This window comes from Sphaerotilus sulfidivorans (assembly GCF_013426975.1).
Classification (GTDB): domain Bacteria; phylum Pseudomonadota; class Gammaproteobacteria; order Burkholderiales; family Burkholderiaceae_C; genus Sphaerotilus; species Sphaerotilus sulfidivorans.
Map to the genome: position 1 here is coordinate 1 of NZ_JACCPY010000026.1, position 54,172 is coordinate 54,172.

Annotated in this window: 57 protein-coding genes (1 of these 57 cut by a window edge); 39 read left to right on the forward strand and 18 right to left on the reverse strand. The window is 71.7% G+C overall.

Features of this window, described 5'->3' with window-relative positions:
* Nucleotides 1-54 precede the first annotated feature (54 nt).
* Nucleotides 55-1,224 carry a zinc-binding metallopeptidase family protein gene (locus HZU84_RS14430; protein WP_149504830.1) on the reverse strand — a complete coding sequence of 390 codons (1,170 nt, stop codon included), beginning with the start codon at nt 1,222-1,224 and terminating at the stop codon, nt 55-57.
* A gap of 112 nt (nt 1,225-1,336) precedes the next feature.
* On the opposite strand from HZU84_RS14430, the gene HZU84_RS14435 reads away from it, so the two are divergent.
* The 10 genes from HZU84_RS14435 (at nt 1,337) to HZU84_RS14480 (ending at nt 9,572) form a co-directional block, all read left to right on the forward strand.
* On the forward strand, nt 1,337-2,383 hold the full coding sequence (locus HZU84_RS14435; protein ID WP_310734045.1) for a YihY/virulence factor BrkB family protein: 1,047 nt from the start codon (nt 1,337-1,339) through the stop codon (nt 2,381-2,383).
* 70 nt (nt 2,384-2,453) lie between these two features.
* Nucleotides 2,454-2,765: a BON domain-containing protein gene (locus tag HZU84_RS14440; protein WP_149504828.1), complete on the forward strand. Its 312-nt coding sequence runs from the start codon at nt 2,454-2,456 to the stop codon at nt 2,763-2,765.
* 2 nt (nt 2,766-2,767) lie between these two features.
* Nucleotides 2,768-4,855, forward strand: coding sequence for an AsmA family protein (locus HZU84_RS14445; RefSeq protein ID WP_180692973.1), 2,088 nt, complete (start codon nt 2,768-2,770; stop codon nt 4,853-4,855).
* A gap of 135 nt (nt 4,856-4,990) precedes the next feature.
* A complete protein-coding gene (locus HZU84_RS14450; RefSeq protein WP_149504826.1) occupies nt 4,991-5,422 on the forward strand; it encodes a hypothetical protein in 432 nt (143 codons plus the stop codon).
* 34 nt (nt 5,423-5,456) lie between these two features.
* Nucleotides 5,457-5,696 (forward strand): hypothetical protein, encoded by a 240-nt coding sequence (locus HZU84_RS14455; protein ID WP_149504825.1) that lies wholly within the window; start codon nt 5,457-5,459, stop codon nt 5,694-5,696.
* Between the two features lie 61 nt (nt 5,697-5,757).
* Nucleotides 5,758-6,834 carry an MlaE family ABC transporter permease gene (locus HZU84_RS14460; RefSeq protein ID WP_149504824.1) on the forward strand — a complete coding sequence of 359 codons (1,077 nt, stop codon included), beginning with the start codon at nt 5,758-5,760 and terminating at the stop codon, nt 6,832-6,834.
* Nucleotides 6,834-7,622: an ABC transporter ATP-binding protein gene (locus HZU84_RS14465; RefSeq protein ID WP_149505389.1), complete on the forward strand. Its 789-nt coding sequence runs from the start codon at nt 6,834-6,836 to the stop codon at nt 7,620-7,622. Before HZU84_RS14460 ends, HZU84_RS14465 begins: the two co-directional genes overlap by 1 nt.
* Entirely contained in the window at nt 7,619-8,662 is a 1,044-nt protein-coding gene (locus HZU84_RS14470) for an MlaD family protein (protein WP_149504823.1), read from the forward strand. Before HZU84_RS14465 ends, HZU84_RS14470 begins: the two co-directional genes overlap by 4 nt.
* Nucleotides 8,659-9,294, forward strand: a complete 636-nt coding sequence (locus HZU84_RS14475; protein WP_149504822.1) for a PqiC family protein — start codon at nt 8,659-8,661, stop codon at nt 9,292-9,294. Before HZU84_RS14470 ends, HZU84_RS14475 begins: the two co-directional genes overlap by 4 nt.
* A gap of 110 nt (nt 9,295-9,404) precedes the next feature.
* A complete protein-coding gene (locus tag HZU84_RS14480; RefSeq protein ID WP_180692974.1) occupies nt 9,405-9,572 on the forward strand; it encodes a hypothetical protein in 168 nt (55 codons plus the stop codon).
* Here the strand turns inward: HZU84_RS14480 and HZU84_RS14485 are convergent.
* Nucleotides 9,554-10,612: an alkene reductase gene (locus HZU84_RS14485; RefSeq protein WP_149504821.1), complete on the reverse strand. Its 1,059-nt coding sequence runs from the start codon at nt 10,610-10,612 to the stop codon at nt 9,554-9,556. The genes HZU84_RS14480 and HZU84_RS14485 overlap by 19 nt on opposite strands.
* A 119-nt stretch (nt 10,613-10,731) precedes the next feature.
* Here HZU84_RS14485 and HZU84_RS14490 point away from each other — a divergent pair, with 119 nt between their 5' ends.
* Nucleotides 10,732-10,896: a hypothetical protein gene (locus HZU84_RS14490; RefSeq protein WP_156027794.1), complete on the forward strand. Its 165-nt coding sequence runs from the start codon at nt 10,732-10,734 to the stop codon at nt 10,894-10,896.
* A gap of 153 nt (nt 10,897-11,049) precedes the next feature.
* Nucleotides 11,050-11,289 carry a hypothetical protein gene (locus HZU84_RS14495; RefSeq protein WP_149504820.1) on the forward strand — a complete coding sequence of 80 codons (240 nt, stop codon included), beginning with the start codon at nt 11,050-11,052 and terminating at the stop codon, nt 11,287-11,289.
* 42 nt (nt 11,290-11,331) lie between these two features.
* Here HZU84_RS14495 and HZU84_RS14500 read toward each other — a convergent pair whose 3' ends face one another.
* The 4 genes from HZU84_RS14500 to HZU84_RS14515 form a co-directional block, all read right to left on the reverse strand.
* Nucleotides 11,332-11,907 carry a YceI family protein gene (locus HZU84_RS14500; RefSeq protein WP_149504819.1) on the reverse strand — a complete coding sequence of 192 codons (576 nt, stop codon included), beginning with the start codon at nt 11,905-11,907 and terminating at the stop codon, nt 11,332-11,334.
* A 55-nt stretch (nt 11,908-11,962) separates the two neighbouring features.
* Nucleotides 11,963-12,544 carry a YceI family protein gene (locus HZU84_RS14505; RefSeq protein ID WP_149504818.1) on the reverse strand — a complete coding sequence of 194 codons (582 nt, stop codon included), beginning with the start codon at nt 12,542-12,544 and terminating at the stop codon, nt 11,963-11,965.
* 53 nt (nt 12,545-12,597) lie between these two features.
* Nucleotides 12,598-13,164, reverse strand: a complete 567-nt coding sequence (locus HZU84_RS14510) for a cytochrome b (protein ID WP_149504817.1) — start codon at nt 13,162-13,164, stop codon at nt 12,598-12,600.
* An 82-nt stretch (nt 13,165-13,246) separates the two neighbouring features.
* On the reverse strand, nt 13,247-14,188 hold the full coding sequence (locus HZU84_RS14515; protein ID WP_244954353.1) for a MerR family transcriptional regulator: 942 nt from the start codon (nt 14,186-14,188) through the stop codon (nt 13,247-13,249).
* A 182-nt stretch (nt 14,189-14,370) separates the two neighbouring features.
* On the opposite strand from HZU84_RS14515, the gene HZU84_RS14520 reads away from it, so the two are divergent.
* The 8 genes from HZU84_RS14520 to HZU84_RS14555 all read left to right on the forward strand — a co-directional run bounded on the left by HZU84_RS14520 (nt 14,371) and on the right by HZU84_RS14555 (nt 21,880).
* Complete coding sequence (locus HZU84_RS14520; RefSeq protein ID WP_037477271.1) at nt 14,371-14,958, forward strand: glutathione peroxidase; 588 nt, start codon at nt 14,371-14,373, stop codon at nt 14,956-14,958.
* A gap of 362 nt (nt 14,959-15,320) precedes the next feature.
* A complete protein-coding gene (locus HZU84_RS14525; protein ID WP_149504815.1) occupies nt 15,321-16,667 on the forward strand; it encodes an NAD(P)/FAD-dependent oxidoreductase in 1,347 nt (448 codons plus the stop codon).
* Entirely contained in the window at nt 16,664-17,416 is a 753-nt protein-coding gene (locus HZU84_RS14530) for a DUF1365 domain-containing protein (protein WP_149504814.1), read from the forward strand. The genes HZU84_RS14525 and HZU84_RS14530 overlap by 4 nt, the downstream gene beginning before the upstream one ends.
* A 22-nt stretch (nt 17,417-17,438) precedes the next feature.
* The gene (locus tag HZU84_RS14535; protein ID WP_149504813.1) at nt 17,439-18,707 is read left to right on the forward strand and encodes an SAM-dependent methyltransferase; all 1,269 of its coding nucleotides are present in this window, start codon (nt 17,439-17,441) and stop codon (nt 18,705-18,707) included.
* Complete coding sequence (locus HZU84_RS14540) at nt 18,704-19,264, forward strand: chalcone isomerase family protein (RefSeq protein WP_149504812.1); 561 nt, start codon at nt 18,704-18,706, stop codon at nt 19,262-19,264. Before HZU84_RS14535 ends, HZU84_RS14540 begins: the two co-directional genes overlap by 4 nt.
* The gene (locus HZU84_RS14545) at nt 19,261-20,538 is read left to right on the forward strand and encodes an MFS transporter (protein WP_149504811.1); all 1,278 of its coding nucleotides are present in this window, start codon (nt 19,261-19,263) and stop codon (nt 20,536-20,538) included. Before HZU84_RS14540 ends, HZU84_RS14545 begins: the two co-directional genes overlap by 4 nt.
* Nucleotides 20,535-21,092, forward strand: a complete 558-nt coding sequence (locus HZU84_RS14550) for a DUF3833 domain-containing protein (protein ID WP_149504810.1) — start codon at nt 20,535-20,537, stop codon at nt 21,090-21,092. The genes HZU84_RS14545 and HZU84_RS14550 overlap by 4 nt, the downstream gene beginning before the upstream one ends.
* The gene (locus tag HZU84_RS14555) at nt 21,089-21,880 is read left to right on the forward strand and encodes an SDR family NAD(P)-dependent oxidoreductase (protein WP_149504809.1); all 792 of its coding nucleotides are present in this window, start codon (nt 21,089-21,091) and stop codon (nt 21,878-21,880) included. Before HZU84_RS14550 ends, HZU84_RS14555 begins: the two co-directional genes overlap by 4 nt.
* A 10-nt stretch (nt 21,881-21,890) precedes the next feature.
* Here the strand turns inward: HZU84_RS14555 and HZU84_RS14560 are convergent, their stop codons facing one another.
* Together HZU84_RS14560 and corA are read right to left on the reverse strand one after the other, a co-directional pair.
* Entirely contained in the window at nt 21,891-22,424 is a 534-nt protein-coding gene (locus HZU84_RS14560; protein WP_180692975.1) for a hypothetical protein, read from the reverse strand.
* 133 nt (nt 22,425-22,557) lie between these two features.
* Nucleotides 22,558-23,520 carry a magnesium/cobalt transporter CorA gene (gene corA, locus HZU84_RS14565; RefSeq protein WP_149504808.1) on the reverse strand — a complete coding sequence of 321 codons (963 nt, stop codon included), beginning with the start codon at nt 23,518-23,520 and terminating at the stop codon, nt 22,558-22,560.
* Nucleotides 23,521-23,851: 331 nt separating this feature from the next.
* On the opposite strand from corA, the gene hpf reads away from it, so the two are divergent.
* The 3 genes from hpf to hprK all read left to right on the forward strand — a co-directional run bounded on the left by hpf (nt 23,852) and on the right by hprK (nt 25,934).
* Nucleotides 23,852-24,199 (forward strand): ribosome hibernation-promoting factor, HPF/YfiA family, encoded by a 348-nt coding sequence (gene hpf / locus HZU84_RS14570; RefSeq protein ID WP_149504807.1) that lies wholly within the window; start codon nt 23,852-23,854, stop codon nt 24,197-24,199.
* A 303-nt stretch (nt 24,200-24,502) separates the two neighbouring features.
* A complete protein-coding gene (locus HZU84_RS14575) occupies nt 24,503-24,973 on the forward strand; it encodes a PTS sugar transporter subunit IIA (protein ID WP_037477254.1) in 471 nt (156 codons plus the stop codon).
* A 1-nt stretch (nt 24,974) separates the two neighbouring features.
* Complete coding sequence (hprK, locus tag HZU84_RS14580; RefSeq protein WP_149504806.1) at nt 24,975-25,934, forward strand: HPr(Ser) kinase/phosphatase; 960 nt, start codon at nt 24,975-24,977, stop codon at nt 25,932-25,934.
* A 24-nt stretch (nt 25,935-25,958) separates the two neighbouring features.
* On the opposite strand, the gene fur is transcribed toward hprK, so the two are convergent.
* Nucleotides 25,959-26,390 (reverse strand): ferric iron uptake transcriptional regulator, encoded by a 432-nt coding sequence (gene fur / locus HZU84_RS14585; protein ID WP_149504805.1) that lies wholly within the window; start codon nt 26,388-26,390, stop codon nt 25,959-25,961.
* Nucleotides 26,391-26,615: 225 nt separating this feature from the next.
* Here fur and HZU84_RS14590 point away from each other — a divergent pair, with 225 nt between their 5' ends.
* The 9 genes from HZU84_RS14590 to HZU84_RS14630 all read left to right on the forward strand — a co-directional run bounded on the left by HZU84_RS14590 (nt 26,616) and on the right by HZU84_RS14630 (nt 36,688).
* Nucleotides 26,616-27,047: an outer membrane protein assembly factor BamE gene (locus HZU84_RS14590; RefSeq protein WP_244954352.1), complete on the forward strand. Its 432-nt coding sequence runs from the start codon at nt 26,616-26,618 to the stop codon at nt 27,045-27,047.
* Complete coding sequence (gene dapB, locus HZU84_RS14595; RefSeq protein WP_149504803.1) at nt 27,044-27,871, forward strand: 4-hydroxy-tetrahydrodipicolinate reductase; 828 nt, start codon at nt 27,044-27,046, stop codon at nt 27,869-27,871. Before HZU84_RS14590 ends, dapB begins: the two co-directional genes overlap by 4 nt.
* Nucleotides 27,872-27,894: 23 nt before the next feature.
* On the forward strand, nt 27,895-28,554 hold the full coding sequence (locus tag HZU84_RS14600) for a MotA/TolQ/ExbB proton channel family protein (RefSeq protein WP_244954351.1): 660 nt from the start codon (nt 27,895-27,897) through the stop codon (nt 28,552-28,554).
* Nucleotide 28,555: 1 nt separating this feature from the next.
* The gene (locus HZU84_RS14605) at nt 28,556-28,984 is read left to right on the forward strand and encodes an ExbD/TolR family protein (protein WP_149504802.1); all 429 of its coding nucleotides are present in this window, start codon (nt 28,556-28,558) and stop codon (nt 28,982-28,984) included.
* A 92-nt stretch (nt 28,985-29,076) separates the two neighbouring features.
* Nucleotides 29,077-31,851, forward strand: coding sequence for a leucine--tRNA ligase (gene leuS, locus HZU84_RS14610; RefSeq protein WP_149504801.1), 2,775 nt, complete (start codon nt 29,077-29,079; stop codon nt 31,849-31,851).
* 7 nt (nt 31,852-31,858) lie between these two features.
* Nucleotides 31,859-32,368 (forward strand): LPS-assembly lipoprotein LptE, encoded by a 510-nt coding sequence (locus HZU84_RS14615; RefSeq protein WP_149504800.1) that lies wholly within the window; start codon nt 31,859-31,861, stop codon nt 32,366-32,368.
* A gap of 19 nt (nt 32,369-32,387) precedes the next feature.
* Nucleotides 32,388-33,533: a DNA polymerase III subunit delta gene (gene holA / locus HZU84_RS14620; RefSeq protein WP_149504799.1), complete on the forward strand. Its 1,146-nt coding sequence runs from the start codon at nt 32,388-32,390 to the stop codon at nt 33,531-33,533.
* Between the two features lie 130 nt (nt 33,534-33,663).
* On the forward strand, nt 33,664-34,239 hold the full coding sequence (locus HZU84_RS14625; RefSeq protein WP_244954552.1) for a methylamine utilization protein: 576 nt from the start codon (nt 33,664-33,666) through the stop codon (nt 34,237-34,239).
* 7 nt (nt 34,240-34,246) lie between these two features.
* On the forward strand, nt 34,247-36,688 hold the full coding sequence (locus HZU84_RS14630; protein WP_149504797.1) for a putative bifunctional diguanylate cyclase/phosphodiesterase: 2,442 nt from the start codon (nt 34,247-34,249) through the stop codon (nt 36,686-36,688).
* An 18-nt stretch (nt 36,689-36,706) separates the two neighbouring features.
* Here the strand turns inward: HZU84_RS14630 and HZU84_RS14635 are convergent, their stop codons facing one another.
* The 6 genes from HZU84_RS14635 to HZU84_RS14660 are packed head-to-tail and all read right to left on the reverse strand — an operon-like array spanning nt 36,707 to nt 42,424.
* On the reverse strand, nt 36,707-37,615 hold the full coding sequence (locus tag HZU84_RS14635) for a 2-hydroxyacid dehydrogenase (RefSeq protein ID WP_149504796.1): 909 nt from the start codon (nt 37,613-37,615) through the stop codon (nt 36,707-36,709).
* Entirely contained in the window at nt 37,612-38,139 is a 528-nt protein-coding gene (locus tag HZU84_RS14640) for a CinA family protein (protein ID WP_149504795.1), read from the reverse strand. Before HZU84_RS14640 ends, HZU84_RS14635 begins: the two co-directional genes overlap by 4 nt.
* Before the next feature lie 4 nt (nt 38,140-38,143).
* On the reverse strand, nt 38,144-38,665 hold the full coding sequence (locus tag HZU84_RS14645) for a phosphatidylglycerophosphatase A family protein (protein WP_149504794.1): 522 nt from the start codon (nt 38,663-38,665) through the stop codon (nt 38,144-38,146).
* Nucleotides 38,666-38,675: 10 nt separating this feature from the next.
* Nucleotides 38,676-39,674 (reverse strand): thiamine-phosphate kinase, encoded by a 999-nt coding sequence (gene thiL, locus HZU84_RS14650; RefSeq protein WP_149504793.1) that lies wholly within the window; start codon nt 39,672-39,674, stop codon nt 38,676-38,678.
* 38 nt (nt 39,675-39,712) lie between these two features.
* Nucleotides 39,713-40,366, reverse strand: coding sequence for a response regulator transcription factor (locus tag HZU84_RS14655; RefSeq protein WP_149504792.1), 654 nt, complete (start codon nt 40,364-40,366; stop codon nt 39,713-39,715).
* 3 nt (nt 40,367-40,369) lie between these two features.
* Nucleotides 40,370-42,424, reverse strand: a complete 2,055-nt coding sequence (locus tag HZU84_RS14660; protein ID WP_244954350.1) for a sensor histidine kinase — start codon at nt 42,422-42,424, stop codon at nt 40,370-40,372.
* Between the two features lie 239 nt (nt 42,425-42,663).
* Between HZU84_RS14660 and HZU84_RS14665 the strand changes: the two genes are divergently transcribed.
* From HZU84_RS14665 to HZU84_RS14680, 4 genes are all read left to right on the forward strand, one after another.
* A complete protein-coding gene (locus tag HZU84_RS14665) occupies nt 42,664-44,958 on the forward strand; it encodes an NADP-dependent malic enzyme (protein ID WP_149504791.1) in 2,295 nt (764 codons plus the stop codon).
* Nucleotides 44,959-45,255: 297 nt separating this feature from the next.
* Entirely contained in the window at nt 45,256-45,624 is a 369-nt protein-coding gene (locus tag HZU84_RS14670; RefSeq protein ID WP_149505386.1) for a guanyl-specific ribonuclease, read from the forward strand.
* Nucleotides 45,510-46,058: a barstar family protein gene (locus HZU84_RS14675; protein ID WP_375139037.1), complete on the forward strand. Its 549-nt coding sequence runs from the start codon at nt 45,510-45,512 to the stop codon at nt 46,056-46,058. The genes HZU84_RS14670 and HZU84_RS14675 overlap by 115 nt, the downstream gene beginning before the upstream one ends.
* Complete coding sequence (locus tag HZU84_RS14680; RefSeq protein WP_149504790.1) at nt 46,037-46,222, forward strand: hypothetical protein; 186 nt, start codon at nt 46,037-46,039, stop codon at nt 46,220-46,222. Before HZU84_RS14675 ends, HZU84_RS14680 begins: the two co-directional genes overlap by 22 nt.
* 117 nt (nt 46,223-46,339) lie before the next feature.
* On the opposite strand, the gene rsmA is transcribed toward HZU84_RS14680, so the two are convergent.
* The 3 genes from rsmA to HZU84_RS14695 all read right to left on the reverse strand — a co-directional run bounded on the left by rsmA (nt 46,340) and on the right by HZU84_RS14695 (nt 51,082).
* Nucleotides 46,340-47,125 carry a 16S rRNA (adenine(1518)-N(6)/adenine(1519)-N(6))-dimethyltransferase RsmA gene (gene rsmA, locus HZU84_RS14685; RefSeq protein WP_149504789.1) on the reverse strand — a complete coding sequence of 262 codons (786 nt, stop codon included), beginning with the start codon at nt 47,123-47,125 and terminating at the stop codon, nt 46,340-46,342.
* 62 nt (nt 47,126-47,187) lie between these two features.
* On the reverse strand, nt 47,188-48,678 hold the full coding sequence (locus HZU84_RS14690; RefSeq protein ID WP_149504788.1) for a peptidylprolyl isomerase: 1,491 nt from the start codon (nt 48,676-48,678) through the stop codon (nt 47,188-47,190).
* A gap of 7 nt (nt 48,679-48,685) precedes the next feature.
* The gene (locus HZU84_RS14695) at nt 48,686-51,082 is read right to left on the reverse strand and encodes an LPS-assembly protein LptD (RefSeq protein ID WP_180692976.1); all 2,397 of its coding nucleotides are present in this window, start codon (nt 51,080-51,082) and stop codon (nt 48,686-48,688) included.
* 134 nt (nt 51,083-51,216) lie between these two features.
* Between HZU84_RS14695 and HZU84_RS14700 the strand changes: the two genes are divergently transcribed.
* The 3 genes from HZU84_RS14700 to gshB form a co-directional block, all read left to right on the forward strand.
* Nucleotides 51,217-52,314 (forward strand): aminoglycoside phosphotransferase family protein, encoded by a 1,098-nt coding sequence (locus HZU84_RS14700; protein WP_219340957.1) that lies wholly within the window; start codon nt 51,217-51,219, stop codon nt 52,312-52,314.
* A 37-nt stretch (nt 52,315-52,351) separates the two neighbouring features.
* On the forward strand, nt 52,352-53,521 hold the full coding sequence (locus HZU84_RS14705; RefSeq protein ID WP_149505384.1) for a benzoate/H(+) symporter BenE family transporter: 1,170 nt from the start codon (nt 52,352-52,354) through the stop codon (nt 53,519-53,521).
* Between the two features lie 82 nt (nt 53,522-53,603).
* Nucleotides 53,604-54,172, forward strand: partial view of a glutathione synthase gene (gshB, locus tag HZU84_RS14710; RefSeq protein ID WP_149504786.1) — the 5' portion only. Its footprint extends 394 nt past the window's final position; the window shows 569 of its 963 coding nt (coding positions 1-569); the start codon lies at nt 53,604-53,606; the stop codon falls past the right edge of the window.

A 54,172-nucleotide genomic window follows, 5' to 3' on the forward strand; every position in this document is an offset into this window, starting at 1 on the left:
CGGCCGGTGCGGGCACGATCGTGCACTGCCGGTGGAACGAGCGGCTGCATGGCATCAGCCTGCAGGCGTGCTGCGGCTGAGCGCGGCCTCGCGCACCGTCTGGTGCACGAAGGCGAGCCGGTCCAGCACCGGATCGGCGACCACGAAGGGCCAGGCGTCGCCCTGGCCGAGGCTGCGGCCCATGCTGTTGAGGAAGCGCGACAGCGGCAGCCACTCGTCGACCAGCACCCGGCGGAAGTCGCGCGTGCCAGGCAGCGCGGCCAGCGCGGTGTCGGGCTCGACCGCCGGGCCGGCGACCGGATCGCCCTGCAGCCGCACGCCCCAGTGGCTGGCGGTGTCGAGCGAGTCCGAGATGTGCATCCAGTGCGCCCAGGTCTCGGCCCAGTCCTCCCACGGGTGCATGGTCGCGTAGGCGCTGATGTGGCGCTGCGGCCAGTCGGCCGGCGCGCCTTCGCGGTAGTGGCGCTCCAGCGCCTGGCCGTAGTCGGCGCGCTCGTCGCCGAACAGCGCGCGGAAGGCGGCCAGGCGCCGCTCGTCCTTCGCGATCAGCTGGTCCCAGTAGAAGTGGCCGATCTCGTGGCGGAAGTGGCCCAGCAGCGTGCGGTAGGGCTCGTGCATCGCGGCGCGCCGGGCCTCGCGGGTGGCGTCGTCGGCCTCGGCGATGCTGACGGTGATCAGGCCGTGGTCATGGCCGGTGAGCACCGGTTCGGGCGCGTCGGGCAGCTCCTCCAGGAAGCGGAAGGCCAGGCCCTGCGGATCGACCGGGCGACGCGGGATCGGCAGGCCGGCCGCCAGCAGGCCGTGCAGCAGCCGGCGCTTGGCGGTCTCGAGCCGGCTCCAGGCCTCGAGATTGCCCGGCCGGTCCAGCGCCGGCAGCACCTCGGTGCAGCGGCAGCTCAGGCACAGCGGCCCGCCGTCGGCGTCGTCCGCGTCGCTCAGCCAGTTGCAGACGCCCTGCGAGGCCGGCGCGGCGTCCGCCCCGTGCGGCAGCGCGTGGTGGGCGCACGGCCGCAGCCGGCCGCCGGCCGCACGCTGCTGCAGCGCCTGCGCGGCCTCGGGCGCCAGCGCGGCGGTCGAGGGCTGCAGCGTGCCGTCCGGTCCGGGCTGCCAGGCCAGCAGGCTCATCGTGGCCGGATCGAAGGCCAGTGCATGGCCGCAGCCCTCGCAGCGGGTGTTCTCGAAGAAGACGGTCTGGCCGCAGTGGCTGCAGTGATAGGTGTTCATGACGGGTCGAAAGAGGAGGCGGGGGGGCCGGTGGGGGCAGGGGGAGGGCGCGTCGCCAGTGTGGTCTTGGCCCGGGCGCGCGGCCGTCGTCCGAGGGCGTGAGCGCGCGTCGGTGCCGTCCTACGACCGGCTGCGCCGCCGGCTGCTGGCCGCAGGCTCGGCCGGCGGCGACAAAGGGCGGATGAATGCGCCCCTCGCTCCCCTCCCTCCCCAAGCTCCCGCTCCCGCCGCCACTGCGTTTTCGCCGGCCTGGTCGGCGATGCTGCGCCGCACGCTGTCGTCCTGGATCGACGACGACGCGCCGACCCAGGGCGCGGCGCTGGCCTACTACACGCTGTTCTCGATCGCGCCGACGCTGCTGATCGCCATCGCGGTGGCCGGGCTGGCCTTCGGCGAGGAGGCGGCGCGCGGCGAGATCCTGGGGCAGCTGCGCGGCCTGATGGGCGAGGAGGGCGCCGCCACCGTGCAGGCGCTGCTGGCGAGCCTGCGCCTGCCCGAGACCGGCGGCCTGGCGATGCTGACCGGCCTGGGCACGCTCTTCATCGGCGCCACCACCGTCTTCGCGCAGCTCCAGGGCGCGCTCGACCGCATCTGGCAGGCGCCGCAGCCGCCCGCCGCCGGCCTGCTGGCCTGGGTGCGCGCGCGGGTGCTGTCCTTCGGCATGGTGATGGCGATCGGCTTCCTGCTGATGGTCTCGCTGGTGACCAGCGCGGCGCTGGCGGCATGGACGAACTGGTGGAACACCCGGCTGCCGGCCTGGTCGCTGCTGCTGCAGGGGGTCAACGCGCTGGCCGGCTTCGGCCTGGCGACGCTGGGCTTCGCGATGATCTACAAGATCATGCCGCGGGTGCGGATCGCCTGGCGCGATGTCTGGGTCGGGGCGGCGGTCACCGCGCTGCTGTTCAGCGCCGGGCGCACGCTGATCGGCCTGTACATCGGCCGCAGCGGCGTGAGCAGCGGCTTCGGCGCGGCGGGCTCGCTGGTGGTGGTGCTGGTCTGGGTCTACTGGTCGGCGCAGATCTTCCTGCTGGGCGCGGAGTTCACCTGGGTCTGGGCGCATGCACGCGGCTCGCGGCGTCCGGCCGGGCCCATCGGTGGCGTCCTACAGCGGGCGGCGGGCTTCTCCGATCGAAAGGCCCTGCACGGCCTCCCACAATGAAGTCATCGGGAATCGAACCCGATGACCAGCGGATCGATCCCGATCGCCACCACTTCCAAGGAGATACACCATGTTCCGTGCCACCGTCGCTGCCCTTGCCGCCGTGTCCGCCCTCGTCGTCCTGCCGGGCTGCGCCGTCAGCCGCGGCCAGTCCACCGTCGGCCAGTATGTCGACGACACCGCGATCACCACCGCGGTGAAGGCCCGCTTCGTGGAGGCCAAGAGCGTCGATGCCACGGCCATCAGCGTCGAGACGCTCAACGGCACGGTGATGCTCTCGGGCTTCGCCAAGAACGCGACCGAAAAGGGCTCGGCCGAATCGCTGGCCCGCTCGGTCAACGGGGTGAAGGAAGTCCGCAACGAGATCGTCGTCCGGATGTGATGATGAACGACGGGGTCGCCGCCGATCCCGCCGTCCGCACGCCGACCGCCGCGCCTTCGCGGCGGTTTTTGCTTGTGCGTCGGATGGCGGCCACGGGCGCCGCGCTGCTGCTGGCGGCTGTGGCCGCGCTGGCCTGGGGCGAATGGCGCGGCTGGCCCTGGCTGGCGGGCTGGAGCGAGGGCTGGCTGTCGGGCCAGCTCGGCCGCGAGCTGTGCTGGCGCCCGCCCGATGCGCCGTCCGGCAGCGCGCCCGGCTGGCGGCTGTCGCTGATCGGCCCGCTGCGACTGCAGGCGGCCGACCTGGCGGTGGCCGATCCGGCCGGTGCGGCCGCCGCGCGGCCGTCGGCGCCGGAAGGCCTGCCGGCGGGCTGGACGCTGCATGCCCGCGATCTGGACCTGCGGCTGCGCTGGCGCGACCTGCTGGCCTGGCGCCGCGGCGAGCCGCTGCGCATCGAGCAGGTCGGCATCGGCCACATCGCCGCGCGGCTGCAGCGCGAGGCCGACGGCCGCGCGAACTGGCTGCTCGAGCGCGCCGCCGACGCGCCGGCACGGCCGCGGCCGGCGGTGCAGATCGGCACGCTGTGGCTGCGCGAGGGCCGGTTGGCGATCGACGACCGGCCGCTGGCGCTGCAGGCCGACGCGGTGTTCTCGCTCGACGAGCGCGGCGTGAAGCTGCGCTCGGGCGGGCGCTGGCGCCAGCAGCCGCTGTCGCTGGCGCTCGAGACCGGCTCGCCGCTGCCCTGGATCGCGGCCGGTGCGGCGGCGCCGGTCGGCTTCGCGCTGTCGCTCGAGGCGGGCGCGACGCTGCTGCGCGCGCAGGGCCGCGTGCGCGACCTGCTGGGCCTGCGCGGGCTCGACACCGGCTTCACGCTGTCGGGGCCGTCGCTGGCGCGGGTGGGCGAGCCGCTCGGCCTGACGCTGCCGACCACCGCGTCGTTCCGGGCGCAGGGCCGCCTCCTGCGCGAGCCGGCCGAGGCCTCGCCGTGGCGGCTGCAGCTGGCGCAGGCCCGCATCGGCCGCTCCGAGCTGAGCGGCGACTTCGTGCTCGACACCGCCGCCGCACGCCCGCAGCTCGGCGGCACGCTGCGCGGGCGCGCGCTGTGGCTGGCCGATCTCGGCCCGGCCATCGGCGTGCCGGCGCAGGCGGCCGAGCGCCAGGCCGCGGCCGCCGACGGCCGCATCCTGCCGGACCGCCGCTTCGATCTGCCTTCGCTGGACCGCATGGACGCGGCGCTGACCGTCTCGCTCGACCGGCTCGAGCTGGGCGAGGCCTTCGCGCGGCCGATCGCACCGCTGCAGGCGCGGCTGCGGCTGCAGCAGGCGGTGCTGTCGATCGACGAGCTGGCCGCGCGGGTGGGCTCGGGCGGCCAGATCACCGGCTCGATCGGCCTGGACGCGCGCGGCGCGCAGGCGCGGTGGACCACCGCGCTGCGCGCCACCGGCGTGCCGCTGGAGGACTGGCTGCGCCAGACCCGCGCCTCCGGCGCCGGGCCCTGGATCAGCGGGCGCCTGTCGGGCGATCTGCTCATGCAGGGGCAGGGCCGCTCGACGGCCGAGCTGCTGGCCAGCGCCGACGGGCGGCTGCGCCTGGGCATCACGCAGGGGCGCATGTCGCAGCTGGCGCTGGAGGCCGCCGGCATCGATGTCGCGCAGGCGCTGGGCCTGCTGCTGGTCGGCGACCGCGGGCTGCCGCTGCGCTGCGCGGTGGCCGACCTGCAGGTGCGCGACGGCACCGCGACGCCGCGCGTGATGCTGGTGGACACGCCGGACTCGCTGGTGGTGGTGGACGGCGCGCTGTCGCTGGCCACCGAGCAGCTGATGCTGCGTGCGCGGGTGCGGCCGCACGACTTCAGTCCGCTGTCGCTGCGCACGCCCATCGATGTGCGCGGCACGCTGGCCCGGCCGAAGGTCTCGCTGGACACCCGCGGCCTGGTGCAGCGGCTGCTGCCCTCGGCGCTGCTGGCGCTGGTGACGCCAGCCGCGGCGTTGCTGCCGCTGCTCGACCCGGGCGACGGCGGCAGCGATGCCGGCTGCCGCGACCTGGCCTCGCGGCTGGGCACGGCCAGCGACCGCCGCGGCGCCGGCCGCTGATCCCGCCGGCATCGTCCTACAGCGATGCCGGATCCGGCCCACACGCCGACGCGGCGACGGCTCATGGGCAGCGGCCCGGGCGGCTCCTAAAGTGACTCCATCGCAGTTCAGCCCCCCTCACTCAAGGAGATCCAGATGTTCAACGACAAGCTTCCCCTGACCCCCGACACCACCGCCTCGGCCAAGCTGCACGATGTGGCCGACCGCATCGACGCCGCCGGCCAGAAGGCCGCCGACAGCGCCTCGACGCTGATCGAGAAGACCCGCGACGGCGCTGCCTCGGCGCTGGACACGCTGGCCGACAAGGTCGAGACCGCACGCACCGAAAGCGGCTCGGCGCTGCACCGCGCGGCCGACAGGATCGAGTCGATGCACACGCGCGGCGTGGCCGCATGCCGCGACACCGGCGCCAAGGTGCGCGAGCAGGCCTGCGTGAAGCGCGACCAGGCGGTCGGCTACATCCGCAGCGAGCCGGGCAAGTCGGTGCTGATGGCCGCGGCGGCCGGTGCCGCGCTGGTCGGCCTGATCGGCGCCATGTCGAGCAGCCGCCGCCGCGACGCGGTCTGACGCCTCTGCGCCCACCCGTCCGCCGGAGCCTGTGATGTGCGATGTGCTGATGGCCTCGACGAGCCTGCCGCCGGTCCCGCTGCGGCACGGCGCCGTGATGGCCAGTGATGCCGATCTGGCGCGCCTGATGCACTGGTTCTTCGACGGCGACCCGCCGCCGGAGCTGGCGGCGCCTGCTCTGCAGGCCAGCGAGGCGGGTGCGTTGCTGCGCCGCAGCGGCGCCGGGTACGATCCGCGCATCATGAAGACCACCGGATCCCGCTCGAGTGGATGAGGCCCCGTCTCCTTCGCCGGGGTCCGCGCCCCATGTCCATGCCGCCGGCGACCCTGGCGGCATGACCGTCTGGACGCTGTCGGGCGACTGGCGTGCCGCTGCCCTGCCGGACTGGCCGCCGCGCCCGGCCACTTCCGGCCTGAGGCTGCGTGCCGAGGCGCTGCAGGGCTGGGACGCGCGCCTGGCCGCACGCCTCTGGGGGCTGCTGCGCTCGGCCTCGTCCGGCGCGGAGGTGCAGCTCGACGACTCGCTGCCCGAGGGCCTGCGCGCGGTCGTCGCGCAGGCGGGCGCGACGGCCGCAGCCGCGCCCGCAGCCGCTCCCGCGCCGAAGCCGGCCGTGTGGTGGCGCGGGCTGGAGCGCCTCGGCCGGCGCGTGCTCGACGGCCACGGCCAGTTCGCGGTCAGCCTGGGCTTCTTCGGCCAGACGCTGCTGGCGCTGGCGCGCGTGCCGCGCGGCGGCAGCGGCCTGCGCTGGCGCGACCTGGTCTGGCAGGTCGAGCAGACCGGCCCGCGCAGCCTGCCGATCGTCTCGCTGGTCAGCGTGCTGGTCGGCATGATCCTGGCGTACATGGGTGCCGAGCAGCTGCGCCGCTTCGGCGCGCAGGTCTTCATCGCCGATCTGGTCACCATCGGCAGCGTGCGCGAGATCGCCGCGCTGATGATGGCCATCCTGCTGGCCGGGCGGGTCGGCGCGGCCTTCGCCGCCGAGCTGGCCAGCATGAACGCCAGCGAGGAGATCGACGCGCTGCGCACGCTCGGCCTCGACCCGGTCGAGCATCTGGTGCTGCCGCGGCTGCTGGCGCTGCTGCTGGTGGCGCCGCTGCTGACGGTCTACGCGGCGCTGCTGGGCATGGTCGGCGGCTGGGTGGTTGCGGTCGGGGTGCAGGGCGTCGATTCCTTCCAGTACCTGCAGCGCGCCGGCGAGGCGCTGACGCCCGCGCATCTGGGCATCGGCCTGTTCAAGGGCACGCTCTACGCCGGCCTGGTCGGGCTGGCGGGCTGCCGCCAGGGCCTGAACGCGCAGCGCAGTGCCGAGGGCGTCGGCCGGGCGGTGACCGCCTCGGTGGTGCAGGCCATCGTCTGGATCGTCGTGGCCGCCTCGGTGACGACCATCGTCTTCCAGAGGCTCGGCTGGTGATGGCGACGCAGGCCGACATCATGCGGGTCGAGGGCCTGACGATGGCGCACGGCGGGCGCGTCATCCAGCAGGGTCTGGACTTCGCGGTGCGCCGCGGCGAGATCCTGGCGATCATGGGCGGCAGCGGCTGCGGCAAGAGCACGCTGCTGCGCCACATGATCGGGCTGCAGACGCCGGCGGCCGGGCGCATCCTGCTCGAGGGCGCGGACCTGAACGATGCCGACGAGCGGGTGCGCCGGCGCCTGCGCCGCCGCCTGGGCGTGATGTTCCAGGCCGGCGCGCTGTGGAGCTCGATGAGCGTCGGCGAGAACCTGATGTTCGCGCAGCGCGAGAGCCTGCGCGACGACGACGGCCGGCTGCGCCGGCCGCTCGACGAGGCCGAGCTGGCGCTGCAGGCGCGCTTCCGGCTCGCGCTGGTCGGGCTGGACGGAAGCTTCGAGCGTCTGCCCGCCGAACTCAGCGGCGGCATGCGCAAGCGCGCCGCCATCGCGCGCGCGCTGTGCGCCGATGCGCCGCTGCTCTTTCTCGACGAGCCCTCGGCCGGGCTGGATCCGCTGGCCTCGGCCCGGCTCGATGCGCTGATCCTGCAGCTGCGTGCGGCGCTCGGCATGACCGTGGTGATGGTGACGCACGAGCTCGACAGCCTGTTCGCGGTCGCCGACCGCGCGCTCTTCCTCGACGCGCGCCAACGCACCATGACCGCGCTCGACAACCCCTACCCGCTGCGCGAGCACGGCCCCGACGAGGTCCGGGCCTTCCTGCGCCGCGACCGGAGCGATTTCCGATGAACGACGGCCCGCCTTCCCGACCCTCCCGCGCCTCGCGTCCGGTGCTGATCGGCGCCTTCGTGCTCGGCGCGCTGGTGCTGATCGTCGCGGCGGTGCTGGCCAGCGCCGACGGCCGGCTCTTTGCGCGCAAGGACAGCGTGGTGATGCATTTCAGCGGCTCGATCTTCGGGCTGCAGGTGGGCGCGCCGGTGGTCTTCCGCGGCGTGCGCCTGGGCAGCGTGACCTCGATCGGCCTGAGCTACGACGCCGGCCAGGACCGATTCTCCATCCCGGTGGTGGCCGAGCTCGACCCGGAGCTGATCGACCAGGTCGGCGCCGGCGGCACGCCCCGCGCCGGGCTGCGGCTGGAGACGCTGGTCGAGCGCGGTCTGCGCGCGCAGCTGCAGATGCAGAGTCTGCTGACCGGCCAGCTCTATGTCGACCTGGATTTCCGCGCCGACCGGCAGGCCTCGCGGCTGGGTGCGCGCAGCGGCATGATCGAGATCCCGACGGTGACCACCGCGATCCAGGACATCAAGAACCAGGTCGACGGCATGGACCTGCGCCGCATGGTCGACGATCTGGCCTCGATCGCGCGCTCGGTGCGTCAGACGGTGGGCTCGCCGCGCATCGAGTCGACGCTGGCCCAGGTCGAGCAGACCGCCGCCAGCCTGAACCGGCTGGCCGAGCGGCTGGACCGGCGCAGCGGTCCGCTGCTCGATGCCGCCGATCGGGCGCTGGGCGACACCCGGCGCTCGATGGGCGATGTGTCGGCGGCTGCGGCGCGGGTCGGCGCGGCCGCCTCGGGCGCCGAGGCGCTGCTGCAGCCCGATGCGCCGCTGATGCGCAGCCTGGGCCGCAGCGCCGACGAGCTGGCCCGCACCGCCGCAGCCTTGCGCGAGACGGCCGAGGCCGCCGGCCCCGACAGCGCGCTGCAGCAGAAGCTCGAGCAGACGCTGGATGACCTCTCGCGTGCCGCTCGCTCGCTGCGCGCGCTGTCCGACACGCTGGAGCAGCAGCCCCGTTCGCTGCTGACCGGCCGCCCCCAGGAGCTGCCATGACGACTTCGCGCCGCCGGATGCTCTCCGGCCTGGGCCTGAGCCTGCCCCTTGTGCTGACGCTGGCCGGCTGCGCCGCCGCGCCGACCCGGGTGCCGCGCCTGCTGCGACTGGAGGCCGAGCCCCGGCCCGAGCCAGGGGGCGCGACCGACCTGTCGGCCGCACCGGTCTGGCATCTGCAGCGCGTCCAGCTGCCGGCCTATCTCGACCGCGAGCTGGTGCTGGCCGGTCAGGGGGCGGGCTCGCTGCAGGCGCTGCCGGAGGTGCGCTGGGCCGAGCCGCTGGCCGAGGCGGTGCCGCGCCTGCTGCGCCGCGACCTGGCGCGTGCGGCGACCGAGGCCGGCCAGCCGGTCCAGGTCTGGGGCGCCGCGCTGCCGGCCGGGCTGAGCGCCGCGCTGCGCCTGCGCATCGACATCGAGCGGCTCGAGGCCGATCTGGCCGCCGGCCGGGTGCGGCTGGCCGCGATCTGGGTGGTGTCCGATCCGGCCGGACGGCAGACGGCCCGCTCCGGCCAGCTCGAACTGGCCGAACCGCTGGCCGGCGAGACATCGGCCGAGGCGCTGGTCGCCGCCCATCGCCGCGCGCTGCAGCGGCTGGCCCAGGCGGTTGCGGCCTCGGCCCTCCGCGGACCTTGACGTAGGAATTGTCCTGCACGCACCTGCGCTACCGGATGGCAGCCGGCCAGCGGGCGCCACGGCACAGTGAGGCCCATGCCCTGTTCTTGCCCCTGTACCTGGAGTCCGCCATGGACGCTCTTGCCCGCTGGATCTATCCGCTCATCTGCCTGCTGAGCCTGTTGCTGGTGATCGCCACCGCCGCGATCGACCATCAGGGGGCCTACCCGGACGGCAGTGCCGTCGGGCAGGTGGGCACGATGCTGCAGACGCTGGCCGCTCAGCCCAGCGCCGGATAGTCGGTGTAGCCCGTCTCGCCGCCGCCGTAGAAGGTGGACGGATCGGGCCGGTTGAGTGCGGCGCCCTGGCGGATGCGCTCGACCAGATCGGGGTTGGCGATCGCCAGCCGGCCGAAGGCGACCGCCTCGGCCTCGCCGCGCCCGAGCAGGGCCTCGGCGCTGTCCGGATCGAGGCCTTCATTGGCGATGACCGCGCCGCCGAAGGCCTCGCGGATGACCGGCAGCAGCCGGCCGGCGCCCAGGTGCTCGCGCAGGCACAGGAAGGCCACGCCGCGCCGGCCGAGCTCGCGCGCCACCTGCGTGAACAGCGCCTGCGGATCGGAGTCGCCCATGTCGTGCGCGTCGCCGCGCGGCGCCAGATGCACGCCGACCCGCCCCGCGCCCCAGACCTCGATCGCCGCGTCGACGATCTCCAGCAGCAGCCGCATGCGGTTCTCGATCGGGCCGCCGTAGGCGTCGGTGCGCTGATTGCTGCGGTCCTGCAGGAACTGGTCGATCAGGTAGCCGTTGGCCGCATGGATCTCCACGCCGTCGAAGCCGGCGCGCCGGGCGTTCTCGGCGCCCTGGCGGTAGGCGGCGACGATGCCGGGCAGCTCGTCCAGGGCCAGCGCACGCGGCGTCACGTAGGGGCGCTTCGGGCGCACCAGGCTGACCTCGCCGGCCGGCGTGACCGCGCTTGGCGCGACCGGCAGTCCGCCTTCGAGAAAGACCGGGTCGGAGATGCGGCCGACATGCCAGAGCTGCGCGACGATGCGCCCGCCGGCTGCATGCACCGCCTCGGTCACGCCGCGCCAGCCCTCGACCTGCGCCTCGCTCCACAGCCCCGGCGTGTCGGCATAGCCCACGCCCTGCGGCGTGACCGCGGTGGCCTCGCTCAGGATCAGGCCGAAGCCGGCGCGCTGCGCATAGTGGCGCGCCATCAGCGCATTGGGCACCCGGTCGGCGCCGACCGCACGGGCCCGCGTCAGCGGCGCCATCACGATGCGGTTGGGCAGATGCAGATCACCGAGCTGCAGCGGGGCGAGAAGGGGTTGGGTCATGATGCCGTGTTGCTGATTTGTTTAGGAAAGCTGAAGGCGCGCGGTGCGCGCGTCATCGCGCGTCAGCCTTCAGCCGTTGTGGGGGCTCCGAGAGCGATCACAAGCACCGTCCCACTGCCATGAAGCACTTCCTTCGCACCATCGAACATCAAGCCCCGCGCCGTCTGCCGGTGCAGGAGCGCCAGACCGACAAGGGCCGCAAGCAGGAAACCTTCGACTACGGCCGCATCGACAGCCACTCGCGTGGTCTGGCCTTCGCGCTGCGCATGGACCGCAAGCGCTGACGCGCTGAAAAAACCGGGGCCAGACCATGGCCGACACAAGCCTTCAGTTCGTGATGTAATTCACTGAAATGAATATCCGTGTCGGTTTCGTGAAGCGTGGCAAGTGCGTGGAAGCGGCTTGTCATGTCTGCAGACCGCAGGAGGCCCCGCACCATGAACGTTCATCGCTCCTCTCCCCGCAGCCTGTTCGAGCGCGTGCTGGTTGCGTGCGCCCAGCTGGTGCTCTTCTGCCTGGCGATGCCCGCGATCCTGCTGGCCGTGCTGGCCGGCGGGCTGGTCGCGGTGCTGGCCGGGCTGCTGTCGACGGTGGGGCTGACCCACCGCCAGCCGCGTGCGCCCTGGCACCGGGCCGGCGTGGCGCTGCGGGTGCTGCTGCGCCGGACCGCCGGCTGACCCGGCGCAGTTCGCCGGGCCGGGCCGTGTGCCGCGTCTCGCTTACTGCTTGACCGCCTCGACCTGGATCACCAGGCGCATGTCGTCGGCGAAGCCGTAGTTCAGGCCGTAGCTGGCGCCCCACTGGCTGCGCTTGATCATGGTCTCGAAGTCGCCGCCGCAGACCTCGCGCTTGAGCATCGGGTTCTGGTAGCAGTTGAACTTGGTCGCCTTCAGCGTGACCGGGTGGGTCTTGCCCATCAGCGTGAACTGGCCGGTCACTTCCTTGACCTTGTCGCCTTCGAACACGAACTTGTCGCCGACGAAGCGGGCGGTCGGGTAGGCCGCGACGTTCAGGATCTCAGCGCTCTTCAGGTGGCTGTTGAACGGGCCGGTGCCGGTGTTGACCGAGTCGACGTCGATGGTGATGTCGACCTTGCCGGTCTTGCCGGCGCGGTCGAACTGGACCGTGCCTTCCTTCTTGTCGAAGCGGCCGCGGTTGGTCGAGGTGCCGAAGTGGTCGATCTCGAAGGTCACGAAGGTGTGCGTCGGCTCGATCGCGTAGGTGGCCGACTGGGCCTGGGCGGCAGTGGCGAACAGGGCCGAGGCGGCGGTCAGCGCGAGCAGGGTCTTCTTCATGGCAGGGTCTCCGTGGAGGGGGGCAGGGTTGGGTGAGAGAGGGAAGGAAAGGGGTTCAGAGCGCCGGCACGCCGCTCAGGTTCAGCTTGAACTTCACCTGCACGTCGTTGGCGACCATCGAGGTGTCGGCCCAGTCGCCTTCACCGATCTTGAATTCGAGGCGCTTGATCGCGAAGGCGCCGGTGGCGGTGGTGCTGCCGCCGGCCTGGGTCAGCGCGACCGGCACGACCACGTCGCGGCTGCTGCCCTTGATGGACAGCTTGCCGGCCACCTCGAACCTGCCGGCGCCGACCGCCTTGATCGCGCTGGACTGGAAGGTGGCCTGCGGGAACTTCGGCACGTTGAACCAGGTGGCCTTGGGCAGCTCGACATCCACCTCCGGCGAGCCGAAGGTGGCGCTGCCCATGTCGATGGTGAAGGCGACCTTGCCGGCTTCCGGCTTCTTCGGGTCGAAGGCGATCTGGGCGTCGAACTTGCGGAAGCGCCCCTCGACCGGCACGCCCATCTGCTTGCTGACGAAGAGCATCTCGCTCTTGGCGGCGTCGAGCTTCTGCTGGGCCAGCGCAGGCGTCGGTGCGACGACCAGGGCGGCGAAGGAGGCGGCGGCCAGGGCCGCGGTGCGCAGGATGACGGTCATGGAAGAACTCCGGAAATCAGGTGGGACGGGCGGCGGGGGGCGATCGGCGCGGCTCAGCGCGGCGCCGGACCCAGGCCCATGCGGCCGAGCAGGCGGTCGCGGTCGATGAACTGGTGCTTGAGCGCGGCGGCGACATGCAGCACCACCAGGCCGGCCAGGCCGAAGGCGCTCAGCTCGTGCAGCGGCTTGATCGATTCGGCCAGCGCCTTGTCGACCGGCATGAAGTCGGGCAGCGGCAGCACGCCGAACCAGACGATCGGGAAGCCCGCCGCCGAGCTGTAGGCCCAGCCGGTCAGCGGCACGGCGAAGAACAGCAGATACATCAGGTGGTGCGTGCCGTGGAAGGCGGCGTGCTGCCAGCCCGGCATGGCCTTGTCGATCGAGGCCGGCAGCGCGGGCGGGCGGTTCGCCAGCCGCCACAGCAGCCGCGCGGCCGACAGCGCCAGGATCGTCACGCCGGCCCACTTGTGCCAGTTGTAGAGCTTGAGCCGTGCCGGCGAGAAGGGCAGGCCGGTCATGTAGACCCCGACGCCAAAGGCGCCGACGATGCCCAGCGCCAGCAGCCAGTGCAGCGCGATCGCAGTGGCGCCGTAGCGCGAGGGGGAAGAGGTGGAGCTCATGGCGGAGGGGTCTCGGGTCAGCTGGTGCACAGCTTAGAGGGCCCTCCGTTCAGACGGATTCACGGGTCTTGATGCATGCGTATCAATCGTTTGAATGACGATCGTCGCTCTGCCGGGTCTTGCCGGCCCGCATGTGCCAGCGACCGATGCCCTGATGGATCTCGCCCAGCGTCGGCAGCATCAACACGCCTTCGACGCCACGACGCAGCATCGCCGCCTGCGGCGTGCCGGCCCACAGCTCGACCGGCTGCGGCAGCCGGGCGCGCAGCTCGGCCAGATGGTCGAGCGAGGCGCCGGCCGGACTGACCATCGAGAAGCCGAGCGCGACGATGTCGGCCCGATGCGCGCGGGCGGCCGCGACGATGTCGGGCATCGGCGTCTGGCAGCCCAGGTTCATGCAGCTCGCGCCCTCGAGGGTGAACAGCGCCTCGGCCATCAGCAGGCCCAGGCCGTGCAGCTCGCCGGGGAAGGTGGTCAGCAGCACCCGCGGCGTGCCGTCGGAGCGCATTTCCGGCGCGGTGGCGATCGCGGTGCGCAGCACCGTCTCGATCGCCTCGCTGCACAGATGCTCCTCGAAGACCTCGAGCTGGCCGCGCGACCAGGCCTCGCCGATCTCGACCAGCAGCGGCTGCGCAACCTCGCTGATGAAGTGCGCCAGGCCGCGGCGCAGCAGCGTCTGCATCAGCGCGCGGCGCAGGCCGGCCACGTCATGCGCGCGCAGCAGCTCGTACAGCGCCTTCGGCTCGGCCTTCAGGGCCGGTTCGGCCGGCGCGACCGTCTCGTTGCCCGAGAGCTGGCCCACCCGCTGCAGCTCCTCCATCGACAGTCCGACGATGCGCCCCGGGCGCCAGCCGGCATCGAGCAGGCGGCGGATGTGGCGCAGCTGCTCGACCTGCTCGGGCGGGTAGAGGCGCTCGCCGTTGTCGTCACGCAGCGGGCGAGGAAAGCCATAGCGGCGCTCCCAGACACGCAGCGTGTCCTTGCCGAGGCGGGTGTCGCGTTCGACGGCGGCGATCGTGAACATGGTCAGTGCGGTGGGTGCCCGGTCATTCATCAGGGGGCTCCGAGTGTGCCGCACATCGCCAGCCTTGACGCCGGGCCGGCGATGTCGCGCTTTCGTCGATAAATTGTCCTGGACAAACATTGTGGTTTTTGTCTGTCATGCCTAATATTAGAACCACATCCACTGTTTGCCCAAGACAAATCATGTTCAAGGCAACTCTTCTTGCGGCGCTGTGCGCACTGTTCATCGGCATGGCCCCGGCGCAGGCCGCCACGCCTGCCGCGGCCACGCCCTCCGGCGCTGCGGCCTGTCCCGCCTTGCTCGACCGCACGGTGCCGCGGCTGCAGGACGAGAAGCCGCAGTCGCTGTGCCAGTACGCCGGCCGGGTGGTGCTGGTGGTCAACACCGCCAGCCAGTGCGGCTTCACCTCGCAGTACCGCGGGCTGGAGGCGCTCTACCGCAAGCACCAGGGCGATGGCCTGGTGGTGCTGGGCTTTCCGTCGAACGACTTCGCCGGCCAGGAGCCGGGCTCGAACGCGGAGATCGCCGCCTTCTGCGAGGACCAGTTCGCGGTGCGCTTCCCGATGTTCATGAAGACGCCGGTCACGGGTGCCAAGGCGCATCCCTTCTACGCCGACCTGGCGCGGCTCTCGGGCAGCACGCCGAAGTGGAACTTCCACAAGTACCTGATCGGCCGCGACGGGCGCACCGTCAAGGCCTACACCAGCTTCACCACGCCGGAGGACGGCGCGCTGCTGCGCGACATCCGCGCCGAGCTGGCCCGTCGCTGAGCGGCGTTCTTCCCGCATCTTCTGCCCACCGGAGCCCGGACATGTCTGCTCACATCTCGACCCTCGCGGCCGCTGCCGTCCGGGAACTTCCGCGCGCGGGCTGGCTCACAGCCAGTGCATCCGATCGGCCTCGGCCTGCGTATCCGGTCCTCATGGACACCGAATTCGCCGCTCCCGCCGATCGGGCAACGATTTTCACGCCGTGCAGCCTGTCCGGACCCCGCGTTCCGGCAGACCCCCGGAGGCGGTTCATCTCCTCCTCCCTCCCTCCCTTCTTCCCCTCCGGGCGCTGCACGGCGTCTCTTCTTTCCGGCCGCGCCGAGCTTCTCGGTCTCTCCTTTGCCGCCGGGAGGGCCTGAGCCATGCGACGCATCGCGATCATCGGCTCGGGCATCGCCGGCCTGTCGAGCGCCTGGCATCTGTCGGCGCCGGGCTCGGACTGCCGGGTCACGCTCTACGAGGCGGGCGACTACCTCGGCGGCCACACCCACACCGTCGACGTGACGCTGCCCGGCCCGGACGGGCGGGCGCACACGCAGGGCGTCGACACCGGCTTCTTGGTCTTCAACCACCGCACCTATCCGGAGCTGCTGAAGCTCTTCGCCGAGCTGCGCGTCGACACGGCGCCCTCGGACATGTCCTTCTCGGTCCAGGCCGAGCAGGGGCGGCTGGAGTGGAGCGGCTGCAATCTCGACACGGTGTTCGCGCAGCGCTCCAACCTGTTCAGCCCGCGCTTCCTGGGCATGCTGCGCGAGCTGCTGCGCTTCAACCGCCGCACCACCGCGCTGGCGCGCAGCGGCAGCGAGGCCCAGCTGGCGCAGTCGATCGGCGACTTCCTCGACGCCGAGGGCTTTTCCGACACTTTCCGGCGCTGGTACTTCCTGCCGATGATCGGCTGCATCTGGTCCTGCCCGACCGAGCAGATGCTGAAGTTCCCGATCGCGACGATGATCCGCTTCTGCCACAACCACGGGCTGCTGCAGGTCAGCGACCGGCCGCAGTGGCACACGGTGCTGGGCGGGGCGCGCCACTACGTGAACCGCATCGCCGCGCGGCTGCCCGACGTGCGGCTGTCGACGCCGGTGCATGCGGTGAGGCGCCTGCCCGAGGGCGGCGTGATCGTCGCTGCCGCCGATGGCGAGGCGCGCTACGACGAGGTGGTGCTGGCCTGCCACTCCGACCAGTCGCTGCGGCTGCTGGGCACCGATGCCAGCGCGGACGAGCGTGCGGTGCTGGGCGCGATCCGCTACCACCCGAACCGCGCGGTGCTGCACACCGACGAGGGCCAGCTGCCGCAGCGCCGCAAGGCCTGGGCCGCCTGGAACTACGAACACGCCGGCGACGCGGGCCGCGAGCGCTCGGGCGTGTGCCTGCACTATCTGCTCAACCGGCTTCAGCCGATGCCGTGGACCCAGCCGGTGATCGTCTCGCTCAATCCGGTGCGTCAGATCCGGCGCGAGCACATCCTGGGCGAGTACGACTACAGCCATCCGGTCTTCGACCTGGCGGCGATCGAGGCGCAGCGCCGGCTGCCTGCGATCCAGGGCCGGCGCCACACCTGGTTCTGCGGCGCCTGGACCGGTTACGGCTTCCATGAGGACGGGCTGAAGTCGGGCCTGGCGGTGGTCGCGGCGCTGCGCGAGCGCGCGGCCGACGCCGGCCCGCATCTGAAGCTGGTCCGGCCGGTGTCGGCGGCGGAGGCGGCATGAACCCGCCGCGTGCGCTGATCGGCCGCGGCCCGGTGCGCCACGCGCGGCGCCGGCCGGTGGCCCGCGCCTTCCGCTACGACACCTGGTTCCTGCTGCTGCCCATGCGCACGCTGCGCCAGCAGCCCGATCCGGTGCTGGCGCGCAACCGCGCCGCGCGGGTCAGCTTCCATGACTGCGACCACGGCGACGGCGGCGACGACGCGCTGGCCTGGTTCGAGCGTCTGCTGGCGGCCGAGGGCATCGCGGACGCCGACGGCGAGATCTGGCTGCACACCTACCCGCGCGTGCTCGGCTACGCCTTCAAGCCGGTGAGCTTCTGGTACGCGCACCGCGCCGACGGCTCGCTGCGCGCCATCGTCGCCGAGGTCAACAACACCTTCGGCGAGCGCCACTGCTATCTGCTCGACCGCCCGGCCTGGGGCCGCGAGCTGCGCGCCGACAAGGTCTTCCATGTCTCGCCGTTCTGTCGTGTCGAGGGCGCCTACCGCTTCCGCTTCCTGCGCACGCCCGAGCGCACCGTGGTGCGCATCGACCACGATGACGCCGACGGCCGCGAGCTGATCAGCACCAGCGTCAGCGGCCACCTGGAGCCGCTGACGCCCGAGGCGCTGCACCGCGCCTGGACCGCCCACCCGCTGCTGACGCTGGGCGTGATGGCGCGCATCCACTGGCAGGCGCTGCAGCTGTGGTGGCGCCGCGTTCCCTTCTTCCACAAGCCGGTGCCGCCTGCGGCGCTGGTGAGCCGATGAGCCTGACCGAGCGAGATCTTCGATGAACCAGCCTGTCCGTTCCGCCGCGCTGCCCGGCCTGCCGCTGCGCCCGTCCGTGTCCTCGTCGACCCCGACCGAGATGCTGCTGCCTCGGGGTGCCAGCGCCGCCACCCGCACCGTGCTGGGCCTGCTCAAGCGCATCGAGCACGGCACGCTCGATCTGCGCTGGCCTGACGGCTCGCACCTGCGCCTGGGCTCGGGCCTGGAGCCGCGCGCCACGCTGGTGATCCACGACCAGAAGGTGTTCACGGCCGCGCTGAAGTCCGGCGACATCGGCTTTGCCGAGGCCTTCATCGCCGGCGACTGGGACACCGACGACCTGCCGGCGCTGCTGCGCCTGCTGCTGCTCAACCGCGAGGCGATCGAGCGGCTGATCTTCGGCGGCTGGTGGGGCTCGCTGCTGCACCGGCTGCAGCACTGGCGCAACCGCAACAGCCGCGAGGGCAGCCGTCGCAACATCCACGCGCACTACGACCTCGGCAACGCGTTCTATCGCCTGTGGCTCGATGCCACGATGAACTACTCGAGCGCCTGGTTCGACGGCGATCACGGCCGTGCGCTGTCCGAGGCGCAGGACGCCAAGGTGGCCCGCGCGCTGGCCGAGGCCGGCGTGCAGCCGGGCAGCCGGGTGCTGGAGATCGGCTGCGGCTGGGGCGCGGTGGCCGAGGCGGCGGCACGGCGCGGCGCGCACCTGACCGGCGTGACGCTGTCGACCGAGCAGCTCGCCTGGGCCCAGGAGCGCCTGGCGCGCCAGGGCCTGGGCGGGCAGGCCGAGCTGCGGCTGCAGGACTACCGCGACATCGCCGACGCGCCCTTCGACGCGCTGGTGTCAATCGAGATGTTCGAGGCGGTCGGGCGCGCCTACTGGCCGTCCTACTTCGAGACGGTGGCGCGCAGCCTGAAGCCGGGCGGGCGCGCCTGCATCCAGACCATCACCATCCGCGACGACCTGTTCGACCGCTATGTGCGCTCGACCGACTTCATCCAGCAGTACATCTTTCCCGGCGGCCTGCTGCCGAGCGACCATGAGTTCCGCCTGGCCGCCGGGCGCGCCGGGCTGGAGGTGGAGCGCACGCTGGCCTTCGGGCCGGATTACGCCGAGACGCTGCGGCGCTGGCGCGCCGATTTCCATGCGCAGGCCGAGCAGATCCGCCCGCTGGGCTTCGACCTGCCGTTCATGCGCACCTGGGACTTCTATCTCGCCTACTGCGAAGCGGCCTTCGACACCGGCAACACGAATGTCGTGCAGTACACCCTGAGGCGGCCATGACGACGCGCCGAGTCTGGCTGCGGGCCGCACCGGTGGCCGCGCTGGGGCTGCTGGCGCCGGTCGCCCGGGCGACCGAGCCGCCGGCGGAGGTGCGTGCCGCGCTGCCCGAGCCGCGGCTGCAGGGCACGATGCGCTTTCGCTGGCTCGGGCTGTCGATCTATGACGCCCGGCTGTGGCGGCCTGGCGCGGCCGCGCCGCTGAGTGCCGACGACTACGCCGGCCGCGACTTCGCGCTCGAGCTGATCTATGCCCGGCGCCTGTCGGGCGAGGGCATCGCCGACCGCTCGATCGAGGAAATGCGCCGGCTCGACCGCTTCGACGAGGCCCGCGCCGAGGCCTGGCGCGCGGCGATGCGCGCCGCGTTTCCCGATGTGCAGTCCGGCGAGCGCCTGGTGGGCGTGAACCGGGCGGGCCGGGGCGCACGCTTCCTGCATCAGGGCCGCCCGACCGGCGAGGTGGCCGAGGCCGAGTTCGCACGGCTCTTCTTCGGCATCTGGCTGTCGCCGCGCGGGGCCGAGCCGCAGCTGCGCGCCGCGCTGCTGGGAGCGGGCGGATGAGCGCCGCGATCGGCGCCGGCCTGCGCTATGGCGCGCTCGGGCTGCCGCTGGCCTTCGTCGCATTGCCGCTCTATGTGGTGCTGCCCAACCATTACGCCGAGCAGTTCGGCGTGCCGCTGGCGGCGCTGGGCGGGGTGCTGCTGGCGGTGCGATCGCTCGACGCGCTGCTCGATCCGTGGATCGGCCTGCGGGTGGACCGGCTGCTGTCGGGGCCGTTCTCGCGCACGCTGCGCTGGCTGGCGCTGGCGGCGGCGGTACTGATGCTCGGGCTGACCGGGCTGTTCTTCCCGCTGCCGGCGCTGCGCGGCGAGCTGCCGGCGCTGCTGGCCTGGTGCGCGGCACTGCTGCTGGCGACCTGTCTGGCCTGGAGCGTGGCCAGCGTGCTGCACCAGGCCTGGGGCGCGCGACTGGGCGGCGACGACGCCACCCAGGCGCGCCGGGTGGCCTGGCGCGAGGGCGCGGCGCTGGTCGGCGTGGTGCTGGCCAGCGTGCTGCCCTCGCTGGCCGGGCTGCCGGTCAGCCTGACGGTCTTCATCGTGACGCTGGCGCTGGGCGTGCTGGCGCTGGCCCGGGCGGATCGACCGGTGCCCGAGCCCGATCTGCCGGACACCGAGGCGGCCTCGCCCGGACCGTGGCAGCTGCCGGCCTTCCGGCGGCTGCTGGCGGTGTTCATGCTCAACGGCATCGCCAGCGCGGTGCCGGCGACGCTGGTGCTGTTCTTCATCCGCGACCGGTTGCAGCTGCCGCAGTGGGAGGGCGCCTTCCTGGCGAGCTATTTCCTGGCCGGTGCGCTGTCGCTGCCGCTGTGGGTGCGCTCGGTCGACCGCCTGGGCCTGGTGCGCGCCTGGGGCGCCGGCATGGTGCTGGCGGTGCTGACCTTCTGCGGCGCGGTGCTGCTGGGCGAGGGCGACGGGCGCGGCTTCCTGCTGGTCTGCGTGGCCAGCGGCCTGGCGCTCGGCGCCGATCTGGCGCTGCCGGGTGCGCTGCTGGCGGCGGTGGTGCGGCGCAGCGGCCTGGGCGGCCGGGCGGAAGGGCGCTTCTTCGGCTGGTGGACGGCCGCCTCGAAGCTCAATCTGGCGCTGGCCGCCGGCCTGGCGCTGCCGCTGCTGCAGTGGGCCGGCTACCAGCCGGGCTCGCGCGATCCGCAGGGCCTGGAAATGCTCGGCCTGACCTACGCGCTGCTGCCCTGCGTCTTCAAGCTGATGGCGCTGGCGCTGCTGTGGCGGCTGGCCGGCGCGCTGCCTCCGACATCCCTGCAAGGAGATCCGCGATGACATCCCCGTCCCTTCCGCTGCGCCGTGCCGCCGGCGCCGGCCTGCTCGGCGCGCTGCTGATGCTGGCCGGCTGCGCCTCGCCCGCGGTCGAGCAGTACGCCGCCGAGCAGCCGCGCCTGCTGCTGCGCGAGTATTTCGACGGCCCGATGACCGCGCATGGCGTCTTCACCGACCGCTCCGGCCAGGTCGTGCGCCGCTTCACCGTCAAGCTGGTCGGCCGCTGGAACGGCCCGGAAGGCGTGCTGGAGGAAGACTTCTTCTACAGCGACGGCAAGACCGAGCGCCGCGTCTGGCGCCTGACCGATCACGGCGGCGGCCGCTACACCGGCCGCGCCGACGATGTGGTCGGCGAGGCGCGCGGCCAGGCCGCCGGCAACGCGCTGCGCTGGCAGTACACGCTGGCGCTGCCGGTCGACGGCCGGGTCTGGGAGGTGCAGTTCGACGACTGGATGTATCTGATGGATGCCGAGCGCAAGGTGATGCTGAACAAGGCGACGATGAGCAAGTTCGGCATCCGTCTGGGCGAGGTCACGCTGGCCTTCCACAAGCCATGAGCAGCGCCGGTCTCAATCCGCGTCTGCGCGACTGGCACGGGCAGGGCGTCTGGATCGTCGGCGCCTCGTCGGGCATCGGCCTGGCGACCGCCGAGGCGCTGGCGGTGGCGGGCGCGCGCGTGGTGGTGTCGGCGCGCAAGGCCGGGCCGCTGCAGGACTTCGCCGCGCGGCATGCCGGCGCGCTGGCGCTGCCGCTCGACGCCTGCGCGCCGGGGGCTCTGGCGGGCGCCGTGCCGCGGGTGCAGGCGCATCTGGGCCGGATCGATCTGGCGATGTACTGCGCCGGCCACTACACGCCGATGCGCGCCGACCGGCTCGATCTGGAGGAGGCGCTGCGCCATCAGGACATCAATGTCGGCGGCGCCTGGCGGCTGCTCGACGCGGTGCTGCCGGTGCTGCTGGTGCAGCGCACGGGCCATGTCAGTCTGGTGTCGAGCGTGGCCGGCTACCGCGGCCTGCCGATGGCGCTGGCCTACGGGCCGACCAAGGCGGCGCTGACCAGCCTGGCGCAGAGCCTGTGGCAGGACCTGCGGCCGCGCGGGCTGGGCGTGTCGGTGGTCTGCCCGGGCTTCGTGGCCACGCCGCTGACCGCGGGCAACACCCACCCGATGCCGGCGCTCATCTCGCCGGAGGAGGCGGCGCGCCAGATCCTGCGCGGCTGGGCGCGCGGCGAGTTCGAGATCCATTTCCCGAAGCGCTTCAGCCGGGTGATGAAGCTGCTGGGCGGGCTCGGCCTGATCAGCGATCGGGCCGCCTTCGCGCTGCTGCGCCGCACGACCGGGCTTTGAGGCGGGTCGGTCAGCGGCCAGGGCCCGAGGGCGCGCCAGCAGCCCCTTTTTCGTCCTCGTCGTCGGTGTCGTCGTCCGGGCTGTCCGGCGCCTGCTGCTGGCCCTCCGACAGGGTGTGCAGCTGGAAGCGGCCGCTGCGGTCGATCAGCCAGATCTCGTCCCAGCGCACCGTGTCCAGTCCGGCCGGGGGGCGGGGATAGGGCTCGGCGGCGCGGATCAGACGCTCGATCCACGGCAGGACCTCGCGGGCGACCGCGGGCTCGCGGGTGATCTCGATGCGGCTGACCCGCCCGTGGGCGTCGATCGTGGTGCGCACGCCGGCGATCGCATGCAGGAAGGGCGGCAGCAGGCCGTCGTGGATCCGCTCGGGGTGATTCAGGTAGATGTGGCGGGCGCCGTCGATCCGGTAGGCTGCCTCGGTGGTGGCCATCGTCGCCAGCGCAGGGCGGGGCGTGCGCGAAGGCGGCGCCGTGTCGAACTGGGCAAGGGCTGGCAGGGTGATGCCGATCAGCAGCCCTGCCAGCCAGCCTTTCTTTCCCCGCAACCGTGACGAGGGCTCGCCCGGGCTTTCGATGGTCTGGCGCCGGCCTCGGTCCGAGGCTGGCGGCGTCAGTCTAGCGGGGGCAGGATGGGCTCTGGCGTGCATAGTGCGCGAAGCGTCGGGGGCGGCGGTGCGCTCAGCGCATCCAGCCCTTGCGGCGGAAATACACCAGCGGTGCGGCGATCGACAGCGCCATCAGGCCGAGCGCCAGCGGATAGCCCCAGCGCGAGCTCAGCTCGGGCATGTGCTGGAAGTTCATGCCGTAGACGCTGGCGATCAGCGTCGGCGGCAGCATCGCCACCGAGGCCACCGAGAAGATCTTGATGATCTTGTTCTGGTTGATGTTGATGAAGCCGACGGTGGCATCCATCAGGAAGTTGATCTTGTCGAAGAGAAACGCGGTGTGGCTGTCGAGCGAGTCGATGTCGCGCATGATCTGGCGTGCCTCCTCGAACTGCTCCGCGTTCAGGAGCCGGCTGCGCATCATGAAGCTGACGGCGCGGCGGGTGTCCATCACGTTGCGGCGGATGCGGCCGTTCAGATCCTCCTGGTGCGCGATGGCCGACAGCGCCTCGGCGGCGGCATGGTCGTCCACCTCCTGCTTGAGCACCCGAGCGCTGACCTTCTCCAGCGCGTCGTAGATGCCCTCCAGCGCATCGGCCGAGTACTCCGCGTCGGCGTCGTAGAGCTTGAGCAGCACATCCTTGGCGTCCTCGATCATCGCCGGGATGCGCCGTGCGCGCAGTCGCAGCAGCCGGAACACCGGCAGATCCTCCGCATGGACCGAGAACAGCACGCCGTCCTTCAGGATGAAGGCCACGCGCACGTTGCGCGGCGTCTCGCCGTCATCGATCAGGAAGTCGGAGCGGATGTGCAGTTCGCCGTTGTCCTCCTCGTAGAAGCGGGCGGACTCCTCGAGGTCGTCGTCGACGATGTCGTCGGGAATCGTCAGGCCGAAGCGCCCCAGGATCCAGCCTTTCTCGATGGGCGTGGGGGCTTCCAGATCGACCCAGACCGGCGACACATGGGCCAGCGCGTCCGGCTGGTCGACCTCTTCCTGGAACAGACGGCCGCTGGCCAGCGTGAAGACGTTGAGCATCGGGAACGGCGCGCGCAGGGGAGTTCAGGGCGAACCGATTATTGCACCGTCGCAGGATGCGGGCCTGAATGAGCGCAAACCCGGAGATTAATCCCGTTCTCGCGGTACCAGCGCAATTCCACACAGTGCCTGCAGGGTGTGATGACCCGGGCTTGTCAGCCTTTCACGAAAGGGTCACACTGAATCCAAGCCAGACATCAAGAGCAAGAAGCAAAGACCTACGGATTCCTTCCGCCTGCGAGAAACCCTCTGCCATCCGCAGTGCTCTCTCCAGGCCGTTTTCCCGACAACGACAGCATCTTCCCACCCCTACCTCTCGAAAGGAGGCCACATGAATCTGACGATCAGCGGTCATCATCTGGAAGTCACCCCGGCTCTACGCGAGTATGTGCTCACCAAGCTCGACCGCGTGACCCGGCACTTCGATCAGGTGGTGGACGTCAACGTGCTGCTCACCGTGGAGAAGAACAAGGAGAAGGAGCGTCGTCAGCGTGCCGAGGTCACGCTGCATGTGAAGGGCCGCGACATCTTTGTTGAGAGTTCGCACGAGGATCTGTATGCCGCGATCGACCAATTGATGGACAAGCTCGACCGACAGGTCGTCCGCCACAAGGACAAACTTCAGAACCACCACCACGTATCGCCGAAGCGAAGCACTGCTTTCACCGAGGCCGTCTGAGGCCTGTTCACCTGCCGCGGCAGGTATAGCGACCCCCGCCGGGTCGCACGGAAGACGGCCCCTCGAAGGGGCCGTCGCCACTTCTGCGGTCGACCTGAAAAGCGAAATCTGCTCATTTGGCCGATCCTTGTGGCCTTCTGACTGTCCTCTGACTGCGTCCGCGATACAACATGACGCCCTTGGTCCTGCATCTGCCCCGTCGGGGTGCGCGCAAGCTGTGCGGCACTTCCTATAATCGGTCCCCCGAACACACCTGACTGCGCGTTTGCGACGGCCTCCAGCCCGAGTCGGCGCCTGATCCCGATGAACCGTCTCGCCGCGATCCTTCCCGCCGGCAATGTGCTGGTCAACGTGGACGCTTCCAGCAAGAAGCGCGCGTTCGAGCAGGCGGGCCTGCTCTTCGAGAACCAGCAGGCCATTGCCAGGGCCACCGTCTCCGACAACCTGTTCGCGCGCGAACGGCTCGGCTCCACCGGGCTTGGCCATGGCGTCGCGATCCCTCACGGTCGCATCAAGGGGCTGAAGAATCCGCTGGCGGCCGTGATCCGTCTGGCGCAGCCGATCGGCTTCGAGGCGCCTGACGACGAGCCGGTCAGCCTGCTGATCTTCCTTCTGGTGCCCGAGGCCGCGACACAGCGCCATCTCGAGATCCTGTCCGAGATTGCCGAACTGCTGTCCGACCGGGACCTGCGCGAGCGCCTGAAGACCGAAGAGGATCCGGCGCGGCTGCATGAGCTGATTTCCCGCTGGGAGCCGATGCGCTCGGTGGCCTGAGTTGAAACCGACCGTCATCAGCGCCGAGGCGCTGTTCGATGCGCATCGCTCCTCGCTGAAGTGGGAGTGGATCGCTGGTCATGCGCATCCTGAGCGCCGTTTCGACGAGGTCGCCGTCCGCGACGCCCAGTCCGCGGCCGACCTGGTCGGCTATCTGAACTACATCCATCCCTACCGGGTGCAGATCGTCGGCCGTCGCGAGGTCGCCTACCTGCAGGAGTCGGACAGCGAGACGCAGGAGCGGCGCATCTCGCGCATCGTGGCGCTCGAGCCGCCGGTGCTGGTGGTGGCCGATGGCTGCACCCCGCCTGACCGCCTGGTGGCGATGTGCGAGCGTGCCGACATTCCGCTGTTCTGCACCCAGGATTCGGCCGGCCATGTCATCGACGTGCTGCGCGGCTTTCTCGGCCAGCACTTCGCCGAGCGCACCTCGCGGCATGGCGTCTTCATGGACATTCTCGGCCTGGGCGTGCTGCTGACCGGCGAGTCCGGCCTGGGCAAGAGCGAGCTGGGGCTGGAGCTGATCTCGCGCGGTCACGGCCTGGTGGCCGATGATGTGGTCGACCTGTTCCGCGTCTCGCAGTCGGCGATCGAGGGGCGCTGCCCGGAGCTGCTGCGCGACCTGCTCGAGGTGCGCGGCATCGGCCTGCTCGACATCAAGGCGATCTTCGGCGAGACCGCAGTGCGCCGGAAGATGCGGCTGAAGCTGATCGTGCACCTGGTGCGCAAGGAGACGCTCGAGCGCGACTTCGAGCGCCTGCCCTACGAGCCGCTGCACGAGACGGTGCTGGGTGTGCCGGTGCGCAAGGCGGTGATCGCGGTCGATGCCGGGCGCAACCTGGCGGTGCTGGTCGAGGCTGCGGTGCGCAACACGGTGCTGCAGCTGCGCGGCATCGACACCTACAAGGAATTCATCAAGCGCCACCGCGAGCTGATGGAGCGCGGCGACCAGGGGCTCTGAACCCCGGATCGCACACTGCGCGCATCACTTGATGCTGCGGTGCGGACAGGCGTCCTTGGTGCAGTGCGCGTACAGCGCCAGCGTGTGCTCCTGCAGCGTGAAGCCGCGCTCCTGGGCGACCATGCGCTGGCGCGACTCGATCTGCGGATCGAAGAATTCCTCGACATGGCCGCAGTCCAGGCAGACCAGATGGTCGTGGTGCTGCCCCTCGTTGAGCTCGAAGACCGACTTGCCGCTCTCGAAGTGGTTGCGGCTCAGGATGCCGGCCTGCTCGAACTGCATCAGCACCCGGTACACGGTGGCCAGGCCGATGTCCGAGCCTTCGCTGAGCAGGATCTTGAAGACATCCTCGGCTGTCATGTGGCGCTGCTGGGCGCGCTGGAAGATGTCGAGGATCTTGATGCGCGGCAGGGTGGCCTTCAGGCCCGAGCTCTTGAGTTCTTCCGCGTTGGTCATGGGGTCGCCTGTGTCGTGCAGGCCTCGGTGGCCTCGCTAGAATCCCCAGATCATATCGGGATGCGCCTATCCCGTCTCTCGTCGCTCTCCTCCACCCAAAACGACATGGCTGCTCTGTCCCGCCTTTTTCGACCCGCCCTGGCCGTCGTGGTGCTTGCCGCGGGAGCGGGGTGTTCGACCATCTCGTCCGACGGTCGCCTGCTCGGTCTGGTCACACCCTACCGGATGGAAGTCGTCCAGGGCAATGTGGTCACCCGGGAAATGGTCGCGCAGCTGCGCCCCGGGCTGAGCCGCGACCAGGTGCGGCAGCTGCTCGGCTCGCCGCTGCTGACCGATGTCTTCCACGGCGACCGCTGGGACTATGTCTTCACGATCCGCCGCCAGGGGACCGAGCCGCAGCAGCGCCGGGTGACGGTCTTCTTCGACGGCGACCGGCTGAACCGCTTCGATGCCGGCGAGGCGCCGAGCGAGCGCGAGTTCGTCGACTCGATCAACGTCTCCCCGCCGAAGCCGCGCCGCACGCCGCTGGAGCTCGACGAGCAGCAGCTGCGCGCGATCGCGCCCCCGAAACCCACGCGCGCCGCCGCGCTGGTGCCGGGCACCGCCGCCAGCGGGCCCGCCCGTTCCTATCCTCCGCTCGAGACCGTTTCCCGATGAACGCTTCCGCTTCTTCCGCCGACGCCCGCCTGCGCGTCGCCATTGCCGGCTGCACCGGCCGCATGGGCCACATGCTGATCGAGGCGGTGCTGGCCTCCGACGACTGCGTGCTCGCCGGCGCGCTCGACCGCGAGGGCAGCCCGGCCGTCGGCCAGGACGCCACCGCCTTCCTGGGCAGGCTCAGCGGCGTGAAGATCGCCTCCGACCTGCGCGAGGGTCTGAAGAACGCCGACTGCCTGATCGATTTCACCCGCCCCGAAGGCACGATGGCGCATCTGGCGGTCTGCCGCGAGCTGGGCGTCAAGCTGGTGATCGGCACGACCGGCTTCAGCGGCGAGGAGAAGGCCGAGATCGGCGCGGCCGCGAAGGACATCGCGATCGTGATGGCGCCGAACATGAGCGTCGGCGTCAATGTCGTGCTGCGCCTGCTCGACACCGCGGCGCGGGCGCTGAAGGAAGGCTACGACATCGAGATCGTCGAGGCCCATCATCGCCACAAGGTCGACGCGCCCAGCGGCACCGCGCTGAAGATGGGCGAGGTGGTGGCCGCCGCGATCGGCCGCGACCTGAAGGAGTGCGCGGTCTACGGCCGCGAAGGCGTCACCGGCGAGCGCGATCCCAGCACCATCGGCTTTGCCACCGTGCGCGGCGGCGATGTGGTCGGCGACCACACCGTGATGTTCATGGGCACCGGCGAGCGCATCGAGATCACCCACAAGTCCAGCAGCCGCGCCACCTACGCCCAGGGCAGCCTGCGTGCGGTGCGCTTCCTGGCCGGTCGGGCCAGCGGCCTGTACGGCATGGACGACGTGCTCGGCTTCTGAGCCGGCGCCACGGACCTCGACGCGTGAACACGCTCGCTCAGATCTGGTCGGCGGGCGACGCCGTGTCGCGGGCGGTGGCGCTGCTGCTGCTGGCGATGTCGGTGTCGGCCTGGGTGGTGATCCTGTGGAAGGCCTGGGTGCTGACGCGGGTCCGTGCCGATCTGGCCCGCGCGGTGCCGGCCTTCTGGGCCGCGCCCGATCTGCAGGCCGGACGCGAGCGCCTGGCCACGCTCGACCGCGAGCGGGTGCTGCTGCCCGCGCTCGAGGCCGCCTTGCAGCGCCCCGAGGCCGGCACGCTCGACGCCGGCAGCGAGGACGAATCGCGCCTGACCCGCCGGCTGCGCGACGCGCTGCACCGGGCGCTGGCACAGCTGCAGTCGGGCCAGGTGCTGCTGGCCTCGGTGGGCAGCACCGCGCCCTTCGTCGGCCTGTTCGGCACGGTCTGGGGCATCTACCACGCGCTGGTGGGCCTGTCCGCGGGCGGCTCGATCAGTCTGGACAGGGTGACCGGCCCGGTCGGCGAGGCGCTGATCATGACCGCCGCCGGCCTGGCGGTGGCGATTCCGGCGGTGCTGGCCTACAACCTGTTCGGCAAGCAGGTTGCCTCGTGCGAGGCCGATCTGGAGGGCTGGGCGCACGACCTGCGCGAGATGGCGCTGCAGCGCGCCCGCCGGGAGGCCTGAGATGGCTTTCGGCCGCCTCGAGCGCCGCAGGGCCGATGCGCCGATCAGCGACATCAACATGACGCCGCTGATCGACGTGATGCTGGTGCTGCTGGTGATCTTCATGATCACCGCGCCGCTGATGACCTCCAGCCTGAAGCTGGAACTGCCCCAGGCCGAGGGCGCGCAGCCCACCGAGCAGGCGCCCGAGGCGATCCGGCTGTCGCTGCAGGCCAATGGCGCGCTCTACTGGGGCGAAGAGCGTCTGGAGGCCGACGCCTTCGAGCGCCGGCTGACCGAGGCGGGCCGTCGGCCCGGCGAGCGGCCCGAGGTGATGCTGCGCGCCGACCAGTCGGTGGCCTATGGCCGGGTGGCCGAGCTGATCGGCCAGCTGCAGCAGGCCGGGCTGAACCGGATCGCCTTCGTGACCGAGCGCGCGGGCGCGCGATAATCCCCGGATTCCTCGCCGAGCCGCTGGCCGGACTGCTTGTCCGGCGGGCACGGCGCCGCGGCCCTTTTGCCGCCCCGAGTCCTCCCGCGCCCATGAGCCTCCAAGACCGCTACGATCCCGCCGCCGTCGAAGCCGCCGCCCAGTCCGCCTGGACCGCCGCCGACGCCTACCGCGTCACTGAAGACGCGAGCCGCCCCAAGTTCTACGCCTGCTCGATGCTGCCGTACCCGAGCGGCAAGCTGCACATGGGCCATGTGCGCAACTACACCATCAACGACATGCTGGCGCGCCAGCTGCGCATGCGCGGCTTCAACGTGCTGATGCCGATGGGCTGGGACGCCTTCGGCCTGCCGGCCGAGAACGCAGCGCTGAAGAACGCCGTGCCGCCCGAGAAGTGGACGCGCGAGAACATCGCCTACATGAAGGGCCAGATGCAGGCGATGGGTCTGGCGATCGACTGGTCGCGCGAGGTCGCCACCTGCGACCCCGAGTACTACAAGTGGAACCAGTGGCTGTTCCTGAAGATGCTGGAGGCCGGCATCGCCGAGCGCCGCACCCAGACCGTCAACTGGGATCCGGTCGACCAGACCGTGCTGGCCAACGAGCAGGTCATCGACGGCCGCGGCTGGCGCTCGGGCGCGCTGGTCGAGAAGCGCGAGATCCCCGGCTACTACCTGAACATCGTCAAGTACGCCGACGAGCTGCTGGGTGCGGTGGCTGATCCGCAGGACCCGAACTACCTGTCGGGCTGGCCCGAGCGCGTGCGCCTGATGCAGGAGAACTGGATCGGCAAGAGCGCCGGCGTGCGCTTCGCCTTCCCGCACGAGATCCGGGGCGCTGACGGCGCGCTGATCCAGGACGGCAAGCTGTTCGTGTTCACGACGCGCGCCGACACGATCATGGGCGTGACCTTCTGCGCCGTCGCGCCCGAGCACCCGCTGGCCGCGCACGCCGCGGCGACGAACCCGGCGCTGGCCGCCTTCATCGCCGAATGCGCCCAGGGCGGCACGACCGAAGCCGAGCTGGCCACGCAGGAAAAGAAGGGGATGGCGACGGGCCTGTTCGTCACGCACCCGCTGACCGGCGCGCAGGTCGATGTCTGGGTTGGCAACTACGTGCTGATGAGCTATGGCGACGGCGCGGTGATGGGCGTGCCGGCGCATGACGAGCGCGACTTCGCGTTCGCGAAGAAGTACGGCATCGAGATCAAGCCTGTGGTGATGCCCAGTGGTTGGGAGCTCATCGATCCGGCTCAGGTGGCTGCGGTGTCCCAGCAGATTGAAAAAGCAGGCGGTATAGCGCGCGAGGTGTCCATCCGGCCTAGCAACGGCAAATCTTGGATGCTGAGTTGGCATCGATGGGAAGAGCCGTTCGGTCTTCATGGAACGGTCTTTGGCACAAATTCCGAACTGGATGGACTGACCAGTGCTGAGGCTGTTGATCGTGTCGCCGAACTCGTCGGCGCCAAGGGCCTGGGCGAGAAGAAGATCACCTGGCGCCTGCGTGACTGGGGCATCAGCCGCCAGCGCTACTGGGGCACGCCGATCCCGATCATCCACTGCGAGAGCTGCGGCCCGGTGCCGGTCCCCGAGAAGGACCTGCCGGTGGTGCTGCCGATCGACTGCGTGCCGGACGGCTCGGGCAATCCGCTGAAGAAACGCACCGACTTCCTGAACGTCGCCTGCCCCTGCTGCGGCCAGCCCGCGCAGCGCGAGACGGACACGATGGACACCTTCGTGGACTCGTCGTGGTACTTCATGCGCTACTGCGACGCGCGCAACGACCAGCGAATGGTGGCCGAGGGCACCGACTACTGGATGCCGATGGACCAGTACATCGGCGGCATCGAGCACGCGATCCTGCACCTGCTCTACGCGCGCTTCTGGACCAAGGTCATGCGTGACCTGGGCCTGGTGAAGGTCAACGAGCCCTTCACCAAGCTGCTGACGCAGGGCATGGTGCTCAACCACATCTACTCGCGCCGCACCGAGAAGGGCGGCATCGAGTACTTCTGGCCGCACGAGGTCGAGAACGTGCTGGATGCCGGCGGCAAGGTGGTCGGCGCCAAGCTGAAGGAAGCCAAGGGCGACCTGCCTGCCGGCACCGCGATCGACTACCAGGGCGTGGGCACCATGTCCAAGTCGAAGAACAACGGCGTCGATCCGCAGGAGCTGATCAACCGCTACGGCGCCGACACCGCGCGCCTGTTCGTGATGTTCGCGGCGCCTCCGGAGCAGACGCTGGAGTGGAACGAGTCGGCCGTCGAGGGCGCGCACCGCTTCATCAAGCGCATCTGGGCCTTCGCGTTCAAGAACGAGACGGTGCTGACCGGCGCGCCGGCCGAGGTGCCGGGCGAACTGTCCGCCGAGGCCAAGGCGCTGCGCCGCGAGGTCCATCTGGTGCTGCGCCAGGTGAGCCACGACTTCGAGCGCATGCAGTACAACACCGTCGTCTCCGGCGGCATGAAGCTGCTCAACGCGCTGGAAGGCTACAGGCACGACGGCAGCGCCGGCTCCGCCGCGGTGCTGCGCGAGGGCTTCTCGGTGCTGCTGCGCGCGCTCTATCCGGCCTGCCCGCACATCACCTGGAAGCTCTGGGCCGACCTGGGCTACGCCGCCGCGCAGGGCGACCTGCTCGATACCGCCTGGCCGGCGGTGGTCGAGGCCGCGCTGGTGCAGGACGAGATCGAGCTGGTGCTGCAGGTCAACGGCAAGACGCGCGGCGCCATCAAGGTGCCGGCCGGCGCCGACAAGGCCACGATCGAGGCCACCGCCGCCGCCAGCCCCGAGGTCGAGAAGTTCTCGGAAGGCCGCACGCCGAAGAAGATCATCGTCGTGCCGGGCCGCCTGGTGAACGTGGTGGTCTGAGGCCGTGATGCTTCGCCGCCCGTCACGCCGCCGTCTGCTGGGGGCCGCCGCGCTGGCCACGACGCTGCTGGCGGGCTGCGGCTTCCAGCTGCGCCGCCCGCCGGAGCTGGCCTGGAAGCGCATCTTCCTGTCGGGCTTTTCTGAAGACTCGGCGCTGGCCGACGAGCTGCGCCGCCAGCTGCGCGCCAGCCCCGGCGTGACGGTGGCCGACACGCCGGCCGAGGCCGACCTGATCGTCGAGTCGCTGCAGGACAGCAGCGAGCATCTGGTGGCCGCCACCACCTCGACCTCGCAGATCTCGGAGATGACGCTGCGCGCACGGCTGCGCTTCCGGGTGCGCACGCCGGCCGGGCGCGAGCTGATCGCCCCGACCGAGCTGGCCCAGACCCGCGACATGAGCTACAGCGAGCGCAGCGCACTGGCCAAGCAGCACGAGGCCGCGCTGCTGTTCCGCTCGATGCACGCCGACCTGGCGATGCAGGTGCTGCGCCGGCTGGCGGCGCTCGGGCCGGCCTGAGCCGGGGCAGGGCACACCGATGCAGATCCGCGCCGAGCAGCTCGCCGCCGCCCTGGCCAAGGGCCTGCGCCCGCTCTATGTCATCCACGGCGACGAGCCGCTGCTGGCGCAGGAGGCGGCCGACGCGGTGCGCGCCGCCGCGCGTGCGGCCGGCTGCAGCGAGCGCACGGTGCACACCGTCGCCGGCGGTCATTTCGACTGGGCCGGTCTGCTGGGCGACGCCGGCGCGCTGAGCCTGTTCGCCGAGCGCCGGCTGATCGAGATCCGCATTCCCTCCGGCAAGCCGGGCAAGGACGGCTCCGAGGCGCTGCAGCGCTATGTCGAGCAGATCGGCGACGACGACATCACGCTGGTGCTGCTGCCGCGCCTGGACCGCACCCAGCTCGGCAGCGCCTGGTTCGGCGCGCTCGACGGCGCCGGGCTGGCGGTGCGGGTCGATCCGGTCGAGCGCCGCGCGCTGCCGGTCTGGATCGCGCAGCGCCTGGCGCAGCACGGTCTGCGCGTCGAGGACGGCGAGGCCGGCCAGCAGGCGCTGGCCTTCTTCGCCGACCGGGTCGAGGGCAATCTGCTGGCGGCCCATCAGGAGATCGCCAAGCTGGCGCTGCTGCACGCGCCGGCCGATCCGCGCGGCGCGCCCGCGGTGCTGGCGCGCGAGCAGATCGAGGCGGCGGTGCTCGATGTCGCGCGCTACGACGTCTTCCGCCTCGGCGAGGCGGTGCTCGCGGGCGATGCGGCGCGTGCGCTGCGCATGCTCGACGGCCTGCAGGCCGAGGGCGAGGCGGCGGTGCTGGTGCACTGGACGCTGGCCGACGACCTGCGCGGCCTGCAGCGGGTGCACGCGGCCGTGCGCCAGGGCCGGCCGCTGCCGATGGCGCTGCGCGAGGCGCGGGTCTGGGGCCTGAAGGAAAAGCTCTTCGAGCGGGTGCTGCCCCGGCTGGAGGCAGCCGAGCTGGCCGCGCTGGTCGATGCGGCCCATGTCTGCGATGGCATCGTCAAGGGCCTGCGCGACCCGCGCTGGCCGGACGACCCGTGGGCGGCGCTGCAGCAGCTGGTGCTGATGACGCTGGCCGCGGTGGCGCCCCGTGCCGGGGTGCCGGCGCTGGTGACGGCACCGGCACCAGCGGGGCGCTCCCCGCGCCAACAGTCAATAGCCAAACGCCAATAGCGGCTGCTTCGGCGCGGTTTTTCGGCGGCTGGACACCGCCGCCATCGGGGATGCTCGGCTTCTGCCCGCGCCATGCGCGCCGCTTGCCGCCCCTGTCATGCGTCTGTCCGTTCATCCTGTCGTCTTGTCGATGCTTCTGCCCTGCCTGCTGGCGGGCGCAGCGCAGGCCGCGCCGCTGACGGTCAGCGTGGCCGACGCCAGTGGCCGGCCGCTGGCCGGCGCAGTGGTGGCGGTCGAGATCGGGGGCGCGGCCCGCACCGCCGCGGCCGGCACGCGCGCCGAGGTGGTGCAGCGCCAGCGCAACTTCGATCCGGGTGTGCTGGTGGTACAGACCGGCACGCTGGTGGACTTTCCCAACCAGGACACGGTGCGCCACCATGTCTATTCCTTCTCGCCGATCAAGACCTTCGAGATCAAGCTCTATGCGGGCCGACCGGCTGCGCCGGTGCTGTTCGATCGGGCCGGCGTGATCACGCTGGGCTGCAACATTCACGACCAGATGATCGCCCATGTGGTGGTGGTCGACACCCCGCTGTTCGGCCGCACCGATGCGGCCGGCCGGCTGGTGCTGGAGGTGCCAGCGGGCGAACACCGTCTGAAGGCCTGGCATCCCGACATGCGCGAGGGGCTGGACCTGCAGGCACAGCCGCTGCGCGTCGGCACCTCGCCCGTGGCGGCCGCCGTGCGGCTGCCGGTCCAGCCCTGAGGCCGCGATGCGCCGGATGCTCGGTCGGCCGAATCGCTCGCTGGCGCTCTACATCGCGCTGCCCTTTGTCGCGATGGTGCTGCTGTGGCAGGCGGTGGGCCTGTGGCTGGCCCATGACGCGATCGACCGCAGCGCCACCCGCGCCATCGAGACCGAGCTGCTGACCGGCCGGCGCATCTTCGAGCAGCTGCTGGCGCAGCGTGCCGAGCGGCTCGGCGAGGCCGCCCGGCTGCTGTCGAGCGACTACGGCTTTCGCTCCGCGATCGCCAGCGGCGACACCTCGACGCTGCAGGATGCCCTGCTCAACCAGGGCCAGCGCATCGGCGCGGCGCTGGCGCTGTATGCCGATCCGGACTGGCGTGCGGTGGCCACCACCCCGCTGGATGCCGCCGAGATCGCGCCGCTGCTGGCCGAGGCCCGGGCGCTGCAGCAGGTCCGCAGCGATGCCGCCGGCGCGGGTGAGGCGATGCAGGTGCCCGGGTTGGTCATGGTCGGCGGCCGGCCCTACCAGATCGTCGCGGTGCCGGTGCGCGCGCCCCGGCTGATCGGCTGGGTGCTGATGGGCTTCAGCCTCGACCGGGCCCTGCTGGATCGCATGGGCGAGATCACCGGGCTGCGGGTGGCGCTGGCGCTCGATCGTCCGGGCGCTTCCCAGGTGATCGCCAGCACGATCGATGCGCCGCTGCCGGCCGCGCCGCTCCAGGATGTGCGCTGCGACCTGCTGCTGCAGCTGCATGGCGAGGACTGGCAGGCCTGCGACTTCCGCATCCGGCTGGCCTCGGCCCGTGCCGATGCGCCGGCCGACAGCCAGACGCTGCATGTGGTGCTGGCCCGCGCGATCGCGCCGGCACTGCTGCCCTTCCGTGATCTGCAGCGCCAGCAGATCCAGCTGGCCGCGGTTGCACTGGTGCTGCTGGCACTGGGCAGCCTGGCGCTGGCGCGACGCTTCAGCGCGCCGATCCTGACGCTGCGCCGGGCGGCCGAACGCCTGGGCGCCGGCGAGATCGACACGCCGGTCGCGCTGCCTGAGCCGGCCCGCACGCCGCAGGACCTGCTGCGCCTGGCGGCCTCCTTCGAGGCGATGCGCCAGGCGGTGCAGCAGCGCGAGCAGCACATCGGCCGGCTGGCCTACTGGGACACGCTGACCGGCCTGCCCAACCGGGCCCAGTTCGTCGGGCGGCTGGGCGCGCTGCTGGCTACGGCCGATGCCCGGCGGCCGCTGGCGGTGCTGATGCTCGACCTGGACCGTTTCAAGCATGTCAACGACGGCCTGGGCCATGGCTTCGGCGACCGCATGCTGTGCGAGGTGGCGCGCCGGCTCGAGCCGGCGGCGCAGGCCGCCGGCGGGCTGCTGGCGCGGCTGGGTGGCGACGAGTTCGGGCTGATGCTGCCGCAGGCCGATGCGGCGCGCGCTTGCGAGGTGGCGCGTGCGGTGCTGGCGACGCTGCAGCAGCCGCTGCGCATCGACGAACAGATGGTCGACTGCTCGGCCGGACTGGGCATCGTGCTGGCGCCCGAGCACGGCACCGAACCCGAGGCCCTGCTCGGCCAGGTCGAGGTGGCGATGTACGAGGCCAAGCGCCGGCTGGCCGGCGTGCTGGTCTACCAGCCGTCGATGGACAGCCGCAGCAGCGTCTCGCTGTCGCTGCTCAGCGAGCTGCGCCGGGCGGTGCTCGGCAACGAGCTGCGCCTGTTCCTGCAGCCCAAGGTCGGGCTGAAGAGCGGCCGGGTGCTGGGCGCGGAGGCGCTGGTGCGCTGGGTCGATCCGGCGCGCGGCATGGTGCCGCCGATGCAGTTCATTCCGTTTGCCGAGCAGACCGGCTTCATCCGCGAGATCACCCGCTGGATGCTGGCCACCGGCGTGCGCGAGATGGCGCGCTGGGCCGAGCGGGGCCAGCCGCTCAAGCTCAGCATCAATCTCTCGACCCGCGACCTGCTCGATGTCGATCTGGTCGAGCGGGTCGACAGCCTGCTGCGCCGGCATGACGTGCCGGCCGGCCGGCTGTGCCTGGAGATCACCGAGAGCGCGATCATGGACGACCCCACCCGCGCGCTGCAGACGCTGCAGCGCCTGAGCGAGCTGGGCGTGCAGCTGTCGATCGACGACTTCGGCACCGGCTATTCCTCGCTGGCCTACCTGAAGCGGCTGCCGGTCGACGAGCTCAAGATCGACCGCAGCTTCGTGATGGGCATGGAGCGCGATCTGGACGATGTGCGCATCGTGCGCTCGACCATCGGCCTGGCGCACACGCTGGGGCTGACGGTGGTGGCCGAGGGCGTCGAGAACCCGAAGCTGATGGCCATGCTCGAGCATCTCGGCTGCGACGAGGCCCAGGGCTACGGCATCGCCCGGCCGATGCCGATCGACGACTGGCTGCCGTGGGTCGAGCGCTGGCAGGCGCCCCAGACCGGCGCGGTCAAGCTCGACACCGACTTCCAGCTGCTTTGACCGCAGCGAGCGCGGCGCTCAGTAGCCGCGGCTGCGCTCGACCTGGTTCGGCACCGTGCGGCCCTCGCGCCAGGCGCGGATGCCCGCGGCGGCGATGCGTGCGGCGCTGCGCGGATCGGTCTGCGCCGCGGCGTGCGGCAGCAGCGTGACCGCCGGATGGCGCCAGAAGCGGTGCGTCGGCGGCAGCGGTTCCTGGTGGAAGACATCCAGCACCGCATGCGCGATCTGCCCGGCGTCGAGCGCCGCGAGCAGGTCGGCCTCGACCAGATGCGCGCCGCGCGCCAGGTTGACCAGGCTGGCGCGTGCCGGCAGCCGCGCCAGGAAGGCCGCGTCGATCAGGCCGCGGGTGTCGGCGGTCAGCGGCAGCAGGTTGATGACGATGCGGCAGTCAGCCAGCACCGGCTCGAGCGGCTCGCCCCGGCGCCAGCCGGCGGCGCGGTAGCCGCGCTGGCGCAGCGCGTGCATCACCGTGCCGCCCATCTGGCCCTGGCCGAGCACGGCGACCTTGATCTCGTCGGCGCGCAGCTGGGGCAGCGCCTGCCAGACGCCTGCGCGCTGCTGGCGGGCGTACAGATGGAAATGGCGGTGCAGGGTCAGCACCGCCCACAGCGCGGTCTCGGCCATCGCGGTGTTCATCGCCGGATCGACCATGCGCGCCAGCGGCACCTCGGCCGGCAGCGTCGGGTCGGCCAGCAGCCGGTCGACGCCGGCCCACAGCGACTGGATCAGCCCGAGCCGCGGCAGCCCGGCCAGCAGCCCCGGCGGCGGATTGGCGACGATGGCCACATCGATGTCCTCGCGCAGCGCGGGCTGCGCGGCCAGGTCCTGCGGCAGCAGCAGCCGCTCGCCCGGCAGCGCCGCCTGCAGCGCGGGCCGCCAGGCGGCCCAGTCGGCGGCGTCGAAGTCGCAGGCCAGCAGGACGCTCATCGCAGCGCGTCCAGCAGCACGGTCAGCGCGTGGTCGCGGGTCTGGCGGCGCACGCTGGCACGGTCGCCGTCGAAGCGGCGCACCTCGGTCCAGCTGCGTCCGGGCAGCGTCCAGCCGAACCAGACCGTGCCCACCGGCTTGGCCGCGCTGCCGCCGCCGGGCCCGGCGATGCCGGTGACCGCCAGCGTGCACTGCACCGGCGCGTGGCGCGCCGCGCCCTCGGCCATCGCGCGCGCCACCGGTTCGCTGACCGCGCCGTGCGCCTCGATCAGCGCGGCCGGCACGCCCAGCAGCTCGGTCTTGGCGGCGTTGCTGTAGGTGACGAAGCCGCGCTCGAACCAGTCGCTCGAGCCGGCCAGATCGGTGCAGGCCGCGGCGATCAGGCCGCCGGTGCAGCTCTCGGCGCTGGCCAGGCGCCAGCCGCGGCCGCGCAGCGCGGCCGCCAGCGCGTCCAGGTCCGCATGCGGGTCCGGATGAGGGGCCTGGGGCAGGGCGGAGGAGGCGGAGGAAGAGGAGTCGGTCATCACATCATCCCGCGAGTTGGCCGTGCAGCAGCCGGGCGAAGGTGATCGCGGTGGCGATCACGAACAGGGTGCAGCCGGCGGCGACCAGATCGTCGAACAGGATGCCGAAGCCGCCGCGCCAGCCGCCGCCCTTGAAGCGGCGGTCGGCCCAGCGCACCGGGCCGGGCTTGGCTGCATCGAAATAGCGGAACAGCCCGAAGGCGACGAGCTGCATCACCGGCGTGGCCGGCGTCAGCACCCACAGCACCAGCCAGAAGGCCAGCACCTCGTCCCAGACGATGAAGCCGGGATCGTCGATGCCGGCATGGCGGGCGGTCAGCGTGCAGGCCCACCAGCCCAGCGGCAGGCCGGCCAGCAGCGTCCAGCCCCAGGCGGTGGCGTCGAGCCAGTTCGACAGCAGCACGAAGCCGATCCAGGCCCACAGCGTGCCGACCGTGCCGGGCGCGATGCGGCTCAGTCCGCTGCCCGCTCCCAGCGCGATGAAGTGCGCCGGATGCGCGATCAGGAAACGCAGATCGATGCTCATCGGCTTGGGATCACCGGCTGAGGAAATGGTCGAAGGAGGCCCAGGCGGTGGCCAGCGGCCGGCCGTCGGCGTCGACCACCTCGAGCGGCGTGCCCGCCGCGCCGAGCGCTCCGATGCGGGTCACGCCGCAGCCGGCGCGCGCCGCCAGCGCGGACACGGTGTCGCGGTCGGCCGGGTCGGCGCTGAACAGCAGCTCGTAGTCGTCGCCGCCGGCGAGCAGGCATTCGAGCTGCAGCGCCTCGTGCTGGCGCAGGATCGCCGCGCTGCGCGGCAGCGCTGCCGCCTCGATGCGCGCGCCCAGGCCGCCGGAGCGGCGCAGCACATGGCCGAGATCGCCCAGCAGGCCGTCGGAGACATCGATCGCGCTGCGCGCCACGCCGCGCAGCGCCAGCCCGAGCGCCACCCGCGGCTGCGGGCATTCCATCGCCAGGCGCAGCCGGTCGAGGTCGAGCCCCTCGGTGCGCACGCCCGGCGTGCCGCGGAAGATCTCCAGCATCAGCCGCGCCTCGCCGAGCCAGCCGGGCTCGTCCGGCGTGGCCGGGTGGCTGATCCACAGGTCGTCGCCGGCCCGCGCGCCGCTGCGCAGCAGCGCGTCGCCCGCGGGCACCTCGCCGAACACGGTGATGCACAGGTTCAGCGGCCCGGCGGTGGTGTCGCCGCCGACCAGCTCGATGTCGTGGCGGTCGGCCAGCGCGTGCAGCCCCGAGGCCAGCGTGGCCAGCCAGGCCTCGTCGGCGCGCGGCAGCGACAGCGCCAGCGTGTAGGCCAGCGGCCGCGCGCCGCAGGCCGCCAGGTCCGACAGATTGACCGCCAGCGCCTTGTGGCCGAGCCGCTCGGGCGCGACGGTGGACAGGAAATGTCGCCCCTCCACCAGCATGTCGCTGGAGACGGCCAGCTGCATGCCGGCGGCCGGCGCGATCAGGGCGCAGTCGTCACCCACGCCAAGCGGGCTGCGCCGCACCGGGCGGGTGAAGTGACGGGCGATGAGGTCGAATTCTCCGAGGGCCATGCGCGCATTCTCGCCGCTGTCGCGCGGCGAGGCGTCGTTCAGTCCAGGCCGGCGCCGCGCAGCAGGTTGGCCAGCTCGACCGCCGACTTCACGTCCATCTTGTCGAAGACCCGCGCGCGGTGGACCTCGACGGTGCGCACGCTGATGTCGAGCTCGTCGGCGATCTGCTTGTTGGCCCGGCCGGCGATGACCAGGCGCATCACCTCCTGCTCGCGCTCGGTCAGCTCGCAGAGGTGGCGGCGCAGGCCCTCGCGCTCGTGGCGCTGCGCCAGCGCCTCGGCGCTGCGCGCCAGCGCCTCGACCACCCGGTCGACCAGCGCGTTGTCCGAGAAGGGCTTCTCGACGAAGTCGAAGGCGCCACGCTTGACCGCCATCACCGCGGTGGCCACGTCGGCGTGTCCGGTCAGGAAGATCACCGGCATCAGGCCGAGCCAGCCGTTCTCGATCAGGCGCTCGAACAGCGCCATGCCGTTCATGCCGGGCATGCGCATGTCCAGCAGCAGGCAGGCGGGCGAGTCGGGCCTCACGTCGCCGCGTTCGGCCGCGGCCCAGAAGTCGTCGGCCGAGGCGAAGGCCCGCGGCAGCAGCCGGCGCGAGCGCAGCAGCCACGACAGGGCATCGCGCAGCACCTCCTCGTCATCGACGACGAAGACGGTGCCGCTGGTGTGCTGGACGCGTGCGCTTTGGGTCATGACTCAGGTGCTGGACGAGGGGGGCGCCGCCGGCGCCGAGGCCGGAAGGGTAAACCGGAACACCGTGCCCCGACCATCGGGGCCGGCCTCGAAGTCGAGCGCGCCGCCGTGCTGCTCGACCACCGTGCGGCACATCGCCAGGCCGATGCCCATGCCCTCGGGCTTGGTGGTGAAGAAGGGCGTGAAGAGCTGGCGCGCGATCTCCTCCGGGATGCCGGGGCCGCGGTCGATGATGCGCAGCTCGACCCAGCGCTCGCCCTGGGCGCGCACCTCCAGGCGCAGCTCGCGCCCGGCCGGCGCCACCGCCTCGTCCTCCATCGCCTGGATGCCGTTGCGCGCCAGGTTCAGCAGCACCTGCTCGACCATCGTGCGGTCGCACGACACCCGCGGCGGCGGCTCGGGAATGTCGACCTCGATGCGGGTGTGGCTGCGCCGCGCGGCCAGGCGCACCAGCGGCAGCACCGCCTCGATCAGCTCGGTGGTGCGCACGTTCTCGCGCAGCCGCTCGCGCCGGCGCACGAACTGGTGCACGCTGCGGATGACCCGCCCGGCGCGCTCGGCCTGCTCGGCCATGCGCACCATCGCCTGGCGGATCATCAGCTGCGTCTCCAGGTCGGCGGCAGGCTCGTCCTCGGTGGCGGGCATCAGGTTCAGCGAGCCGGTGGCGTAGCTGGCGATCGCCGCCAGCGGCTGGTTGAGCTCGTGGCTGAGCAGCGTGGCCATCTCGCCCATCGTCGCCAGCCGGGCGGCGGCCTGCAGCTTTTCCTGCTGCTGGCGCGAGAGCTCCTCGATGCGGCGCTGCGCGCTCACGTCCAGCACCGTGCTCATCCAGCCGCTGCGCCGGCCGCGCGCGTCCACCAGCGGCGCCTCGAAGATCAGCACCGGGAAGCGCTCGCCGCCGCGGCGCATGAACAGCGTCTCGTGGCCCTCGCGCGGGGGCGTGTCGCCGGCGTTGCGCTCGGCCTGGCGGCGGGTGTAGGTCTCGACCATTTCCGGCGGCCAGTAGGGCGGCACTGTCGCGCCGAGCAGCTCCTCGGCGCTGAAGCCGACCATCTGGCAGAAGGCGGCGTTGACATGCGTGATGCGCCCGTCGGAGGAACGCGCGCGCAGGCCGGTCACCAGCGAGTCCTCCATCGCCTTGCGGAAGGCCAGCGCCTCGGCCAGCGCCTGCTCGGCGGCGGTGCGCCGGCGCACATCGTGCAGCAGCACCACCAGCACGCCGCTGAGCGCGACCGACAGCATCACCACCAGCGCCGCACTCAGGTTGGGGATCAGCGGCGGGCGCCCGCCCAGGTTGTCCAGCCGCAGCAGCACGGTAAAGCCCGAGATGTCGACCAGCCGGTCGGCCACGAAGACGCCGGCACCGCGTCGTGCACCGGTGCGCGCAAGCCGGGTGCCATCGGATTCGACCAGCAGCACCTCGTGGCGCCGCGCCACCTCGGCCGGCACCGCCTCGCGCAGCAGGTCCTGCAGCACCAGCGTGGCCACCAGCGCGGTGCCGGCGCGGCCATCGGTGGGCTGCGGCACGCACAGGTCCACCACCTCCAGCCCCAGGCCGCCGGCCGAAGGCAGGAAATAGCTGCGCGAGAAGGCTGGCGCCGAGAAGCGCCGCGCGGTGGCGCAGGCGATCTCCGCATCGACCGACATCGCGCTGCGCGGAATGCTGCTGAACTGCTGCGGATAGGCCGGCGAGCGCACCGCGTCGATCACCGTGAAGCGCTCGTCGCGCCGCTCGACCCGGATGATCTCGGGACTGGCGCGCAGCAGCGCCTCGGCCTGCAGGTGCCAGCCGGGGCCGTCGGCGCTCTGCCAGAGCAGGCGCTGCAGCGCCTGCATGTCGTCGCCCAGGCGCTGGCGCACATCGGCCGCGGCGGCCTGGGCGGCGGTGTCGGTCGCCTCCTGGACCTGCGCCTGCTCATGCTGCCAGGTCATCCACAGCAGCGCGGCCAGCACCAGGGCCACCAATGCCACCAGCGCCACCCACAGCGGCGTGCCACGCCAGCGGCGCGACAGTCCGAAGATCATCGATTGCGGGTCGGGCAGCGGCATGTCGGACATGATCGCAGTATTCCCGGCCTGCCCCGGGGGGGCGGCTACGCAGTTCCTCGGATGAACCTGCCCGTCCGGGCGGCGATGATTCCTGCTCATGCGCACCGCGCATGGCCCCATGCGACGAGCGGTCAGACCGGGCCGCGCATGATGGCCCCCCGCTTCCTACAATCGCCAGCCGCTCCGGATCGGCCAGCCTGTCGACCCCGAGATCGAGACGCCCGACTCTCTCCCCGCGGAATCCACCCATGACCATGTCCGAACAGAAACAAGCCGAACTGCGCCGCGCCGCGCTCGAGTACCACGAGTTCCCGACGCCCGGCAAGATCGCCATCGCGCCGACCAAGCAGCTGGTCAACCAGCGCGATCTGGCCCTGGCCTACTCGCCGGGCGTGGCTGCCGCCTGCGAGGAGATCGTCGACGATCCTGCCAATGCCTTCCGCTACACCAGCCGCGGCAATCTGGTGGCCGTGGTCACCAACGGCACCGCGGTGCTGGGCCTGGGCAACATCGGCCCGCTGGCGTCCAAGCCGGTGATGGAGGGCAAGGGCGTCCTGTTCAAGAAGTTCGCCGGCATCGATGTCTTCGACCTGGAGATCGCCGAGAACGACCTCGACAAGCTGGTCGACATCATCGCGGCGCTCGAGCCCACCTTCGGCGGCGTCAACCTGGAGGACATCAAGGCGCCGGACTGCTTCTATGTCGAGCGCAAGCTGCGCGAGCGCATGAAGATTCCGGTCTTCCACGACGACCAGCACGGCACCGCCATCGTCGTGGGTGCGGCGATGCTCAACGGCCTGAAGGTGGTCGGCAAGTCGCTCCAGGAGGTCAAGCTGGTGTCCTCGGGCGCGGGCGCGGCGGCGCTGGCCTGCCTCAACCTGCTGGTCAAGCTCGGCCTGCCGCGCGAGAACATCTGGGTGACCGACCTGGCCGGCGTGGTCTACGAGGGCCGCACCGAGCTGATGGACCCGGACAAGGCCGAGTTCGCGCAGAAGACCGAGCTGCGCACGCTGCGCGAGGCGATCGCCGGCGCCGACATCTTCCTGGGCCTGTCGGCCGGTGGCGTGCTCAAGGCCGACATGGTCGCCTCGATGGCACCGAAGCCGCTGATCTTCGCGCTGGCGAACCCGAACCCGGAAATCATGCCGGAGCAGGTCCGCGAGGTGCGCGACGACGCGGTCATGGCCACCGGCCGCACCGACTATCCGAACCAGGTCAACAACGTCCTGTGCTTTCCCTACATCTTCCGGGGGGCGCTGGACTGCGGCGCCACGACGATCACCGACGAGATGGAGATCGCCGCGGTCCACGCCATCGCCGAGCTGGCGCAGGCCGAGCAGAACGACGTGGTCGCGGCCGCCTACGGTGGCGCGACGCTGACCTTCGGCCCGGACTACCTGATCCCGAAACCCTTCGATCCGCGCCTGATGATGCAGATCGCGCCGGCGGTGGCGCGTGCGGCGGCCGAGGGCGGCGTGGCGCTGCGCCCGATCGCCGACATGGACGCCTATGTCGAGAAGCTGCGCGCCTTCGTCTATGCCGCCGGCACGGTGATGAAGCCGATCTACGCGCTGGCCAAGCGCGCCAAGGCCCGCCGCGTCGCCTACGCCGAGGGCGAGGACCGCCGGGTGCTGCGCGCGGTGCAGGTCGTCGTCGACGAGGGTCTGGCCTTCCCGGTGCTGATCGGCCGCAGCGCGGTCATCCGCACCCGCATCGAGAAGCTCGGCCTGCGCCTGGAGGAGGGTCGCGACTACGAGATCGTCAGCATCGACGACGATCCGCGCTACCGCGACTACTGGGAAACCTACCATCGCATGATGGACCGCAAGGGTGTCACCGAGCAACTCGCCAAGATCGAGATGCGCCGGCGCATGACGCTGATCGGCTCAATGCTGCTGCACAAGGGCGAGGTCGACGGCATGATCTGCGGCACTTGGAGCTCGACCTCCTACCACCTGCAGTACATCGACCCGGTGATCGGCCGCCGCCCTGGCGTCAAGACCTACGCCTGCATGAACGGCCTGGTGCTGCCGGGCCGCCAGGTCTTCCTGGTCGACACCCATGTCAACTACGACCCCAGCGCCGAGCAGCTCTGCGAGATCACGCTGCTGGCGGTCGAGGAGATGCGCCGCTTCGGCATCGTCCCGAAGGTCGCGCTGCTGTCGCACTCGAACTTCGGCTCGAGCAACCAGCCCTCGGCGGTGAAGATGCGCGAGACGCTGGCGCTGCTGCGCGAGCGTGCGCCCGACCTGCAGGTCGACGGCGAGATGCACGGCGACGCCGCGCTCGACCCGGCCTATCGCGCCGAGCTGATGCCGCGCAGCACGCTCGTCGGCGAGGCCAACCTGCTGGTGCTGCCCAACATCGACGCGGCCAACATCAGCTACAACCTGCTGAAGACGACCGCCGGCGGCGGCATCGCGATCGGTCCGGTGCTGCTCGGCGCGGCCAAGCCGGTGCATGTGCTGACGCCCTCTGCCACCGTGCGGCGCATCGTCAACATGACCGCGCTGACGGTCGCCGACGCCAACGCGACGCGCTGATCGGCATGGGTCGGGTGATCCGGCCCGGTGGCATCGCCTGCATGATTCCTGCGGATCCGGTCCGGATTCCGCCCGGACAAGCCCCCTCGGCGTCCCGCGCCAGGGGGCTTGTCCCTGTCGGCATGCTGAAAATTGAGGCAGAAGGCTTGAGATCGGGGCCCCGATTCGCTACCATCGCCCCTCCACGATTCAGGAAAACCCGTGTCAGATCAGGCTCGACCTGCGGTTCCATGGCTTGCCAGGGCAACTCGCGGGCGTTTCGTTGCTGCGGCGCTCCATGTGCTGGTGGCCGGCTCCATGCTGGCTGGCGCGCTGGCCGTGTCTCCGCCCGCTCTGGCGCGGTCCTCGCAGGAACTCTCCGAGTCCGCCGCTTCGGCGGCCGTGTCGCTGACCGAGCTGCCGGAAGAGGCCGGCGAGGTGCATCGGCAGATCCTGGCCGGCGGGCCCTTCCGCCATCCGGAGAAGGACGGCAGCGTCTTCGGCAACCGGGAAAGGCTGCTGCCGCGACAGACGCGAGGATACTACAGAGAATACACCGTCCCGACTCCGGGATCGCGCGACCGGGGCGCGCGGCGCATCGTGTGCGGCGGCAGAGAGCCGAAGACTCCGGACGTTTGTTACTACACGCAGGACCACTACGCGAGCTTCCGCCGCATCGCGCCGTGAGTTCCTCGAGGATCGAGAGCCCCAAGGGACCATCCACCATGCTTATGCAGACCGTGCGTCCGAACATCGTGCAGGCGATCCGCGCCTTCCGTGTGGACGACCTCATGTCGGCGGCCCAGGATCTGGGTCACCACTTCCTGTACGCCAATCTCTCCGGCGCCACCACCAAGCAGGAGGTGCTGGAGACGATCGCCCGGGCCTTCCTGTTCCCGGCCCACTTCGGCAAGAACCTGGATGCGCTGCATGACTGCATGACCGATCTGGTCTGCAAGTCGGGCACGCAGCCCGGCTTCGTCGTGGTGCTGGAGCAGCTGCCCGACAGCGCCAAGTTCGACCGCGAGGGACGCGAGCAGCTGCTCGATGTCTTCCGCGACACGGCCGACTTCTGGGCCGAACGGAAGATTCCCTTCCGGTGCTTCTATTCTTTTCAGTAGCCCGCTCCCAGGACAACGGGCAATGGGAGCGGGCGGAAGTCGCCCAGGAGCCGGTCAAGCCGCCGCCGCGGCCAAGCAAGAACGCCGCGCCGGCCTTCGCGCCGCACATGCCGGTGATGAGCAGCGCCTTCGACACCTCGGCGCTGGTCGCCGTGGCTGCATGAGCCTGCACTGATGCCAGGGTCGGCTGATGCCGACCCGCCGGATTCGCCATCCATGGACAGGGCCCGCCGCGTGCGGGCCCTGCGCATTTCAGCGCAGCATCCAGCGCCGACCCGGGGTCAGCGGCGGGGCGACAGCGCTGCGGCCAGCGCGATGTAGTCCGCCACCGGCACCTCTTCGGCGCGGCGCTGCAGGTCGAAGTCCGGCACGCCCTCGCGGCCCTCGAGCCAGCGGCCGAGGGTGTTGCGCAGCACCTTGCGCCGCTGCGAGAAGGCGACCGTCACCAGCTCGCCCAGCAGCGCCGCATCCAGTGCCGGCGCCACCGCCTTGGGCACCACCCGCACCACCGCCGAATCCACCCGCGGTGGCGGATCGAAGCATTCCGGCGGCACGTCGATCAGCGATTCGACCTCCTGGCGCCACTGCAGCATCACCGACAGCCGGCCGTAGTCCTTGCTGCCGGGCGCGGCGGCCATGCGGTCGACCACCTCCTTCTGCAGCATGAAATGCTGGTCCTCGATCAGGTCGACTGCGTCCTGCAGGTGGAACAGGATCGGGCTGGAGATGTTGTAGGGCAGGTTGCCGATCACGCGCAGCCGCCGGCCGCTGCCCGGGGCCGCGCCCAGCGAGTCGGCCAGCGCGCGGAAATCGACCTTCAGCACGTCGGACTCGACCACGTTCAGCTCGGGGCGGCGGCGCAGCCGGGCGGCGAGGTCGCGGTCCAGCTCGATGACGGTCAGGCGCTCGCAGCGCTCGACCACCGGATCGGTCATCGCGCCCATGCCGGGGCCGATCTCGACCAGGATCTCGTCAGGGCGCGGGTCGATGGCGCGCACGATCGCGTCGAGAATGCCGGTGTCGGTCAGGAAATGCTGGCCGAAGCGCTTGCGGGGAATGTGCTTCAAGGGAGGGAGCCCGCGCAGGCGGGCGGTCGTGCAGGGTGGTCAGGCAGGGCAGGCGGTCGACATCACGGCCCCGGCGGGTCGCGCAGCTCGACATAGGCGCGGGCGCGCACGTCGCGGGCCCACTCGGCATAGGCCTCTTCGGATTTCTGCTCGCGCAGCGCGTTGCGGGCCAGCTCGCGCTGCTCGCGCACGTCCAGGCGCACCTCGCGGCGTTCCAGCAGCTGGATCAGGTGCACGCCGAAGCGCGAGACGACCGGATCGGAGAGGCCGCCCGGGCGCAGCGCCGACAGCGCCTGCTCGAACTCCGGCACGAACTGGCCGGGACCGGCCCAGCCGAGATCGCCGCCCTGGGCGGCGCTGCCGTCTTCCGAGTGCTGGCGCGCCAGGTCCTCGAAGCGGGCGCTGCCGGCCTCGACCTGGCGCTTCCAGCCGGCCATGCGGCGCAGGATGGTCTCCTGCGTCAGGCCGGCGCCAGGGCGCAGCAGGATGTGGCGCGCACGCTGCTGGGTGACCGTCAGCGCGGCGTCGCGGCGCTCGACCAGCTTCAGGATGTGCAGGCCGGCGCCCGAGCGCAGCACCTGGGGCGCGACCTCGCCGGCACGCAGCGGGGTCAGGGCGTCGACGAAGAGATCGGGCAGCCGGTCGGCGCGGCGCAGGCCGAGCTCGCCGCCGTTGTCCTTGGCCGCGTCGGAGAACTCGCGCACCAGCGCGGCGAAATCCTCGCCCGCCCGCAGGCGCTGCAGGATCGTCACGCCGAGCTGGCGCTTCTGCGCGACCTGGTCGGGCGTGGCGTTCTCCGGCAGCGCCAGCAGGATCTGCGCGGCGTTGTATTCGGTGGCGGCGCCGTTCTTCTGGCGCTGCTCGGTCAGCCAGCTCTCGATGTCGGCGTCGACGATGCGGATGCGGCCCTGGACCTCGCGTTCGCGCACCCGCTCGAGCAGCATCTGGTCGCGCAGCGTCTCGCGGAAGCGCACGTAGTCCATGCCCTCGGCGCGCAGCCGCTCGCGCAGCTGCGCCACGCTGAGCTGGTTCTGCGCGGCCACATTGGCCAGCGCGCGATCGATCTCGGCCTCGTCGACGCGGGTGCCGCTCTCGCGGGCCTGGCTGAGCTGGGCGCGCTCGTCGATCAGCTGGTCGAGCACCTCGCGCTGCAGCGTGTCGCGGTCGGGCAGGCGCGTGCCGCTGCGGGCGGCTTCCTGCTCGATGCGGGCCACCCGCAGCTGGACTTCGCTGTTGGTCACCAGCTCGCGGTTGACGATCGCGACGATGTGGTCGCCGCCACGGCGACTGGCCGGCGCGGCGGCCGCCTCGGCGGCTGCAGCCCCAGGCACCGCCGCCGCCGGTGTGGCGGGTGCGGCAGGCGTGACCGGGGCCGGGGCGACCTTGGGCGTGGCGGGCGTGCGCGCGGGCTTGCGGGTGCTGCCGCCGCTCTGGGCCTGGGCCGGCAGGGCTCCGCACAGCAGCGCGGTGGCCAGCAGGACACCGAGGCGGCGCTGCCACGGCGAGGCCGCCGTGCGGCGCGGATCGGAAGGCGGGAACGTCGGCTCGGACATGGCGGGATCAGGGGGCACCGGAGTTGTCGGCGGTTGCGCCGCGCGGGTCGCGCAGCAGCTGGTAGCCGGGGATATTGTCCTTCAAGATCGACAGCGGGTTGCTGCCGGCGCTGAGCCGGGACAGGCCGACCAGCTCGAGCTGCAGCATCAGCTGCGTCGAGGCGTTCTGCGCGCTGGTGGACTGCCGGCGCGCGACGACCCGGCCGATCCAGCAGCCGGCGTCGTACTCGAAGCCGACGATGGCGCCGCTCAGCCGGCGGTCGCGCAGGCTGTAGTCGAGCGCGCCGACGCCGTAGACGCGGCCCCGGCAGTCGCCGGCCGAGGACGACGCCGGTGCGACACGGCTGCCCAGCAGTCCGGCCAGCGGACGGCCCAGATCGGCCAGCGGCCACTGCCAGCCCAGCGCGAGCTGCTCGCTGCTGCCACGCTTGAGGCGGTGGCTGGCATAGAGCGTGCGCAGCGGCCCCGGTGACCAGCGCGCACTGGTGATGGTGCGAACCAGGCGGTCGGTGTCGGGGTTGAACTGCACCGAGGTGTCGAGCGTCCAGTCCGGCACCACTCCGATCGAGGCCTGCAGCAGCAGGTCGGAGAAGCGGTTCGACAGCGGCACGCCGTCGGCGGTGATGCGCTGGTCGCGCAGCAGGTAGCGCTGCGCGATGCCGAAGCGCGCCAGCTCGGCGCCGCTGGAGCGGTCCAGGTAGCGGGTGGTCAGGCCGGCGGTGACCTGGTTGGCATCCGACACCCGGTCGATGCCGGAGAAGATGTTGTCCGAGAAGACGGTCGTGGCGTTGAAGTCGAGCGCCGCGCTGTCGAAGTCCGGCAGCGCCGACTGGTCGCGCCACGGGGTCAGCGCATAGAGCAGGCGCGGCTCGAGCGTCTGCACCAGCGCGCGGCCGAAGGCGGCGGTCTCGCGCTCGAGCGTCCAGGCGCTGTCGACGCTGAAGCCGGGAATGGTGCGGTGGGCGCGACGGCGGCCGTCGCTCATCGGCCGGTCGGTCTGGTAGGCGGCGCTGTTGAGGCTCAGGCGCGGCGTGAGCCGCCAGCCGGCGTCGCCCAGCGGCAGCGCGATCTGGCCGAGCAGGTGGGCGCGGCTGCCCTGGATCTGGTCGGCGTCGGCATGCACGAACTGGTTGACCTCGGTCTGCAGCGACCACTGCAGCGGCCCGCCGCCCGGATCGCTCCAGCGCGCACCGGCCTGCGGCGCGCGCTGGTAGGGCGCGACGATGCGGGTGCTCGAGCCGCTGTCCTGCAGCAGCTGCCAGCGCTGCACCCGGGCATAGAGCTGCTGGTCGACTTCGCCCAGCGGGGTGGCGCGCAGGCGGCGGCGCTGTTCCAGCCGGCCGCGGCTCGACAGCAGCCGCGGCGTCAGCGATTCGGCGCCGCGCAGGCCGTCCTTCCAGTAGTCGCCGTCCGAGACCCGCAGCAGGCTCCAGTCGTAGCGCAGGCCGCCGGCCGCGGCGAAGGCGCCGCGCTGCTCCGAGCGCAGCGCCCAGCGCTGCTGGCCGGTCTGCAGATCGTTGGGCAGCGCGAACAGATTGGCCTCGCCGCTCCAGCCGGGCTGCAGGTAGCGGTACTCGGTCTCGAGTGCCGCGCCGCGCTTGCTCATCAGCGTGGGCGTGAGCGTCATGTCCTGCTCGGGCGCGATGTTCCAGTAATAGGGCGCCGACACGCCCAGGCCGGTGGTGCTGGAGGTGCTGATCATCGGCGGCAGCCAGCCGGACTTGCGCGCCTCGGTGACCGGAAAGCTCATCACCGGCAGCGCCAGGATCGGCACGCCCTGGAAGCGCAGCACCGCGCCTTCGGCCAGGCCCTCGTTGGCGTCGAAGTCCAGCCGCACCCGCCGGGTGCTGAGTTCCCAGGCCGGCGTCTCGCCGTCGACCAGATCGCAGCTGCTGTAGCTGGCCCGGCTCACCACCATGCGGTTGCGGCCGATGAAGTCGACCCGCTCGGCACGTCCGCCCGCCTGGGTGCGGCCCAGGTAGAAGCGCGGCGACAGGAAGTAGCCCTCCTGATGCTCGGTCTGCAGGTCCAGCTCGGTGCCGAGAAAATGGCTGTCCTCGCGCTGCAGCCGCACCGTGCCGAGCGCATGCACCCGGTCGTCGTCCTGGCGGTACTCGATGCGGTCGGCCTGCAGCGACAGCAGGCCGCGGCGCAGCGTGGCCCGTCCTTCCGCCCGCAGCGACTGGCCTGTCTGGCCGATCAGGCGATCGGCCTCGACCAGGATCGGATCCTCGCCGCCGGCTGCCGCCTCGGCAGAGGGCTCCGCCGCGTTCGGGCTCACCCAGGGCAGCTGCAGGCCGCCCTCGCGCACCCAGGCCGGCGCGGCCGGGCGGCAGGCGGCCTCCTGGGCGATGACGGGCGCGGCCAGGCCGTGCAGCAGCAGGCAGACGCAGGCCCGGGCCACCGGCGAGAGCGATCGCGGGCGCGGCAGCGGACGAGAGCAGGGGCGGGAAGTCGGCAGGGGCGGCAAGGGCGGCTCGCTAGAATCGGCCGATTATTTCACGCAGCCCCGTTCCGCCCGTGACCACCGCCGATTCCCTGCCCACCTCGCCCGCTCCGTCGTCCTCCTCCACCGAGATCGCCTGGAGCGATGACGCGCGCCGCGCGGCCTTCGCGCAGTGGCTGGCCGTGCAGGCCGCCGCGCACGGCCTGGACGCCGCCAGCGTGCGCCCGGCCAGCGCCGACGCGAGCTTCCGCCGCTATTTCCGCGTCGATGCCGCCGACGGCCGCAGCCGGATCATCATGGACGCGCCGCCCAGCCACGAGGACTGCCGCCCCTTCGTGCAGGTCGCCGGCCTGCTGGGCACGGCCGGGCTGAACGCGCCCGAGGTGCTGGCCTGGGACGAGGCGCAGGGCTTCCTGCTGCTGTCCGACCTGGGCGCGCGCACGCTGCTGGCCGAGCTGCAGGCGCAGGACTTCGCCACCCGCGAGGGCCTGAAGGCGGCCGACACCCTGTACCGCGGCGCGCTCGACGCGCTGATCGTGCTGCAGAAGATCGACGCGCAGGCGCAGGTGCCGGCCTACGACCGCGCGCTGCTGCGCCGCGAGCTGGATCTCTTCCCCGAGTGGTATGTCGCGCGCCACTGCGGCGTGACGCTGGACGCCAGGCAGAAGGAACAGCTGGAGAAGTGCTTCGAGCTGATCCTGAAGACCTGCGAGGCCCAGCCGGCCGTGCTGGTGCACCGCGACTTCCACAGCCGCAACCTGATGGTGAACGCCGAGGGCGACGCGACCCGGCCCGGCATCCTCGACTTCCAGGACGCGGTCTGGGGCCCGGTGACCTATGACGTGGTCTCGCTGCTGCGCGACGCCTACATCGAGTGGGACGAGGCGATCCAGATCGACTGGGCCGCGCGCTACTGGGAGCGTGCCCGCAAGGCCGGCGTGCCGGTGCAGGAGGACTTCGGCCTGTTCTGGCGCGACCTCGAGTGGATGGGCCTGCAGCGCCATCTGAAGGTGCTGGGCATCTTCGCGCGCCTGTCCCACCGCGACGGCAAGGACGGCTACCTGAAGGACCTGCCGCTGGTCTGGCGCTACGCGCACCATGTGGCGATGCGCTACTCGGTGCTGACGCCGCTGGCGCGCCTGCTCGAGCAGCTCGGCGACGTCAAGGCCGAAGACGGCTACACCTTCTGATGTCCCTGCTGCCCGCCCGCACCCCGCAGTGAACCGCCTGACGGCCTTCGGCCGCGATCTCTCCGTGTCGGCGGTCGTCGCCGGCTTCGTGGCGATGCTGGTCGGCGTGACCAGCTCCATCGTCGTCGTCTTCCAGGCCGCGCAGGCGCTCGGCGCCGACGCGGCGCAGGTGACCTCGTGGATCTGGGCCACCTGCGTCGGCACGGGGCTCACCAGCCTGGGCCTGAGCCTCTGGTACCGCCGTCCGGTGCTGACCGCCTGGTCGACGCCCGGCGCGGCGATGCTGGTCAGCGCCGCCGCCGGCGTCACGCTGCCCGAGGCGATCGGCGGCTTCGTGGTCTCGGCGCTGCTGATCGCGCTGTCGGGTGCGACGGGCCTGTTCGCGCGGGTGATGGACCGCATTCCGCAGCCGCTGGCCGCCGGGCTGCTCGGCGGCGTGCTGGCGCGCTTCGCGCTCGACGCCTTCGCGGCGATGCCGGGCGATCCGCTGCTGGTGGGCTCGATGTTCCTGGCCTATCTGCTCGGGCGGCGGCTGTGGCCGCGCTACGCGGTGCCGGGCGTGCTGCTGACGGGCCTGCTGGTGGCCGCCGGCACCGGGCGCATGCACCTGGAGGCGGTCGACTGGCGCCTGGGCGCCCCCGTCTGGATGGCACCGGAATTCACCTGGCGCGGCCTGTTCAGCGTCGCGCTGCCGCTGTTCGTGGTGACGATGGCCTCGCAGAACCTGCCCGGCGTGGCGGCGCAGAAGGCCGCCGGCTACGACACGCCGGTCTCGCCGGTCATCGCCACCACCGGCGTGGCCACGCTGCTGCTGGCGCCCTTCGGCGGCTACGCGCTCAATCTGGCGGCGATCACTGCGTCGATCTGCATGAGCCGCGAGGCCCATGAGGATCCGGCGCGGCGCTGGACTTCCTCGGTGATGGCCGGGCTGTTCTATCTGGCGGTGGGGCTGGCGGCCGGCGCGGTGGCCGGGCTGCTGGGGGCCTTCCCGAAGGCGCTGGTGCTGGCGGTGGCGGGATTCGCGCTGCTGGGCACGATCGGCGGCGGGCTCGCTGCGGCGATGGGCGATCTCACCTGGCGCGAGCCGGCGCTGGTGACCTTCCTGGTCACGCTCAGCGGCCTGTCGATGGCGGGCATCGGCTCGGCCTTCTGGGGCGTGGTCGCCGGCACGCTGTGCGTGGCGGTGATGCGGCTGCGCGCGGGCTGAGCCGGGTCACGGCAGGGCCGCGCGGCCTGTGCAACACTGCCGCGAACCCCACCCGAGTGCCGCGCCCGCGGCCTGAACGACCATGGACCTGCTCTTCGTCGCCGACCCGATCGAAACGTTCAAGACCCACAAGGACTCGACCTTCGCGATGATGCGCGAGGCCGCCCGGCGCGGCCACCGCCTGATCGTCTGCGAGCCGAGCGATCTGGTGTGGGTGCGCGGCCACCGCGTCGTGGCGCGGCGTGCGCGCACGCTGGCGCTGACCGGGCGCGAGCAGGCCGACTGGTTCGAGGTGCTGGCCGAGGGCGAATGCGTCCTGGCCGAGACCGGCGCGGTGCTGATGCGCAAGGACCCGCCCTTCGACGCCGAGTACATCTACGCCACCCACCTGCTGCAGCAGGCCGAGCGCGAGGGCGCGCGGGTCTTCAACCGGCCGTCCGCGCTGCGCGACCATCCCGAGAAGCTCGCGATCCTGGAGTTTCCCGAGCTGATCGGCCCGACGCTGGTGACCCGTCAGCCCGAGGCGATCCGTGCCTTCCACGCCGAGCACCGGGACATCATTCTCAAGCCGCTCGACGGCATGGGCGGCATGGGCATCTTCCGGGTCGGCCCGGACGGCATGAACCTGGGCTCGATCATCGAGACGCTGAC

Bases quoted from the DNA above. Each gene is read 5' to 3' on its own strand.
- HZU84_RS14430 (WP_149504830.1), bottom strand. From the start codon at position 1,224: ATGAACACCTATCACTGCAGCCACTGCGGCCAGACCGTCTTCTTCGAG.
- HZU84_RS14440 (WP_149504828.1), top strand. From the start codon at position 2,454: ATGTTCCGTGCCACCGTCGCTGCCCTTGCCGCCGTGTCCGCCCTCGTC.
- HZU84_RS14445 (WP_180692973.1), top strand. From the start codon at position 2,768: ATGAACGACGGGGTCGCCGCCGATCCCGCCGTCCGCACGCCGACCGCC.
- HZU84_RS14450 (WP_149504826.1), top strand. From the start codon at position 4,991: ATGTTCAACGACAAGCTTCCCCTGACCCCCGACACCACCGCCTCGGCC.
- HZU84_RS14455 (WP_149504825.1), top strand. From the start codon at position 5,457: ATGTGCGATGTGCTGATGGCCTCGACGAGCCTGCCGCCGGTCCCGCTG.
- HZU84_RS14460 (WP_149504824.1), top strand. From the start codon at position 5,758: ATGACCGTCTGGACGCTGTCGGGCGACTGGCGTGCCGCTGCCCTGCCG.
- HZU84_RS14465 (WP_149505389.1), top strand. From the start codon at position 6,834: ATGGCGACGCAGGCCGACATCATGCGGGTCGAGGGCCTGACGATGGCG.
- HZU84_RS14470 (WP_149504823.1), top strand. From the start codon at position 7,619: ATGAACGACGGCCCGCCTTCCCGACCCTCCCGCGCCTCGCGTCCGGTG.
- HZU84_RS14475 (WP_149504822.1), top strand. From the start codon at position 8,659: ATGACGACTTCGCGCCGCCGGATGCTCTCCGGCCTGGGCCTGAGCCTG.
- HZU84_RS14480 (WP_180692974.1), top strand. From the start codon at position 9,405: ATGGACGCTCTTGCCCGCTGGATCTATCCGCTCATCTGCCTGCTGAGC.
- HZU84_RS14485 (WP_149504821.1), bottom strand. From the start codon at position 10,612: ATGACCCAACCCCTTCTCGCCCCGCTGCAGCTCGGTGATCTGCATCTG.
- HZU84_RS14490 (WP_156027794.1), top strand. From the start codon at position 10,732: ATGAAGCACTTCCTTCGCACCATCGAACATCAAGCCCCGCGCCGTCTG.
- HZU84_RS14495 (WP_149504820.1), top strand. From the start codon at position 11,050: ATGAACGTTCATCGCTCCTCTCCCCGCAGCCTGTTCGAGCGCGTGCTG.
- HZU84_RS14500 (WP_149504819.1), bottom strand. From the start codon at position 11,907: ATGAAGAAGACCCTGCTCGCGCTGACCGCCGCCTCGGCCCTGTTCGCC.
- HZU84_RS14505 (WP_149504818.1), bottom strand. From the start codon at position 12,544: ATGACCGTCATCCTGCGCACCGCGGCCCTGGCCGCCGCCTCCTTCGCC.
- HZU84_RS14510 (WP_149504817.1), bottom strand. From the start codon at position 13,164: ATGAGCTCCACCTCTTCCCCCTCGCGCTACGGCGCCACTGCGATCGCG.
- HZU84_RS14515 (WP_244954353.1), bottom strand. From the start codon at position 14,188: ATGTTCACGATCGCCGCCGTCGAACGCGACACCCGCCTCGGCAAGGAC.
- HZU84_RS14520 (WP_037477271.1), top strand. From the start codon at position 14,371: ATGTTCAAGGCAACTCTTCTTGCGGCGCTGTGCGCACTGTTCATCGGC.
- HZU84_RS14525 (WP_149504815.1), top strand. From the start codon at position 15,321: ATGCGACGCATCGCGATCATCGGCTCGGGCATCGCCGGCCTGTCGAGC.
- HZU84_RS14530 (WP_149504814.1), top strand. From the start codon at position 16,664: ATGAACCCGCCGCGTGCGCTGATCGGCCGCGGCCCGGTGCGCCACGCG.
- HZU84_RS14535 (WP_149504813.1), top strand. From the start codon at position 17,439: ATGAACCAGCCTGTCCGTTCCGCCGCGCTGCCCGGCCTGCCGCTGCGC.
- HZU84_RS14540 (WP_149504812.1), top strand. From the start codon at position 18,704: ATGACGACGCGCCGAGTCTGGCTGCGGGCCGCACCGGTGGCCGCGCTG.
- HZU84_RS14545 (WP_149504811.1), top strand. From the start codon at position 19,261: ATGAGCGCCGCGATCGGCGCCGGCCTGCGCTATGGCGCGCTCGGGCTG.
- HZU84_RS14550 (WP_149504810.1), top strand. From the start codon at position 20,535: ATGACATCCCCGTCCCTTCCGCTGCGCCGTGCCGCCGGCGCCGGCCTG.
- HZU84_RS14555 (WP_149504809.1), top strand. From the start codon at position 21,089: ATGAGCAGCGCCGGTCTCAATCCGCGTCTGCGCGACTGGCACGGGCAG.
- corA (WP_149504808.1), bottom strand. From the start codon at position 23,520: ATGCTCAACGTCTTCACGCTGGCCAGCGGCCGTCTGTTCCAGGAAGAG.
- hpf (WP_149504807.1), top strand. From the start codon at position 23,852: ATGAATCTGACGATCAGCGGTCATCATCTGGAAGTCACCCCGGCTCTA.
- HZU84_RS14575 (WP_037477254.1), top strand. From the start codon at position 24,503: ATGAACCGTCTCGCCGCGATCCTTCCCGCCGGCAATGTGCTGGTCAAC.
- fur (WP_149504805.1), bottom strand. From the start codon at position 26,390: ATGACCAACGCGGAAGAACTCAAGAGCTCGGGCCTGAAGGCCACCCTG.
- HZU84_RS14590 (WP_244954352.1), top strand. From the start codon at position 26,616: ATGGAAGTCGTCCAGGGCAATGTGGTCACCCGGGAAATGGTCGCGCAG.
- dapB (WP_149504803.1), top strand. From the start codon at position 27,044: ATGAACGCTTCCGCTTCTTCCGCCGACGCCCGCCTGCGCGTCGCCATT.
- HZU84_RS14605 (WP_149504802.1), top strand. From the start codon at position 28,556: ATGGCTTTCGGCCGCCTCGAGCGCCGCAGGGCCGATGCGCCGATCAGC.
- leuS (WP_149504801.1), top strand. From the start codon at position 29,077: ATGAGCCTCCAAGACCGCTACGATCCCGCCGCCGTCGAAGCCGCCGCC.
- HZU84_RS14615 (WP_149504800.1), top strand. From the start codon at position 31,859: ATGCTTCGCCGCCCGTCACGCCGCCGTCTGCTGGGGGCCGCCGCGCTG.
- holA (WP_149504799.1), top strand. From the start codon at position 32,388: ATGCAGATCCGCGCCGAGCAGCTCGCCGCCGCCCTGGCCAAGGGCCTG.
- HZU84_RS14625 (WP_244954552.1), top strand. From the start codon at position 33,664: ATGCTTCTGCCCTGCCTGCTGGCGGGCGCAGCGCAGGCCGCGCCGCTG.
- HZU84_RS14630 (WP_149504797.1), top strand. From the start codon at position 34,247: ATGCGCCGGATGCTCGGTCGGCCGAATCGCTCGCTGGCGCTCTACATC.
- HZU84_RS14635 (WP_149504796.1), bottom strand. From the start codon at position 37,615: ATGAGCGTCCTGCTGGCCTGCGACTTCGACGCCGCCGACTGGGCCGCC.
- HZU84_RS14640 (WP_149504795.1), bottom strand. From the start codon at position 38,139: ATGACCGACTCCTCTTCCTCCGCCTCCTCCGCCCTGCCCCAGGCCCCT.
- HZU84_RS14645 (WP_149504794.1), bottom strand. From the start codon at position 38,665: ATGAGCATCGATCTGCGTTTCCTGATCGCGCATCCGGCGCACTTCATC.
- thiL (WP_149504793.1), bottom strand. From the start codon at position 39,674: ATGGCCCTCGGAGAATTCGACCTCATCGCCCGTCACTTCACCCGCCCG.
- HZU84_RS14655 (WP_149504792.1), bottom strand. From the start codon at position 40,366: ATGACCCAAAGCGCACGCGTCCAGCACACCAGCGGCACCGTCTTCGTC.
- HZU84_RS14660 (WP_244954350.1), bottom strand. From the start codon at position 42,424: ATGTCCGACATGCCGCTGCCCGACCCGCAATCGATGATCTTCGGACTG.
- HZU84_RS14665 (WP_149504791.1), top strand. From the start codon at position 42,664: ATGACCATGTCCGAACAGAAACAAGCCGAACTGCGCCGCGCCGCGCTC.
- HZU84_RS14670 (WP_149505386.1), top strand. From the start codon at position 45,256: ATGCTGGCTGGCGCGCTGGCCGTGTCTCCGCCCGCTCTGGCGCGGTCC.
- HZU84_RS14690 (WP_149504788.1), bottom strand. From the start codon at position 48,678: ATGTCCGAGCCGACGTTCCCGCCTTCCGATCCGCGCCGCACGGCGGCC.